This is a genomic window from Enterobacter sp. AG326 (genome assembly GCF_004362415.1).
GTDB lineage: Bacteria > Pseudomonadota > Gammaproteobacteria > Enterobacterales > Enterobacteriaceae > Enterobacter > Enterobacter asburiae.
The window spans coordinates 1-56127 of sequence record NZ_SNXG01000001.1 but is presented as its reverse complement, the minus strand read 5'-3'; the positions used below and the strand labels follow the sequence as shown (position 1 = coordinate 56127).

The window sequence follows — 56127 nt, the reverse complement described above, 5'->3', positions numbered from 1 at the left end:
GTGGTGCTCCTTGAAGGGGCGCGCATCGGCTTCGGCGCCAGCGGACGCAACGGCGGCCAGCTGGTTAACTCCTACAGCCGCGATATCGACGTGATTGAGAAAAACTACGGACCCGACGCCGCCAGAGTCCTCGGGAGCATGATGTTTGAAGGCGGAGAGATCATCCGGGAGCGTATCCAGCGCTATCAGATCCAGTGTGACTATCGTCCCGGCGGGCTGTTTGTGGCGTTAAACCATAAGCAAATGGAGACGCTGGAGGAGCAAAAAGCCAACTGGGAACGCTACGGCAACACGCAGCTCGAGCTGCTGGACGCCAGCGCCATCCGCCGGGAAGTCGACAGCGAGCGCTATACCGGCGCGCTGCTGGACCGCAGCGGGGGGCACATTCATCCGCTGAACCTGGCGATCGGCGAAGCGGACGCCATTCGCCTGAACGGCGGGCGGGTGTATGAACAGTCCCCAGTGACCGCCATTCAGCACACCAGCCCGGCCGTGGTGAGTACGCAGCATGGCCAGGTGACGGCCCGCTACGTGATCGTCGCCGGGAATGCCTATCTGGGCGATAAGATAGAGCCGGAACTGGCAAAACGCAGCATGCCCTGCGGCACCCAGGTGGTGACCACCGCCCCGCTGCCGGAGGAGGTCGTCCGCACGCTGATCCCCAATAACTACTGCGTGGAAGATTGCAACTACCTGCTGGATTACTATCGCCTCACCGCCGACAACCGCCTGCTCTACGGCGGTGGCGTAGTCTATGGCGCGCGCGATCCGGACGATGTCGAGCGCCTGGTGATGCCAAAGCTGCTGCAAACCTTCCCCCAGCTGGCAGGCGTCAAAATCGACTACCGCTGGACGGGCAACTTCCTGCTGACCCTGTCGCGTATGCCGCAGTTTGGTCGTCTGGATAAAAACATCTATTACATGCAGGGCTACAGCGGCCACGGCGTGACCTGCACCCACCTGGCCGGACGGCTGATCTCTGAACTGTTGCGCGGTGACGCTGAGCGCTTTGATGCGTTTGCCAAACTCCCGCACTACCCCTTCCCGGGCGGTCGCAGCCTGCGGATCCCATTCACGGCGATGGGCGCGGCGTATTACAGCCTGCGCGATCGTCTTGGCGTATGATCGTTCGACAAAAGGGTATCTGACATGAGTAACCAGGAATTTCATCAGCGCAGACTTTCTGCCACCCCGCGCGGCGTAGGCGTAATGTGTGATTTCTTTGCCCGCACGGCGGAGAATGCCACGCTTACCGACGTGGAAGGCAACGGCTATATTGATTTCGCCGCCGGGATCGCGGTACTGAATACCGGCCATCGTCACCCTGAACTGGTGGCCGCAGTGGAAAAACAGCTTCACCAGTTCACCCATACGGCCTATCAGATTGTGCCGTATGAAAGCTACGTTTCATTAGCCGAAAAGCTTAACGAGCTGGCCCCGGTGCAGAGCCCGGCCAAGACGGCGTTCTTCACAACGGGCGCGGAAGCGGTAGAAAATGCGATTAAAATCGCCCGGGCCCACACCGGCAGACCGGGTGTGATTGCCTTCGGGGGAGGCTTTCACGGCCGAACCTATATGACCATGGCGTTAACCGGCAAGGTCGCGCCCTATAAGCTGGGATTTGGCCCTTTCCCAGGGTCGGTTTATCACGTGCCGTATCCCTCCGAGCTGCACGGCATCACGACGCAGGATGCCATCACGGCGATTGAGCGCCTGTTCAAAGCGGATATTGAGGCGAAACAGGTGGCGGCGATTATTTTTGAACCCATTCAGGGTGAAGGCGGATTCAACGTCGCCCCGGCAGAGCTGGTGGCCGCCATCCGCCGTATCTGCGATGAGCACGGGATCGTGATGATTGCCGACGAAGTGCAGAGCGGCTTCGCCCGTACGGGTAAACTGTTTGCCATGGAACACTACGCGGACAAGCCCGACCTGATGACGATGGCTAAAAGCCTGGCAGGCGGAATGCCGCTGTCCGGCGTGGTGGGCCGCGCCGGGATCATGGACGCGCCGGCGCCCGGCGGTCTGGGGGGAACCTATGCAGGCAACCCGCTTGCGGTGGCCGCCGCGCACGCGGTGCTGAATATTATCGACAGCGAGTCACTGTGCGCGCGCGCCCGTCATCTGGGCGATCGACTGACAGCCACGCTGGAGGAGATTCAGGGCAGCTTTCCTGCGCTCGTGGCGATTAGGGGAAGAGGATCGATGATTGCGGCGGAGTTTTTTGATCCCGAGAGCCGTGAACCTTCGGCCGCCATCGCGCAGGCGATCCAGCAAAAGGCGCTCGCCCAGGGCCTGCTGCTGCTGATCTGCGGCCAGTACGGAAACGTGATCCGCTTCCTTTACCCGCTGACCATTCCGGATGCCCAGTTCAACCAGGCGCTGGCGATCCTGCAACAGGTTATGCGTGATAAGGACTAAGTGCCCACCGAAAACCGTCTGCCGGAATGCCGGCGACGGTTTCAACGGAGGAGATCGGTATAGATTTCCTCCGTGTGGGAAATGTTGGGGAATTTGGTCTGTTTCATTGTATGCTCCCTGAAACACATCCCTGGCAAGAGGAAATAAGAATTGCAAAAAACATCAGCCTATCAGTCACTTGTCAAAACCTTCCAGCGTCTCTCCCGCTTCTCGCACCTCTCCTCCATCGCCAGCTGGGACATGTTCACCATGATGCCGCCAGGCGGCAGCGCCGCGCGCGGCGAGGCGCTGGCGGAGATGAGCGTCCTGCAACACCAGATCCTGACAGATAAAAAAGTCGGCGACCTGTTAGCGGCGGCGGCAGATGAAGATCTGAATGACGTCGAACAGGCCAACCTGCGCGAAATGACGCGCCACTATCAGCAGGCGACCCTGCTGCCGGAATCGCTGGTGGAAGCGAAATCCCTGGCAGGCAGCAAGTGTGAACACGCCTGGCGCACGCAGCGCCCCGCCAACGACTGGCAGGGTTTCTCCGCTAACCTGAAAGAGGTGGTCAAACTCAGCCGCGAAGAGGCTCGCCTGCGGGCTGAAGCCAAAGGCTGTACGCCGTACGACGCGCTGCTGGATATTTTTGAGCCCGACATGACCAGTGCGCGTCTGGACGTTCTGTTCGGCGATATGAAGTCCTGGCTACCGGACCTGCTGGCAAACGTGGTTGAAAAACAGGCTCAGCGGTCGTTTATTCCCCCGCAGGGCCCTTTCCCGACGGCAACCCAGCGTGAGCTGGGCCTGGAAGCCATGAAGATGCTTGGCTTCGATTTTAACGGCGGCCGCCTGGACGTGAGCGCGCACCCGTTCTGCGGCGGCGTCCCGGAAGACGTGCGCATCACCACGCGCTATGACGAAGATGAGCTGCTCAGCGCGCTGTTTGGCGTGATCCACGAAACCGGACACGCCCGCTACGAACAAAACCTGCCGCGCGCGTGGGCAGGACAGCCGATTGCCCTGGCGCGCTCAACCGCGATCCATGAGTCACAGAGCCTGTTCTTTGAAATGCAGCTGGGACGCAGTGAAGCTTTCCTCAGGCATCTCCTCCCCGCGGTGCACGCCCGTTTTGGCAGCCAGGCGGCGTTTAGCGAAGAGAACTTTATTGCCTGGAACCAGCGCGTGAAGCCTGGCTATATCCGCGTCGATGCGGACGAAGTGAGCTATCCGGCACACGTGGTGCTGCGCTATGAGATTGAGCGCGCGCTGATCAACGGCGAGATAGAGGTAGACGATATTCCCGCCCTGTGGGATGAGAAAATGCAGGCCTGGCTCGGATTATCCACCAAAGACAACTACCGCAACGGCTGTATGCAGGATATCCACTGGACCGACGGCGGTTTTGGTTACTTCCCGTCATACACGCTTGGCGCCATGTACGCCGCGCAGCTGTTCCATGCCGCCAGAACCGCACTGCCGGGTCTGCAGACCTCCATCGCCGAAGGTGATTTTTCCGCACTCTTTGAGTGGCTGCGTCAGAACATCTGGCAGCACGGCAGCCGCTTCAGCACGTCGCAATTAATCACCCAGGCGACGGGCGAAGATCTGAATATCCGTTACTTCCGCGAACATCTGACCTCCCGTTATCTTTAATCCCTCTGCCGGAGCCTGCTCCGGCACTCTTCTCACCCTTTTCAATAAGAATATGATTTAGCACATGTTGTCATGATTGCGTCGGGTGTATGAATGCGTGTCCTTCCGACACAATTAGACTGCCATCAGGTCAGGATTAAAAAAATAAAGGGATGAATGATGAAAGGCATAATGAAAACGATGTTAGCCATTCTGTGTGCGACCAGTTTAAGTACTTTCGCAGCCACGGATAATACCCCGCAAGACGCGTTCAACGATATTACCCGCTCTCTTGCAGACCTCCAGCCCATCGCGTTTCAGGCTCCTGCTGAAAAATATAAGCTGCTGGTGTTTATTGATAATCAGTGCATTTACTGCAGCAACGTAGTGAAAAACGTTAAGCAATATACGGATGCCGGTTTGACAATGTCGTTTCTGACCGTTGCGCCCAACGCCATTCGCGACTCGGTAATTGAAGATATGGGACGCGTCTGGTGTTCAACCGATAAGGTCAAAAGCCTGCAACAAGCGATGGCGGGATTTTTACCGGATAACGACACCACCACAGCCTGCTCCGATCTGATCGCGCGGCAATCTGCCCTGGCAGAACGTTTGGGCATTAGCATCACCCCGGTAATGGTGGTGATCGAGCCTGAATCACGGTCGATTATAGGCAGTCAGTCTCCGGCGGCTATTCTGGCCACACTGAACAAATAACAGAGGCCCGTACGAGCAGCGGCGTTTGGCCTGTTCGTACACTTTTCTCCCCGCTGTACATTCCGTTACACGCCGATACCAATCACTCACGGAAACCTCGAATTTACAGGGATATAGTTATTTCAACGGCCCCGCAGTGGGGTTAAATGAAAAACCAAATTCGAGGGTATGAGAATGAATAAAGTATTAGCTCTGGTTGTTGCCGCTGCTATGGGTCTGTCTTCTGCTGCATTTGCTGCTGACACTACCGCAACTGCTGCACCGGCTGCCGCGCCTGCTGCAACCACCACCGCTGCGCCAGCAAAAGCGGTTCACCATAAGAAACATCACAAAGCTGCAGCGAAAAAAGAAGCCGCTGCACCAGCAACCGCAGCACCAACCGAGCAGAAAGCTCAGGCTGCCAAAAAGCACCACAAAAAAGCCGCTAAACCAGCTGTAGAGCAGAAAGCGCAGGCTGCTAAAAAGCATCACAAAAAAGCAACCAAACCAGCTGTAGAACAGAAAGCGCAGGCTGCTAAAAAGCACCACAAAAAAGCAACCAAACCAGCTGTAGAACAGAAAGCGCAGGCTGCTAAAAAGCATCACAAAAAAGCAGTAAAACACGAAGCTGCTAAACCAGCTGCACAGCCAGCTGCGTAAGAGTACAAGCTTAACCGTGCCCTTCGGGGCACGTTGGTAAACCGGCGCTGAACCGGAACAGGTTCCGCGCCGTTTTTTTATTTCCGGAGGGCGTATGCTGCGACGCTATCGGTTCGAGCTGATTCTGATCCTGCTTATTTTATGCGCGCTCATCGCCAGCCATTTTTATCTTTCCTGATTGTAGCACGCTGATTTTACTCCCACTTTAGCGCTGTCCCGTCTATAGTATTTTCATAGGGTTCACTTTTAATAATCATAATTACCCCCACCAGAGTGTGATATGCGTAAATCTGTTGTGTTGTTACTGGGAACGTTTGGTCTTTTTTCTGGATTCTCACATGCGGATGATGGCGGTGATGACACCATTAGCGCGAAAGAGCTAAAGACGCTTTTTTTCGGTCATGACGATCGTACGCGCGTCGCCGATCCCACCCAGGCGCCCTGGGATGCTATAGGCCAACTGGAAACCGCCAGCGGTAACTTATGTACTGCGACGCTGATCACCCCACAGCTTGCCCTGACGGCAGGCCACTGCCTGTTAACGCCGCCAAACGGCAAGCCGGATAAAGCGGTTGCCTTGCGGTTTGTGTCGCAAAAAGGGACCTGGCGCTATGAAATCCACGGCATTGAGGGGCGGGTTGATCCGTCTCTCGGCAAACGCCTGAAGCCGGATGGCGACGGCTGGATAGTGCCACCGGCAGCCGCCTCGTGGGATTTTGGCCTGATCATTTTACGCTACCCGCCTTCGGGTATTACGCCGCTGCCGTTATTTGACGGCGACAAGGCCGCCCTCACCGCAGCGCTGAAAGCCGCCGACCGAAAGGTGACGCAGTCAGGCTATCCTGTCGATCATCTGGATACGCTTTATACGCACACCGACTGTATTGTGACGGGCTGGGCGCAAACCAGCGTACTTTCGCATCAGTGCGATACGTTGCCGGGTGACAGTGGTTCACCGCTGATGCTGAAAACCGACAAGGGCTGGCAGTTGATTGGTGTCCAAAGCTCTGCCCCGGCGGCAAAAGACCGGTGGCGCGCCGACAACCGCGCCTTGTCCGTTACCGGTTTCCGCGACCAGCTGGAAGCGCTGGCTACACAGTAAGCCAGCGCGGAGGCCTGAAACTAAGGATCGCAACGTTATCAGGCGAGTTTTATCATGATCATGCCGGCAAGCAGCAAGATGAGCCCCATCCAGCCCTTGTTGTTTAAGCGCTGGCCGAAGAGTACCCAGCCTGCGGCCAGCGTGGCGGCGATACCAAAACCGCCCCACAGCGCATAGGCCACCGACAGATCGATCCCTTTTACCGCCTGGGACAGGGCGCTGAACGCCCCCAGAACCGCGGCAATCGACATCAAGCCGTACAGTTTACGGCGAAAACCATCCGAGAATTTCAGCAGAACGTTCGCCAGGATTTCCAGCACGATGGCGAGCCCCAGCCAGGCCGCATGAACCCACTCAAACTGTTGCATGGTTCTGCTCCTTCTGCTGTTTGCCAGGTTTACGGGTACCCGATTTAATCAGCACAATACCCGCTACCAGCGTCGTTAGTCCGGCGACCTTCATTGTTGTTAATGTTTCGTCAAATATCAGCACGCTGAACAGCGTAATCAACAAAATACCGATCCCTTCCCACAGTGCATACGCGACGCCCAGCGCAATTTTTTTCACCGCAAACGAGAGAAAAATATAGGAAAGCGAAATCATCACCAGCATCAAAATAAAACCAGTGTTGCCATCGCTGACGCTTGCCCATTTCATAGACAGCGTGCCGGTAATTTCAGCGATGATAGCCAGCGCTAATAGGATCCAGTAAAACATGTTTTTCTCCTGCTTGAGAATATAATCCATCGTGGCCCGCTGCGTGCAGCAAACCCAAAAAATACGAATTGAAATCAGACAGCTAAGCGCGTTGCGCCAGCTCAGGCAGAAGAAATGACTATAGTGCGGTGCGCCAGTGTTGCTCACCAGAAAGCAGGCAGAAAGAAGTGGAGTATACAGCGGTATTGTTTGAAGAGTACGTCCTGAACATATTGTCCATAAAATTACAATTATCCGCGTTGTTGCTTCTCGTCTTTGCGGATGAAAATTGTCCTCGGTAGTTAAACACACCAAATTTGTACCATAAGCCAGGATTTTACTCAAAGTCTTTGCAATTCTTTACCCATCCCGTTTGATTTTGGTTAGTTTATTGCAATGCCTTTCACCTTTATTATAAATATAAAGAAAATTTCGGAGTCACCATGGCTAAACCCATTATTACCCTGAACGGGTTAAAAATTGTCATCATGCTGGGCATGCTGGTGATCATACTGACAGGCGTTCGTTTTGCCGCCGACATTATTGTGCCCTTTATTCTGGCCCTGTTTGTTGCGGTGATCCTTAACCCGCTGGTACAGCGCATGACGCGGCTACGCATCCCGCGCGTGCTGGCAATCACGCTGCTTATCAGCATCATCATTGTGGCGATGGTCTTGCTGGTGGCGTATCTGGGGACCTCGCTCAATGAGCTGGCGCGAACGCTGCCCAAGTACCGCTCTTCGCTGGCGATACCGCTGCTCCAGCTGGAACCCTGGCTGCAGCGCGCGGGTATAGAAGTCTCGGTTGAGGAGCTCCTGAAATATATCGACCCCAACGCGGCCATGACGATCGTCACCAGCCTGCTGGCGCAGCTTTCCAATGCCATGACCTCCATTTTCCTGCTGTTTTTAACGGTGGTGTTCATGCTGCTGGAAGTGCCGCAGCTGCCGGCAAAGCTGCAGCAGATGATGGTCCGTCCGGCTGAAGGCATGGGGGCGATTCAACGCGCGCTGGACAGCGTCTCCCGCTATCTGGTGCTGAAAACGGCGATTAGCCTGGTCACGGGCGGTGTCGTCTGGGCGATGCTTCTGGCGCTGGACGTTCGCTTTGCGTTTGTCTGGGGGTTACTGGCGTTTGCGCTTAACTATATTCCCAACATCGGCTCCGTGCTGGCGGCGATCCCCCCTATCCTTCAGGTGCTGGTTTTCAGCGGGCTTTATGACGCGCTGATCCTGCTGGCCGGCTATCTGGTCATTAATCTGGTGTTCGGTAACATTCTTGAGCCACGCATGATGGGACGAGGGCTGGGACTCTCCACGCTGGTGGTCTTTTTGTCCCTGATTTTCTGGGGCTGGCTGCTCGGACCCGTTGGGATGCTGCTCTCCGTCCCGCTGACCATTATCGTCAAGATTGGTCTGGAACAGACGGCGGGCGGACAAACCATCGCCGTGCTGCTGAGCGATATGAGCCATAAATAGCGGTCAGTCCGCCATCGACAGGAGGGGCTTGCGGGTCCTTCCCCCTTCGCGATACGTACCGATCGCCCTCCGCCATTCCGCCAGCGGATACACCGTGACGTCGCTGTATCCGCTGGCGGGCAAATTAAGCCAGATGCGGTCAAACTCGGTGCGCCACGCCTCAGCGCTGAGCGCATCCAGACCGTTTCGGATATGGAACCACGCCACGCGCGGCGCTGGCCGTTGCTGTCTGAACGTTTGCCCGGAGAGCAGCCCGTAGCAGACAAATATGCCCTGCTCGGGCATCGCGCTGAGGATCGCTTCCGCAAGCGGCCCGGCGGTGGCATCGTAGACGACGTCGGTACGCGCGGCGACGGTGCCAATCCGCTGGGCGTCATGCTGCGCGACGGGAATGATCCCCATCGCCTCCAGCCGTTCAGCGTGAACGGCGGAACGGTGAATTCCGTACACCGCCTCCGCCCCCGCCTGACGCGCCCACTGCCCCAGCAGAATGGCGCAATCCGACCCGGCAGCCGTCAGCAGCACCCGCTTTCCTTCAGGCGGATAGCGGGTAAGCATCATTTGCGCCGCCAGCGGGTTAATATAGGCCCGCGCGGCCAGATGTGCGTCAACAGCGTCCGGAACGGGGATAGCATACTCTGCCGGGCAATCAACATAGCGCTGCCAGGTGCCTTGACCGCGCAGCGGCAGGACGCGTTTACCCAGCAGATGCGCAAACGACGCGGGCGCGTCGGTGACAATGCCGACACCTTCATACCCCGCGACCGCCGGTAGCGGAGTTCGGTGGCGGTAGGCGCCGGTGATGGGAATGAGATCGGACGAGTTCACCGGAGAAAACAGCATTCGCACGCGAAGATGACCCGGCGCAAGCGCCCCCAGCGGCGCGGTTTCAGGTTGCAGAACGGTTTCTGGCTCACCAAAACGGCGATACCAGAGGGCCAGATTTTCCATTACGATCTCACGGCTGATAGCGGAACGACTACTCGCGCCAGCCCATTGCCGGTGCGACGTGTTTGAGAATAGACTCAATCACGTGCGCATTGTAATCCACACCGAGCTGGTTCGGCACGGTCAGTAATAACGTATCGGCTTCGGCAATCGCGTCGTCCTTTTTCAGCTGTTCGATCAGCTTGTCCGGCTCCGCCGCATAGCTGCGTCCGAAGATGGCGCGCGTTTTCTCATCAAGGTAGCCCACGCTATCGCTGTCGTTGCGGCTGGCACCGAAATACATCCGGTCGCGGTCGTCCATCAGCGCAAAAATGCTGCGGCTGACCGACACCCGCGGCTCGCGCGTGTGCCCTGCCTCTTTCCAGGCCTGACGGTACGCGCGGATCTGTTTTGCCTGCTGAATATGGAACGGCTCACCGGTTTCATCGTCCTTCAGGGTTGAGCTTTGCAGGTTCATTCCCAGCTTTGCGGCCCATACGGCCGTCGCATTTGAACCGGCGCCCCACCAGATACGCTCGCGCAGCCCTTCAGAATACGGCTCCAGGCGCAGCAGCCCCGGCGGATTCGGGAACATAGGCTGTGGATTGGGTTTTGCAAACCCTTCACCGCGCAGCACCTCAAGCAGCACCTCGGTATGACGGCGCGCCATATCCGATTCGTCTTCCCCTTCCTGCGGGACATAGCCGAAATGACGCCAGCCATCAATGACCTGCTCCGGCGAGCCGCGGCTGATGCCAAGCTGCAAACGACCGCCGGAAATGAGATCCGCCGCGCCCGCATCCTCGGCCATGTACATCGGATTTTCATAGCGCATGTCAATCACGCCGGTCCCGATTTCGATGGTTTTCGTTTTTGCGCCTATTGCCGCCAGCAGAGGGAACGGCGAGCTAAGCTGTCGGGCAAAGTGGTGCACGCGGAAATACGCGCCGTCTGCCCCCAGCTCTTCAGCCGCCACGGCTAAATCGATGGACTGCAGCAGCGTGTCTGCCGCCGAGCGCGTGCCGGACTGCGGAGAAGGCGTCCAGTGACCAAAGGATAAAAACCCGATCTTTTTCATAACGATGTGTCCTGAGAATGCTTTGCGTTGTACCTACTTTACGCATTACCGGGTGAGAATAAACGGCGTTTATTTAACGGAATGATTCAAATAAATTGATTGAATTTTTTTCAGGTCCGTCAGGTAAAAAACGGCTGGTTATCGGTTTGATTTAACGTTACTACTCTATGTCAGGATTTTTACACCGGACAGAAAATGAAGAGACGCTATGTTGTTGCGGATGTTTTCACTGACACCCCGTTTCAGGGTAACCCTGTCGCCGTCGTACTCGATGCGGAGGGTATGAGCAAAGCACAAATGCAGCAGGTCGCCGTTGAATTTGGCTACAGCGAAACCACGTTCGTTCTGCCGCCAGACAATCCCTCCAGTACGGCCCGCGTGCGAATTTTTACGCCCTCGCGCGAGATCCCCTTCGCCGGGCACCCGAATGTTGGAACTGCTTACGTGCTGGCCCATCACGCCGCGATGAATCATCAGCCCCTGCCTGAAACGCTGCACTTCGAGGAAATAGCCGGTCTGGTGCCAGTACGTCTGCTGCGTGACAACGATACCGTGACTGGCGCAGAACTCCTGGTGCCTGAGGCACTCTCCTGCCGCTCTGAAGTTAGCCCGGAAAGCGTGGCTGCCTGCTTATCCCTGAACGCAGAAGATATCCGTACCGAGGTACATATGCCTGTTGTCGCGTCGGTAGGTCTGCCCTTCCTGATAGCCGAGCTGGCTTCTCGCGAGGCGCTTCGTCGGTGCGTGCCGAATTTACAGGGTTTTCGCGCAACGTTACCGCTGGATGGCGCGGTTTCCCTCTATGCCTATACCCTGGATACGGACTCCGATGAACCTCACGATGTACAGGCCCGCATGTTTACTCCCCGCATGACAGAAGATCCGGCAACAGGCAGCGCGACCGCCGCTACAACGGCGCTGCTGGCGTTGCACCGCAATAAAACGACGCTTAACCTTAACGTCAGTCAGGGCGTTGATATGGGACGAGCAAGCGTGCTGTTCGCGGGATACGATGCCTCGTCAGGAAAGGCGGTGGTTCGCGTAGGGGGAAAATGTGTGATTACGCTTGAAGGCGCATTTTCACTCTAACGGTGCAATGGCGTTTACCTTTACGGCACCCGATGGGCTATATTGGCACACTATTTTTATCACAGGTAAAACCGGCAATGGCTTTGATCCCTAAAAACTACGCGCGGCTGGAAAGCGGCTATCGCGAGAAAGCATTAAAAATCTATCCCTGGGTCTGCGGACGCTGCTCGCGGGAGTTCGTCTATTCCAATCTGCGTGAATTGACGGTTCACCATATCGATCACGACCATACCAACAACCCGGAAGATGGCAGCAACTGGGAGCTGTTGTGCCTGTTTTGCCACGACCACGAGCATTCGAAATACACCGAAGCGGATCAGTACGGCACCACCGTGGTGGCCGGGGAAGACGCGCAAAAAGACGTAGGCGTCGCCACGTTTAACCCGTTTGCCGATTTAAAAGCGATGATGGATAAGAAGAAATAATCCCCTCGCCCACATCGCGCTCCGCGAATTTAAAATGTCCAGGTGATAGCGGCGGTTGCAGACCCTTCATTACGCCGCATTACGATCGGGCTGTTATTCGCACGATCGCCAAGCCAGGTATAGTCCGCACTCAGCACCGTCCCCCAGTGAGCATCGAACTGATGGCTCCAGGTCAGGCTGGTGTCGACGCCATAGAATCCACCCGGCGCAGCATAGGGGCGATATCCGGTGCGGCGGCTCTGCTGCTCGCTGACCCCATACCAGGTATTCAGATAACGGCTGTCGCCAAACAGGGCCGCAGACTGAAAGGCAACCGTATCCTGGTTATTTTGCACGGGGATCAGCGTCACGGAGGCCTGATAGCTTGCCCCCTGGCTGTCCGTTAACGGCAGCGTCGCTTTGCCTTCCATACTCAGCCATGGCGCGGCCTGCCAGCCGACGGCAAGTCCGGTATTCAGAGTGGCATCAATGTCCCCCATCCCTTTCAAATTGTTTGCGCCCTCACGCCAGCCAGAATTTTTATCAGCCCTTCCGAAGTCGTAGCCCAGCGTGTGTTCGAAATACCAGCCGCTGTCGTTTTGCAGGTCATATCCCACCCCTTTTTGCGCATCAATAAAGAAAGCGCCTTTGCGTCCCTGCAGCACCGGAACCACCTGCCACACCTGCTTGTCTGAGCCTGAGTAACGCGGGGCATACTGCCCCCCAAGCCCCACGGTGAGGGAATCGGACGCGGTGCCATCATCCGCCTGCACGCCGGAACTCACGGCCATCAGAAGCGGGACGGACATATACAGGACTTTTTTTATCGCTATCATACTGCTCTCCATACGGACGCTGGCACCTCCTGATACGGGGGCGGCCACACAACGTTGGCGCAGTATGATTTGGCTGAATCAATGAATCGTCGGGATAGTGTTAAGAAATGGTCAAGGTGAACGGATGTTGTCCAGAAGAGTGCTGATTATTGAAGATGACGCCGATGCGGCTGGCGTGCTCGAGGCCTATTTACGGCGGGAAAATTACGACGTGACCATTACCGGAGACGGTCATTCCGGGCTGGATATGGCGCAGCGGTGGAAGCCCGACCTCATACTGCTGGACGTGATGCTGCCGGGGCTTAACGGCACCGAGGTGCTGGCTGGCCTGCGTCGTAAAAGCGATGTGCCGGTGATCATGGTCACGGCCATGGGGGATACCCCCGACCGCATTGGTGCCCTGCGGTACGGTGCCGATGATTACGTTGTGAAGCCTTATCATCCGGGCGAAGTGGTGGCTCGGGTGCAGGCGGTGCTGCGGCGCAGCAGTAAAAAAGAGACGGACGAGGCGATCCTTCGCTGGCAAACGCTGGAGGTGAACGTGGCCGCCATTGTGGCGAGCGTGGATAACGGCGGCGACGCGCCCGTGATGCTCGATCTTACGCCAACGGAATTCTCGCTTCTGGCAACGCTGCTGCGTTCTCCGGCGCACCCGTTCTCCCGCCAGTATTTACTGGAGCACTGTTTGCCGGAAAGCGAGGCGCTGGAGCGCGTGGTGGACACCCATATTTATAACCTGCGTAAAAAACTCGAAGCGGCGGGGATCTCCGGCGTGTTGATCAACGTTCGCGGCGTGGGTTACAGGTTCAGACAGCCATGATTAAAAATCAGCACTCCTCTCTGTGGCGCTGGATCTGCGCGCGCATCTTAGCGCTGGCTATCGGCAGCGTGATCGTCATTGCCACCTGCATGTGGCTGCGCTATGCGGTGCAGAACTACTGGATAATGGGCAAAATGCCAGCGGCGGTCCGCCAGGAGTTTCTGGCGCTCAGCCAGAACCCGCAGGCCAATCCGGCCCGCTTCCACTCGATTGTGGATACCTGGTGGGGCCTGAGCTATTCCACGCCGTCTATCGCCTCAGCCGACTGGGCCACGGTGGCCCTTCTGGTGCTGGTGATGATCCCGTTTATTGTGGTGATGGGGCTCAAACACGCCCGGCCGCTGGCGCTGCAGTTCAGCCGCCTTCGCGATGCGGCAAAGGATGTCGCCGACGGGCAGTTTGGCCGTCAGGCGGAACTGATCGAGGATGCGCCGGCTGAAATGGTCAGCTTTGCGACCGACTTTAACTCCATGACGGGACAGCTCGCCCGCTATGAAAAAGAGCTCCGCGCCTCGCACGTCGCGATGGCGCACGAGCTGCGCTCGCCCCTGACGGCCGCCATCGGGCGTCTGCAGGGCATGTTAGACGGCGTGTTTGATGCCAGCCCGGCGCAGCTCGGCATGGTGATGAAACAGCTCCAGCACCTCAACCGCCTCACCGATGAGCTTCACCTTCTCTCGTTGGCCGACGCGGGTAACCTCGTGCTGGAGGACCAGCCGTTCTGTCTGGATGAGCTGATTCAGGAGCGGGCTGCCTGGATCATGCCCGAGGCTGACGCGCATCATTTTCGGATAACGCTTCGCAACCCGCGCACCAGCCCCTTCAGAGGCGATGCGTTCCGTCTTGGACAGGTCGTTACCATCCTCATGGAAAATGCGCTACGTTACGGGCGCGAGGGCGGCCACCTCGAGGTGGCGCTGCGTTACGCCAGCGGTCATTACATCCTCGAATTTACCGATGACGGGCCGGGCGTGTCGCCCCAGTTCTTACCGGAAATGTTTAAACGCTTTAGCCGCGAGGAGCAGTCCCGCGCCCGGCATTCCGGCGGCAGCGGCCTCGGTTTGTCCATCGCCCGGGCGATTTGTGAGGCTCATGGGGGTGAGATTAGCGCGTCATTGCCGGAAACCGGCGGCCTCGCCGTGCGCATTTTATTGCCCTGGCACCCGTCCGGTAATGAAAATCTCCACTCTTGATAAAGCCTTGACAGAACGTCGAATCTTTCTCGACGTAGCGCGCATTTAATAACGCCATTCCCTTTATGGAGCGGCGTTATGTCAGACGAATTTTTTCTCTCCCTCCGCCATTGCCTGCATCATATGTACGGCGTGGCGCGCACCCTTTCCTGGCTGCATTTTCTTCCCCTGGCCCTGCTTGCGCTGGCGATTTTTCCGCTGACCGGCTGCGGTGATAAACACGAAAATAAGCCCGACCCGGCGCGAGCGGTACGCTACGTCGTCGTCGGGGCCGCCCAGACCCTTCCCGCGCTGGAAAGAACCGGTGAGATCCATGCCCACGATGAAACGACCCTGAGCTTTCGGACCGGGGGCCGGATACTGACGCGCAGCGTTGATATTGGCGACCGGGTCACTGCCGGACAGCTGCTGGCCACGCTTGACAACGCGACCGGGCAAAACCAGCTCGACGGCGCGGCGGCCGACTATGAAGGCGCCAAAGCCTCGGCGCAGGTTGCCGCGCTTAACGTCAGCCGAATGCAAAAGCTCATGCCAACGGGTGCGATAGCCCGCACGCAGCTCGACAGCGCCCGTGCGGACTGGCTTGTCGCCCGCGCGCGCTTAAAAAGCAGCGAGGCCGCGTGGCGAAATGCCCGCGAAAGCCTCGGCTGGACGCGCATGATCGCGCCGCAGGCGGGCGTCATCACGGCCGTGAACGCCACTTCGGGACAGGTTGTCAGCGACGGTCAGTCCGTGCTGACGCTGGCGACCGGTGAAGCCCGCGACGTGGCGTTTGATATTGCCACTCCCGATGCGATCCCGCCTCTGGATAAGACAGCTTTGCGGGTTTCCCTCCTCAGCAACCCGTCGGTACAGGCGTCTGCCGCGCTGCGGGATATCACCCCGCAGGCCGATCCTCAGACCCGCACCTGGCGCGTCAGGGCCACCCTGCAAAACCCGCCCGCGGCCATGGCGCTGGGCGCCAGCGTGACCGTCACGTTGCCATCGTCTGCCCCGCGCGGATACACCCTTCCCGCCTCGGCGCTGACCCGCGTCGGCGACAAACCCGCCGTTTTTGTGATTACCCCGCAGTCGCGGGCGCAGCTGCGCGCGGTGGTGCCCGCGAGCTATACGGCCTCCTCCGTCATGATTGCCTCCGGCCTTGAGCCGGGCGACCGGGTGATTACGGCGGGCGTGAGCACATTGCGGTCCGGCGAGCCGGTGGTTGCCGGAGAGGTTCAGCCATGAACACAGGACCGGAAGCCAAATTTAACCTCTCCGCCTGGGCGCTGAAGAACCAGCAGATGGTCAGCTTTTTCATGCTGCTGGTGATTGCGATGGGCGTGTTTTGCTATGAAAAGCTGCCGCGTAACGAAGATCCGGCTTTTACCATTAAAACGGCCGTCGTCTCCGCGCAGTGGCCGGGAGCAACCGTGGCGGATACCACCCGCCTGCTCACCGATACGCTTGAAAAAAAGCTGCAGGAAACGCCCTGGCTGGACTATCTCGAAAGTGAAACCCGGGCCGGACGCACCGTTATCCACGTCAACCTCCGTGACGATACGCCCCCGCAGAGCGTGCCGGACATCTGGTATCAGGTTCGCAAAAAAATGCAGGACATCGCGCCGTCCCTGCCTGATGGGGTGCAGGGTCCTGCCGTGGACGACGAGTTTGACGACACGTTCGGCACAATTTACGCCTTTATTCCCGAGGGCTTCACCCTGCGGGAGGTGCGGGATCGCGTAGAGACAATACGGCGCGAGCTCATGTCCCTGCCGGATATGGGCAAAACCACCCTGCTGGGCGAACAGCAGGAGCAGTGGGTCCTCGCCTTTTCTCCGGCACGCCTGGCCGGGATGGGGCTCGATATTCAGGCGGTCGCCGACGCCCTACGGGCGCAAAACGCGGTTGTCCCGGCAGGAACGATGCGTACCGAAAAAGAGAACATGGCGATCAAGGTCAGCGGGGCGCTCACGACCGAAGAGAGCTTACGCGCCGTCACGCTGCACGTGAACAATCGCTATATTCCGCTGACCGACATTGCCACCATCACCCGGGAAATCGCCGAGCCACCGGCCCCGGCCTACCGGGTGAACGGTAGACCGGCTATCGGACTGGCGGTGTCGATGGCGCCAACGGGCAACATGCTGCGTTTCGGCGCTGCGCTGAACGCCAGAATGGCGGCCCTCAGCGCCGGGCTGCCGCACGGTATCGAGATGGTGAAAGTTGCCGATCAGTCAGCGGTGGTCAGTGACGCGGTAAGCGGGTTTATCCGGGTGCTTATCGAAGCCGTTATTATCGTGCTGGCGGTTTCATTTGTCTCTCTGGGCTTACGGGCCGGACTGGTGGTGGCGACGGCCATCCCGCTGGTGCTCGCCATGACGTTTGCCGGCATGATGCTCGCCGGCATCGGCCTTCAGCGCATCTCGCTCGGGGCGCTGATCATTGCCCTGGGCCTGCTGGTGGATGACGCCATGATCGCCGTTGAAACGATGGTCTCCCGGCTGGAAGCGGGGGATTCCCGTCGGCACGCGGCTACCCATGCATTCAAAACGACGGCCTTCCCGATGCTCACCGGTACTCTGGTAATGATTGCCGGCTTTATTCCCGTTGGTTTTGCGGCCTCCAGCGCCGGTGAATACTGCTTTTCCCTGTTTGCGGTGGTGCTGATTGCCCTGCTCTGTTCCTGGGCTGTCGCGATCCTGTTTTCGCCGCTGACGGGCACGTGGCTGCTGCCGGAAAAAGTCAGACCTCACGCGGCAGGCCCCGGCAGGATCGCGCGCGGGTACGGACGGCTTTTACGTCTGGCACTGCGTCACCGGCTCGCTACCGTGCTGATTGCGCTTTCCGCGCTGGGGCTGTCCGCGTACGGCACGACGTTTATGCAGGGCGAGTTTTTCCCCGCTTCGGACAGGCCTGAGCTGCTGGTCAGCCTGACGCTTCCGGCCAACGCGTCGCAGCCGGAAACGCTAAGAGAGGTGGAAAAGCTGGAAAAGGCGCTGGCCGGCAACGGCAACATCGATCGCTATTCGACGTACGTCGGGTCGGGCGCCATCCGTTTTTACCTGCCGATGGACGTGCTGCTGGAAAATGAAAATATCGCCCAGATGGTCGTGGTGGCTAAGGATCTTGAGGCGCGGGATCGTCTGCATGCGCAGCTCAACAGGATCCTGGCGACGCAGTTTAGCGACATCATCACGCGTGTGTCGCCCCTTGAGCTGGGGCCGCCCGTCGGCTGGCCCATCAAATACCGGGTGAGCGGGCCAGATTATCTGCAGGTTCGGGCGTTTGCGAACCGTCTCACGGACGCGATTGGGCAGTCCCCGTTCTCACGCGACGTTAACCAGACGGCCGGAGAGCCGGAGAGGGTCATAACCCTTGAGGTGAATCAGACGGCGGCCAGGGCGGCGGGAATATCGTCAGAAAGCCTCGCCCGCACGCTGAACACCGTCTGGTCCGGCAGCGTTGTTACCTCCATCAGGGATAACGACCGCCTTGTCGACGTGGTGCTGCGGGCCACGGACGATGCACGTCACAGCACCGCCACCCTCTCCTCGCTCACGATTCAGGGGAATGACGGTAAAAAAATTCCGCTCAGCGCCGTCGCGACGCCGGTCTGGGGCGTGGACGATCCGGTCATCTGGCGTCGCCAGCGCGTGCCCTTTATCACGGTGCAAACGGACCTTGCCCCGGGGCTGAAGGCTGAAGCGGTATCCGCGGCGCTTCGTCCGGCGGTCGACAGGCTGCGCGCGAGCCTGCCCGCAGGTTACAGCATTGAAGAAGGCGGTGCGGTTGCCGAATCGGACAAGGGGAACAGCTCCGTCTTTAGCGTTCTTCCGGTAACGCTGGTCCTCATGCTGTTGCTGCTGATGCTTCAGCTGCGGCGATATTCCCGGATGCTGCTGGCCCTCCTGATGGCCCCGTTTGGCTTGCCGGGGATCGTGCTGGCTATGCTGCCCGGCGGCACGCCGATGGGGTTTGTCGCGCTGCTGGGCGTTATCGCCCTGGCGGGGATGATCGTGCGCAACGCGGTGATATTGATTAGCGAGGTTGACAGCAATCTTGCTCAGGGGATAGCAAACGATGCCGCCATTATGGCGGCCGCGGAGCACCGGGCCAGACCCATCCGCCTGACCGCCTGCGCCGCCATTCTGGGCATGATCCCGATCTCTCATCAGGTCTTCTGGGGGCCAATGGCCTATGCGATTATCGGCGGGCTGCTGGTCGCGACGCTGGTGACGCTGACCGTGTTACCCGCGTCGTTTAGCCTGCTGTTACAGTGGGGAACTCAGCGCAACGCCGCAGAAGACGGGCTGCGCTGAGGCCCTCCTCGTTCCCCGGCAGATTACGCGGCGGTCAGCGCAAAACGGTTTTTCAGGACATGGCGGATTTCATCCTCCGCCAGTTTCCGCGTTTCAGTGCCGTTCGCCGTGATGGTTTTCAGCATATCGCCCAGTAAAATCTGGCGTCCTTCCGGGCTGTGCTGCACCACCACCCGCTTCTGCACAAAGATGGCATCCGGGTGCGTGGAGTTAAGGTAGTTGGCCGGAACGAAGTCAATCCATTCCTGAGGGGTGAGATCAAAGCCGTACTGCCGGGCCCATTCCCCCTCAACCTTCGCCTCAAGCAAATACTCACCCTCCGCGCTGCGGCTCAGTCGGAACGTGTCGAAATCCTGCGTGATATCCACATCAAGCGTGTCCAGCGCCATCGGCGCGCGAATGCCGTAGCTGCCGAACCCGAGGTCGCAAAGCCACTGTCGGCTATCTACCTCAGCGATGAGCGCCATATGGGTTTTCGGCCGCCGCGCGGGGTAGAACATCGGGCGCGCCGCCACGAAGCGGTAAGGGATCCCTAACGCCTCCAGCGCCATGGCAAAAAGCCCGTTTACCTCATAGCAGTAGCCGCCGCGCCCCTGCGTTAACACCTTATCGGCAATATCGTCCGGCGCCAGCGAGACAACTTTGCCCGCCTGCACGTCCAGATTCTCAAAGGGGACTGAAAAGAGCTGATGGCGCATCAGCGCATGCAGGGTGGCCGTATCGACAGCCGCCGGTCCGGTGTAGTTTATGCGGTTGAAATAGGTGGAAATGTTGAAGTTATCGCTGTGCATAATGCCTCCTTGTCCTGATCATGCCGGACACTATAGATGGCGCGCATCAATGGCTGTATAGTCAGTTTTATCGAAAATTAGCCTGAACAGTTACCCATGTCTGCCCCGTCCCAGTCCTCTCCTCACTATCGCCGTATTGCGGATATGCTGCGTCTTACCATTACGTCCGGCGCGCTGCGCGCCGGTGACAGGATGATCTCCGCGCGCAAACTGGCCGAACGCGAGCGCGTTAGCCTTCCGACGGCGCTGGAGGCCCTTCGCTGCCTGGAGGCTGAAGGGCTGATCGTTGCGCGTCCACGTTCAGGCTATTACATCCGCCAGACCAGCCAGCCTCCGCGCGCGGAGCCCGCGCGTTCCTCGCCGGGCCCGGTCCCCGTCACCATGTCCGCCGTGGCCCGGTCGCTGTTCAGCAGTGCAGAAGCCCGGCTGATCCCGCTGGGCGCCGCCCTGCCCGATCCCGCGTGGCTGCCGGGAGATGCGCTGCAGCGGGCGTTGCACTCTGCGGGCCGTCGTCTGGACGCGCATGGACAGAGCTACAGCCTGCCTCCGGGAAGGCGGGATTTGCGAAGCAAGATTGCCGCGCGCTCTGCCCAGTGGGGAGCCCGGTTCGGTGCGGACGATCTCATTATTACCGCAGGCGCGACGCAGGCGCTGCGCCTGGCCCTTCGGGCCGTGTGCCTGCCGGGCGATGTCGTGGCGATTGAGCAGCCCGCCTACTTTGGCACGCTCCTGCTGCTGGAGGATTTAGGCCTGAAGGCTTTAGCGATCCCCACCGACCCTGTGGAAGGCCTGCTGCTGGAACCGCTGGCGGACGCTATTCGCCGCCACCGCCCTGCTGCCGTTCTGGCCTCGCCCACGGTACAAAATCCTTTGGGTGCCAGCATGCCCGTCGCGCGCAAGCAGGAGCTGGTTGCCCTGCTGGAAGAGGCGGGTATTCCCTTGATTGAAGACGATGTTTACGGTGACCTGGTCGGCGAGGGGCAACGCCCTCCGGCCTGCAAGGCGTTCGACCAGAGCGGGAATGTGATTTACTGCAGTTCCCTGTCTAAAACGCTTGCGCCCGGATGGCGAATCGGCTGGATCGCCGCCGGACGCTACTCCCCGCAGGTCTTACAGGCCCGCATGGCCGGAGAATGGGCTGGTGCCCCGCTGCTGGAAGCGGCGACGAGCGAAGTTCTGGCGAGCGGCGACTACGATCGCCATCTGCGGCGGCTGAAGCGCCGGATCGCAGAGGGCGTTCACGCCGTCGTGGCGCAGATCAAGGCGAGCTTTCCACCCGGTACGCGCGTTAACGTGCCCGCTGCAGGTTTCCTGCTGTGGGTTGAACTGCCTCAGCGGGTCAACGCGCTGGAGGTGCACCGTCGCGCGCTGGCGCTGGGCATTGGCGTCAGCCCTGGCCCCCTGTTTTCCCCTGCCGCGGAGTTAACGCACTTTCTGCGGCTGAACTGCGCAAACGAACCCACGCCCCGCCTGCTGAACGCCGTGGAGCAGATTGGCGCGCTGTGTCACGAGCTGGCTGCTTTCACACCAGACTCTCCAGCCATTCGGTAAAGACCCGCACCTTGCGGGAGAGATGGCGGTGTGGATAGAGCAGTGACAGCTTGCGGTCCGGCGAACGATAGTCCGGCAGGACTTCAACCAGAAGACCGCGGTCTATGTAAGGCTGGAGAAAGAGATTCATCCCCTGCATTAACCCCAGCCCGGCAAGGCCTGCCGCGATGTAGGCCTCGGAGTTATCCACGACAAGCTTACCGGGCAGGGTAATTTCCGCGATGCCTTCTGGCGTGGTAAACGTCCACGGATGAATTTGTCTGCTGCTGTTATTAATCCAGTTGATGGCCTGATGCTTGCGTAAATCATCCGGCGTTTCTGGCGTACCGTGTTTTGCCAGCCAGGCCGGGCTGGCGCAGGTCGTGATTTTGATGTTCCCGATTTTACGCGCGATATACTCGCCGTCCTCCAGCTCTCCCACCCGCAGCACGCAGTCCAGGCCATCCCGCAGCATATCCCGACGGCGGTCAGAGCTGCTCAGAATGATGTCGATCTCAGGATGCTGACGATAAAAATCAGGCAGATTGGGTATCACCCGCAGCGTGGCAAAAGAGACCGGCATATCCACACGCAGCTGGCCGTGTATTGCCCGGTCCGTACCAAACGACTCCAGCAATTCGTCCGCCTGCGCCAGCAGGGGTTTACTCCGGCGATAAAAGGCTTCCCCATCCGGCGTCAGGCTAATCCGACGCGTTGTGCGCTGCAGTAGCCGGGTGCCGCTGTGCTGCTCCAGAAGCTGTAACGCTTTGGTAACTGCCGGACGATGGACCTGCAGATTCTCCGCCGCCTGGGTAAGACTGCCTGACTCGACAATTTCAATAAAAATTCGAATAGCTTCAAAGAGGTTTATTTGCATAAGGAACGCTTTTGTCGCGAGCAGGATAAAATGATTGTTATTAATTTTATAACAGTGATGAATCTTTTTGGCTATTTTTCCTAACAATCCTGCGCCCTACACTCTTCCCCATTCAAACGTGAGGGAGAGTCCGCTATGAAAAATAACCGTATTTGCCAGATCCTGGGCATCGAAAAACCTGTTATTCAGGGGCCGTTATCCTGGCTCACCGATGCCCGTTTAGTTGCTGCGGTCAGCAATGCCGGAGGACTCGGCGTGCTGGGGCCCAATGCCGGTTTAACCGCCGACACCGCGGTCTCCACGCCGGAAGAGACCGCCGAAAAAATGCGCGAAGAAATTCGTAAGACCAAACGACTGACCGAGAAACCGTTTGGCGTGAACCTGATCCCCACGGCCGTTAATGACGTCTGGACAGGGCCTATTCTTCAGGTGGTGAAAGACGAAGGCGTCAGGGCCGTGGTGTATACGGGCTATGGGGAAGGCAGCATTATTCCCGCGCTGTTCAGCGAGTTAAGAGAGGCGGGTATCGCCATTATCTACCGCGACATCAACCCAACGCCGGAGAACACCCGCCTCGCGGAAGAAATGGGGGCTGACATTATCGTCGCCACCGGTTTTGATGAGGGCGGGACGTTACCCGCAACGGCGCTTGGCACCTTTTCCATCGTGCCGCTGATTGCCGATGCCGTGAAGCACGTCCCGGTTATGGCCGCGGGCGGCATTACCGATAATCGCACCGCCAGAGCGGCGCATGCATTGGGCGCGGAAGGCGTGTTTGCCGGTTCAGTGTTTATCAGCACGGAAGAAAGCCGCGTGCCGCAGAGCGTCAAAGAGAAAATTGTTGCCGCCAACGGCCTCGATTTGCTGCTTTTCCGCACCGTGCCCCATTACTACCGCTCTCTTCCCGGCAAGCTGGCGGAAAAACTGGCGTCGATGGATAAAGCAGGCGCAAGCAACGAAGCGCTGGGCAAGGCGATGGGAGGATTACGGGGCCTGCGTCTTGGCATGCTCGAAGGCAACACCGACGAGGGCTATATCGCGCTCGGCACGGGGATTGGGAACATCCGCAGCGTGAAAAGCGTGGCCGAGGTTGTGAATGCGTTAACGGTTGAGTAAGCACCCGGCGTCCTGGCCTGCACCAGGACGCCCAGGCTCATCAGGGAATAATCCGCGCGGCTCTCAGCTGCGCGAACAGGCGGAAAAACATCTCATCGGTGGCCTGCATTTGCGTAAAGCCCGCCCTGCGCAGCTTGCTCCCGTCACCGAACATGTCGTAATCCCAGCTAAAGACAAAATCGGCAAACCGCCCGTCGCTCAGCTGCAGAATATCCGCTTCCACCAGCCGCTCTTCGGCAAGCTCTCGCCATACCCCGCGATAGTCGTTAAACAGCTGATGAAATGACAACCTCACCGGCGGCGCAGAGTCCAGTTCAAACCAGCGTGCAATGCGCGGCCACAGCTCGCTCCAGCGCCAGACATCGCCATTGTTCACGTTGAACGCCTGATTCTGTGCCGCAGGTGACGCGGCGGCCCACACCGTGGCCTCGGCCAGCAGCCCGGCGTCGGTATGGTCAACGATGCTGTGCCAGGCCTGTTCCGAACCGGGAAAACGCAGCGGTAACCCCAGCGCCCTGCACAAGGAGGCGTACAGGGCGATGCTCAGTGCGAGGTTCATGGCATTACCCGGTACCGCACTCCCCACCACGCCCGGCCTGATGGCATTCCAGTGCCAGCCTTTCCCCCGCTGAAACTGGCTGAGCCACGCGAGCTGCGCGGCGTTAAATTCGGCACCCGGCACGCCGGGATCGCTTTCCCGCGCCGGGGTTTTAAACGGCCCCAGATGCGCACCATAGACTTTGTACCCCTGCATCAGGCTTACCGTCTGTAAAGGTGCCGTTTTTTCGAGGGTGCTGACCAGATTACGCAGCATGGTAACGTTCGGCTCAACCATGTCCGTCCAGTTCGCCGCGTTCGCCCAGGCGCTGTAAAAAATGTGGGTGACACCATTCAGGGCGTCCAGCGCCCGCGCGGTGTCCTGCGCATCCAGTAAATCGACGTTCACCACGGGAATGCCGTCCGGATGGGTTACCTCGCGGCGACTGAGGCCGATCACCTCCCACTGATGGTGCTGGAGCGTGCTGACCAGCTGTCTGCCGACTATGCCGCTGGAGCCCGCGACCAGGGCGACGTTGTGTTGCTGCATCTTATTCATGGTGTTTCTCCGGAAAGGGTGACAGACGCAGTGTGATATATTATTTTTTCTGGAGATACCCCCTGAAACCGATGGCACTTATAAGCAGAATCATTAAATGAATAATAAGCTCACCGCCATTTCTACCTTTCTACGCGTCGCTGAAGCGGGCTCGTTTTCGGCGGCAGCCCGTCAGACCGGCATTAAGCAGTCCGCCGTCAGTCAACAGATCGCGGCGCTTGAGGATGAGCTTGGCGTGGTGCTGCTGCACCGTACGACGCGTACGATGAAGCTGACCGAACAGGGTGAACGTTACCGGCGTGATATGCAGCTTGTGCTGGACGCAATGGGGGAAGCGGAGAGGCGTCTGCATCCTGTTGACCATAGCATTCAGGGACGCATCCATGTCCAGTTACCGAGCGGCCTGGGGCAGATCGTTTTGCCGCATCTGCTAGCGCTACAGCGCCTGCATCCCGAACTGCAGCTGATGATTTCCCTGGATGACCGCCTTGCCGATCTGGTGACGGAGGGCGTGGATGTCGCGATACGGCTGGGCAGTGAGCCTCCGCAGGCGCACGCGGCTCGCGTGCTGGCGCGTATTGAAGCCGCGCTGTTTGCCGCACCCGGTTTTCAGGCGGTACACGCCGTCAGCGAGCTTACCACGCTGCCACACGTACGGTTCAGCGGTATTCCGCTGGATGCCCCCCTGCGCCTGATTTCTGACGAGGAAACGGTCGAGGTCAACGTGAATACCGTTTTCCGTGCCAACACCAGCGACGCGCTGCTGCAGGCGCTGGAGGCCGGCATCGGTATCGGCGGCATGCAGCGACCGCTCGTGGCCAGGGCGCTGCAGGCGGGCACGCTGGTACCGGTGCTGCCCGACTGGCGCTTGCCCGATCGCTTCCTCTATGCCGTCTATCCTGACGCCCGCTTTATTCCGCAGCGCGTCAGAAAGGTCGTCAGCGTAATCGAGCAGTTACTGCCTGAAATAGTAAAGAAAAACTGATTGTTTCCGCCGTAAATCACGTGCATTTTTTAACCGCAAGGAATAGAGTGTTTTTACCATATCCCTTCTTTCTGGAGCACGTATGCCGGATTACTGTTTTTTCCAAAAAGGCCCGAACCTCATTGCGATCGAGAGCGCAAACACCGATGCGGCCGCTCAGCTCATCGCTCAGGGGTTTGAAAAACAGTTTGAGGAGATCGGCGCCGCGGATGAAAAAGAGGCGCTTACTCGCCTTGCGGATATCCGTAAAAATAATGAGATCGATCGCTATAACTTCCTGGCCGGAGCGGGCGAAATGCCGCTGATCGGCGCGCTGGCGGCTGCGGCAACCTGGTTGGTGCAAAAGAAATAACGCAACCATCCTCTACTTCGCCACCGGCAAATCGGCGTACCGCGTCGTATAGGCCGGTGACAGCATCTCACGCTTCATTGCCCAGGATTTCTCAATACCCTGCCCGGCGAACCATATCTTCCCTTTACCGGAATGATTTACGCTGTCCATCATCTCCATCAGCGCCGCGCTGTTGGCGCTCAGACGATTATCGTCAAACAAATTCAGCTGGGCGACGCCGCTGCTGAAAAAGTCCGCCAGCATGACCCCGGCTTTCATATAGCGATAGCCGTCGAGCCATATACGCCCCAGCGCCTCCGTGGCGGCGCGGATGATATCGCGCGAGTCATTGGTGGGCGTCATCAGGGTGACAGAAGCCTGATTACCGTAATAAATTTCGTTGTCCGCGTGCGGGCTGGTGCGCACAAACACGCTGATAAAACGACAGTATTGATGCTCGCCGCGCAGTTTTTCCGCAGCGCGTTCCGCGTAGGCGCAAATGGCCTGGTGCATCTCCTCGTACTGTGTAATACGGTGTCCAAACGAACGGCTACAGATAATTTGCTGCTTCGTGGGGGTGAACTCTTCCAGGTCAAGGCAGGGCTCACCGCGAAGCTCCCGGGCCGTCCGTTCCAGTACCACGTTGAAATGTTTGCGAATGACCCAGGACGACGCTTCCGCCAGCTCCAGCGCCGTGGTGATCCCCATAGCGTTGAGCTTTTTCGTGATGCGCCGCCCTACTCCCCACACCTCCTCTACCGGAACCTTTTCCAGCAGCTTACGCTGCCGCTCGCGGCCTGAGAGATCGACCACGCCGCCCGTGCTGGCCCAGCGTTTCGCCGCATAGTTGGCCAGCTTCGCCAGCGTTTTGGTCGGGGCAATACCGACGCCAACGGTTAAGCCCGTATTTTTAAAGACCTGCGTGCGCATCTGGTGACCGAACGCTTCCAGTGACAGGCAGTGACTGACCCCTGAAACGTTCACGAACGCCTCATCGATGGAGTAAATCTCTATTGCCGGGGCGAGATCGGTCAGCGTCTGCATGACCCGACTGCTGAGATCGGCATACAGCGCATAGTTCGAGCTAAAGACGTAAACTTTTGACGGGTATAGTTTTTCTTTGAATTTAAAATACGGCTCACCCATTTTTATGCCGAACTGCTTTGCCTCCCGCGACAATGAAATGATGCAGCCGTCGTTATTGGACACCACCACGATGGGTTTCCCCTCCAGATCGGGGCGGAACACCTTCTCGCAGGAGGCGTAAAAGCTATTCACATCAACCAGCGCGAACATGTTTATGCGTTTTGAGGGTGTGGGTGACGACGCCGAAGATCTGCAGCTCCTCTTCGGACTGAAAGGTAATTGGCTGATAGCGGGCATTATGCGGCAGAAGTCTCAGAACCGGACGGGTCTGTAGCTCTTTCACCGTAAACTCACCGGCGACCGACGCCACGACGATATCCCCGTGTTCGGCATTTAACGAACGATCGACCACCAGCAGATCGCCGTCGCCGATCCCCGCCCCAATCATGGAGTCTCCACTCACCTTGATAAAATAGGTCGCACTGGGGTGTCTGACTGCCAGCCGGTTAAGATCGAGACGATCCTCCACATAATCCTGCGCCGGGCTGGGAAAACCACAGGCCACGCGTTCTAAAAACAAAGGTAATTCAATGTCTTGTTTTGGGTGATAAGAAAAGAGAGTGTCCATAATGCCTTTCTCGCCAGATACTGTATATAAATACAGTATTACGGATTATGGACAAGGATCAAGGTCATTTCCAAAGGCGAACCCAAACGCGTTGAAGTTTGAGCGGTTTTAATTTAGCAACGTTGCCCGCCGTTAACAGGCCTGACATCACAAGTCATATAAAAGTCATCTAGTTTATGACTTATAAAAAATAACATCACTATGCAATAACTACACGTTGACTTTAAAGTCAGATAAAAGCATATTTTACCGAACGAATTAACAAGACTTACTGGAGAATATTTTCAATGCCAGCCCGTGACTATCCAGACAAGCGTGTTGCACGCGGTCTGGCAAAGGAGGCCGATCTCAGAATGTTGAGCGCCCGCATCGATCCCGATCTGATGGAGTACATCAGAACCACCGCCTTTGAGACGCGTAAGAGCAAGCAGGAGATTGTGGCGGAAGCGTTAGCGCTTCACAGGCAGAAAAGTCAGACAGGACTCTAAGCGCGCAAAGCCGGAAGCATCCTTCAGGCTTTGCGCGTGTTACCTTTAATCCATCAGCGAATTCAGCGTTTCCAGCGCTTCAGGCGGCAACCGCAGCTCCCCCGCCGCGAGGTTTTGACGCAGATGCGCCACGGAAGAGGTGCCAGGGATCAGCAGAATATTCGGGGAACGTTGCAGCAGCCATGCCAGCGCAACCTGCATTGGCGTTGCGCCCAGTGAATCCGCGACGGCCTGCAGCCCGGAAGATTGCAGTGGCGTAAAGCCTCCCAATGGGAAGAACGGCACATACGCGATCCCCTGCTGCGCCAGCAGATCCACCAGCGCGTCGTCACCCCGATTCACAATGTTGTACATGTTCTGCACGCACACCACCGGGACCATCTTCTGGGCTTCCGCAACCTGGGTGGCCGTGACGTTGCTCAGGCCAATATGACGCACCAGACCCTGCTGCTGTAATTCGGCCAGGGTGGAGAGCGGTTCAGCAATCGACCCTTCCGCCGGCCCGTGCGCGCTAAACATGATCCGCAGATTCACCACGTCCAGCACGTCCAGCTGCAGATTACGCAGGTTGTCATGCACCGCCTGAGTCAGTTCCTGCGCGGAAAAGGCCGGCAGCCAGGCACCTTTTTCGTTGCGACGGGCGCCAATCTTGGTGACGAGCGTCAGATCGTCCCGGTACGGATGAAGCGCCTCGCGGATCAGCTGGTTAGTGACATGAGGACCATAAAAATCACTGGTATCAATGTGGTTCACCCCCGCCGCCACCGCTTCGCGCAGCACGTCCAGCGCGGCCTGCTTATCCTTAGGAGGGCCAAAGACGCCCGGCCCGGCGAGCTGCATCGCACCGTAGCCCAGTCGTTTAACCGTCCGCGTCCCGAGCGCGTACGTCCCGCTTTTATCAATGCTGCTCATGTTAACCTTCCTCATAAAAATGATCCGGATTTACAACAGGTTCCTCACCGGAGCCCTTAGTTAAGCGCGAGTTAAATTAAAGTTTAAATTCTATACGACGATAGTATTGGTGTACCTCTGCATCCTTTCTAACGGACGACCGCTATGCTGAAAAATTTGCACGTGATTACCGGTATTATCTTTGCCCTCACCATATTCTGTCTGTTGCAAGTTGTCACGGGAGGGTTGTTCTACTCTGCCGTCAGCAACGATCGCCATAACTTCCAGAATTCCGGCGTGCTCAATGCCCAGCAGGAAAGCCTGAGCGACAGCGTGAACACGCTGGTGAAAACGCGCGTCACCGTCACCCGCGTGGCGATCCGCTACCTGAAAAACCAGCGCGACCCGGCTTCCCTTGCGGCGATCAATAAGCTGCTTGGCACCGCAGCCGACTCGCTGGCAAAAGCCGAAGCCTTTAACAAAGAGTGGCAGAAGCTGCCGCAGGTTAACGGCCAGGAGGCAGCATTAACCGACGAGATGCAGAAGTCCTGGAACCAGATGCACGAAGTGATGCGCTTATCGATTGAGTATCTGCGTGCCGACAACTACCAGGCCTATGGCGATCTGGACGCGCAGCAGGCGCAGGACGAGATGGAAGCGGTCTATAACCGCTGGCGCGCCGAAAACAACACCCTGCTGAAGGCCGCAACCGAAGAGAACCAGAGCAGCTTCACGCAGATGCAGTGGACGCTGGCGGCTATTCTGCTGGCCGTTATCGCGGTTCTGGTGGTCATCTGGCAGGGTTTACAGCACCTGCTGTTAAAACCCCTCCACTCCATTATGAACCATATTCGCGCCATTGCAGGGGGTGACCTGACGCAGGAGATCGCTATCTCCGGTCGCAACGAGATGGGCCAGCTGGCTGCCGGCCTGCATGAGATGCAGCAGTCGCTGGTGACCACCGTCAGCGCCGTACGTGGAAGTACCGATTCCATCTACACCGGCGCAGGCGAAATTGCTGCGGGGAGCAACGATCTTTCCGCCCGCACCGAGCAGCAGGCCGCCTCGCTCGAAGAGACCGCCGCCAGCATGGAAGAGCTGACCGCGACGGTTAAACAGAACTCCGATAACGCCCGTCAGGCAACGCTGCTGGCGAAAAACGCCTCTGAAACGGCCGCGCGCGGCGGTCACGTCGTGGATAACGTGGTTCGCACCATGAACGAAATCGCCGACAGTTCGCAGCAAATTGCGCATATTACCGGCGTGATCGACAGCATCGCGTTCCAGACCAACATTCTGGCACTTAACGCAGCGGTGGAAGCGGCACGCGCCGGGGAACAGGGTCGTGGTTTTGCGGTTGTTGCAGGTGAAGTCCGTACGCTGGCGAGCCGCAGCGCGCAGGCGGCTAAAGAGATCAAAGGGCTTATTGAGAACTCCGTCAGCCGGGTCAATACCGGTTCTGAGCAGGTCAGCGAGGCTGGCACCACCATGAAGGAAATTGTCGCTGCCGTCACCCGCGTGACCGACATCATGGGTGAGATTTCATCAGCCTCTGACGAGCAGAGCCGCGGTATTGAGCAGGTGAGCCTGGCCGTTTCGCAGATGGACAGCGTGACGCAGCAGAACGCCGCGCTGGTGCAGGAGTCCGCCACGGCGGCTGCGGCACTGGAAGATCAGTCCGAGCAGCTGCGCCAGGCGGTGGCCGCGTTTCGCCTGAACGGCAAAGAAAAAGCGGTCGCCCCACGCCCGGCCAGTCTGAAAACGCCACAGCTGCTGCGCCCGGCGACGACAGCCGCCTCTACCGACAGCAACTGGGAAACGTTCTGAGTCACCGGCGGGCGAGGAGATCGCCCGCTAGCGGCTGCGCTTGGCGTGCCGCTCCCAGTTTTCCTGTTTTGCCTCATCCGATTTTCGCAGTGAAACATAGCATGCCCCGCTGCCGCCGTGATGCGGCAGCGCCACGCAGAAGGCCTGCACTTCCTCAAACTCGGTTAACCAGCGCGCCAGATAGCTGCGCACCACATTGGGATGCGAGTTTTGCTCGCGCCCTTTCCCGTGAATGATAATCAGATTGCGTAACCCGTCGCGTCCGGCCTGGCGAATAAAAGAATAGAGCATCTGACGGCAGCGTTCGGCGGGCTGACGCAGGAGGTTTAAGCTGGCCTGGCGGGCATATTTCCCCGAGCGCAGCTTATCAATAACGCCCTGCTGTACCCCTTCTCGCCGGAACGCCAGCGGCTCTTCCAGGGGAAGCACGTCAAGAAAATCCAGCGTCAGGAAGTTATCCAGCTGTTCGCTATCCACCTCCTCGCGCGTCCGCGTATTGCGGCTGGGCTGCCAGTGAATATCCGCGCAGCGCTTCAGGGGCTGGACATCTTCCATGGCGTCAAGAAAAAATGATTTGTCGTCAGGGTTCATGGACATCCTCCGGCTACATCTGAGGACTGTACTATACCTGCGCCAGAGACCGGCCTCAATCACCGTTACAGGACGATGCGTGGCAATATTATTAACCTGATGAATATATATAGTAATTATTAAATAAACTTAAATCAGACTTAACTAAAATTTCAGCAAAGGTAAAATACGTGATTTATGTTAAAATTTCATTAAATCAATCACTCACCTGCCTTTCATTTTTCTGGAAAAGTGTTATACCTAAATATACCTGCCCCATGGAAATAATACCCAGGATTGGCGAAAGGACGCACTGCTGTGTGTACTATAGGGTCTGTCTGATGTCGGGCAGATCCTGTTTTTTTAATAGGCATTTCACGCTTCGATTAATTTTCTCGCTTCTCTTCTGAATTGCGTAATTAATGATTCCGCCAAGGGCGTCTGACGTGAATCACGGCGCTGAATTAAATAATAGGCCGCTTTAGGAAGCGATTCGACAACCGGCAGCATGACCAGACGGTGCGCCAGCAGCGGATCACAGCCTAGTTCCTGCGGCAATATGCTTAAAAAATCACTTTGCGCGACCAGGCTAATACAGGAAGAAAATGTTTCGCAAACTACACCAATTCGCGGTATTTGCGAGCGATCGCTAAACACCTCTTCTAATTGCTTGTAATAGCTTCCCCGCGGCGTCGGCATTGTCCAGTTATAATGCAGAAGTTCATTAATAGACGTTGCCCCCATTGCCGGATGCCCCTCCCGACAAAATACCGCAAACGGTTTTTCGAAGAGTTTTTCAAACGTAAACTCCTGGTCGTAAGGCCCCTGATAATAGGTATTGATGGTGAAGTCCAGCTCGCCCTGGCGTAATTCATTGATCATCGACACCAGCTGTCCTTCCATAATCCGCACCTTGACCTGCGGATGCTGCGCATGAAAGCGGGTGATAACGGCGGGCATCAGCGTGCGTGAAACGCTGGCCCCCATTCCGATGTTGATCTGCCCGGCCAGCTCACCCTGCCGCTGACGGATGTCATCCTGCGCCGCGCGCAGCTCTTCCAGAATCAGCCTGGCGCGCTGGTAAAAGCCCTCGCCGCATTCGGTCAACGCGACGCCCTTACTCCTGCGCACGAAAAGCTGCGCCGCCATGCCCTCCTCCAGCTCTTTGATGGATTTGGTCAGCGCCGGCTGGGAAAGATTCAGCGTCCTGCTGGCACCGCGAATGCTGCCCTGACGCGCAACCTCAACAAACGCCCGGATTTGATGAAATTTAATCTGGAATGTCATAGCCCGACCGATAACCGTTGTTTATCAGAGTAAAGAAACTGTCATCTACTTTAATGGAAAGGGATGTGCGAGGGTAATTCCTGAACGGTTAAAACTGTGAAAAATCGGTTAGTGATAAGTAAAAACTATCACAGCGTGAAGCAGTTCACATATTTTAATGATGACAGGAACAGATATGGACACACTGGCGCAGTACATCCAGACGTTATCCCCGCAGCTGAGCGCATGGCGTCGTGATTTTCACCATTTTGCGGAATCCGGCTGGGTAGAGTTTCGTACCGCCGCGAAAGTCGCGGAAATCCTCGATTCGCTGGGTTACGAACTGGCGATGGGTCGCGACGTGGTGGACGCCGAAAGCCGGATGGGGCTGCCCGATGCCGCTACCCTGACGCAAGAGTTTGCCCGCGCGCGGGCGCAGGGCGCGCCTGAGAAATGGCTGGCGCCGTTTGAGGGCGGGTTTACCGGCATTGTGGCGACTCTTAACACCGGCCGCCCTGGACCGACCCTGGCGTTTCGCGTCGACATGGATGCCCTTGATTTAAGCGAAGCGCTGGATGAAAGCCATCGCCCGTTCCGCGACGGGTTTGCCTCCTGCAACGCGGGCATGATGCACGCCTGCGCGCACGACGGCCACACCACTATTGGTCTGGGGCTGGCGCGGGTGCTTAAGCAGAATGAAGCGCAGCTCAACGGCACCCTCAAGCTGATCTTCCAGCCTGCCGAAGAAGGCACACGCGGCGCGCGCGCCATGGTTGCCGCCGGCGCGCTGGACGACGTGGACTATTTCACGGCTATTCATATTGGTACCGGCGTCCCTGCCGGAACGGTGATTTGCGGCAGCGATAACTTTATGGCCACCACCAAGTTCGACGTGAACTTTACCGGCGTGGCCGCACACGCGGGCGGTAAACCGGAGGACGGACGTAACGCCCTGCTCGCCGCCGCGCAGGCCGCCCTCGCCCTGCACAGCATAGCCCCGCACAGCGAAGGCGCCTCCCGGGTGAACGTCGGGGTGATGCAGGCGGGCAGCGGACGCAACGTGGTGCCCGCGAATGCCCTGATAAAGGTTGAAACGCGCGGCGAAAGCGAAGCGATTAATCAGTACGTCTTTGAACGCGCGCAGGCGGTCATTACCGGCGCAGCGGCGCTCTACGGCGTGAGCGCCGAGATGCGCCTGATGGGCGCCGCAACCTCCAGCGCGCCGACACCGGCGTGGGTGGATTATCTGCGCGAACAGACGAGCCAGGTTTCCGGGGTTGTTCACGCCATCGATAAGGTGAAGGCGCCAGCGGGTTCCGAAGACGCCACGCTGATGATGGCCCGCGTGCAGGAGAACGGCGGCATGGCGTCGTATATGGTGTTCGGCACGGATTTGAGCGCCGGACATCACAACGAAAAATTCGACTTCGATGAGCAGGTCATGGCCATCGCCATTGAAACGCTGGCGCGAACTGCGCTCAATTTCCCGTGGACGCGAGGTGTGTAATGCAGGAGAACTACGCTTTTATTGCCGATGCGATCGACACGCGATGTCGGACGTTAACCGATATTGCCGACGCGATCTGGGATCGTCCTGAAACCCGCTTTGAAGAGTTCTGGTCCGCCGAGCGGCTCGCCAGCGAGCTGGAGTCAGAAGGATTTACGCTGACGCGCGAGGCAGGCGGTATTCCCAACGCCTTTATCGCCAGCTTCGGCAGCGGGAAACCGGTCATTGCCCTGCTGGGCGAATACGACGCGCTGGCCGGGCTAAGCCAGCAGGCGCACTGCGCAACGGCGCAATCCGCCACGCCGGGAGCCAACGGCCACGGCTGCGGGCATAACCTCTTAGGCACCGCGGCGCTGGCGGGCGCGGTGGCGGTGAAAAGCTGGCTGGAGCAGCACGGCGGCAGCGGAACGGTGCGTTTTTACGGCTGTCCCGGTGAAGAAGGTGGCTCCGGGAAAACCTTTATGGTGCGCGAAGGCCTGTTTAATGACGTCGATGCCGCCGTCACCTGGCACCCGGAAGCGTTCGCCGGGATGTTTAACGTCAGCACGCTGGCGAATATTCAGGCGGCCTGGCGTTTTCACGGCGTGGCGGCGCATGCGGCCAACTCCCCTCATCTGGGGCGCAGCGCGCTGGACGCCGTGACGCTGATGACCACCGGCACCAACTTCCTCAACGAACACATCATTGAGAAAGCGCGCGTCCATTACGCCATTACCGATACCGGCGGGATTTCACCCAACGTGGTGCAGGCGCAGGCTGAGGTGCTGTACCTGATCCGCGCCCCGGAGATGGCCGATGCGCAGCAGATCTACGAACGCATCGAGAAAATCGCCCAGGGCGCGGCGATGATGACCGAAACCACCGTCGAGTGCCGCTTTGATAAAGCCTGCTCCAGCTACCTGCCGAACCGCACGCTCGAGGCGGCGATGTATCGCACCCTGCATCACTACGGCACGCCGCTCTGGACGGAGGAAGAACGCGCCTTCGCCCGCGAGATCCGCGCCACCCTGACGCCCAACGATCTGCAAAACAGCCTGAAAAATATTGCCGCAACGGGGGGAGACGCGGGTAAAGCCTTTGCCCGTCGTCATCAGGAGACGCTGCTGGTGGACGAAGTCGCGCCTTATTCCGTCACCGACAACGTGCTGGCGGGTTCAACCGACGTGGGCGACGTCAGCTGGAAAATGCCGGTTGCCCAGTGCTTCAGCCCCTGCTTTACCGTCGGCACGCCGCTGCACACCTGGCAGCTGGTGGCGCAGGGACGTACCTCCATTGCCCACAAAGGCATGCTGCTGGCCGGAAAAGTAATGGGCGCGACCGCGCTCAATCTGCTGCAGGACGCAGCGCTGCTGAAAAAATGCCGCGAAGAGTTTGAACAACAATTACAAGAAAAACCGTACGTGTGTCCGATCCCGCAGGGCGTGACACCGTCACCTTTAAAATAAAAAAACATAACAACACAACACTCCCGAGGAACGCCCATGAGTATGTCATCCATACCTTCGCATTCCCCATCCGGTAAGCTCTATGGCTGGGTTGAAAGGATCGGCAATAAAGTGCCGCACCCTTTCCTGCTGTTTATCTATCTGATTGTGATTTTAATGGTCGCCACCGCCGTGCTCTCCGCCTTTGACGTGAGCGTGCGCAGCCCGGCTGACGGCAGTCTGGTGGCGGTAAAAAACCTGCTCAGCGTCGACGGGCTGCACTGGTTTTTACCCAACGTCATCAAAAACTTCAGCGGCTTCGCCCCGCTGGGCGCCATTCTGGCGCTGGTGCTGGGCGCCGGGCTGGCTGAACGCGTGGGCTTGCTGCCCGCATTAATGGTGAAGATGGCTTCGCACGTCAGCGCGCGTTACGCCAGCTATATGGTGCTGTTTATCGCCTTCTTCAGCCATATCTCCTCCGACGCCGCGCTGGTGATCATGCCGCCTATGGGGGCGCTGATTTTCCTCGCCGTCGGGCGTCATCCCGTGGCGGGCCTGCTGTCGGCGATTGCGGGCGTGGGCTGTGGATTCACCGCCAACCTGCTGATCGTCACCACCGACGTGCTGCTCTCGGGCATCAGCACGGAGGCGGCGAAGACCATCGATGCGGCAATGCACGTCAGCGTGATCGACAACTGGTACTTTATGGCCAGCTCGGTGATTGTCCTGACGATTGTCGGCGGGCTGATTACCGATAAAATCATCGAGCCGCGGCTGGGTAAATGGGAAGGCCGTAGCGATGAAAAGCTGGAAACCCTGAGCAAAGAGCAGCGCTTCGGCCTGCGCGTGGCGGGCGTTGTCTCGCTGGCCTTTATCGCGCTGGTGGCGCTGATGGTGGTGCCGGAAAACGGCATATTGCGCGATCCGGTTAAACATACCGTCCTGCCGTCGCCGTTTATTCAGGGCATCGTGCCGCTGATTATCCTCTTTTTCTTTGTCGTTTCGCTCGCCTACGGTATCGCTACCGGCAAAATCCGCCGTCAGGGCGATCTGCCGCAGCTGATGATCGAGCCGATGAAGGAGATGGCAGGCTTTATCGTGATGGTGTTCCCGCTGGCGCAGTTTGTGGCGATGTTTAACTGGAGCAACATGGGTAAGTTTATGGCCGTGGGCCTGACCGACGCGCTGGAGGCGGCCGGATTAAGCGGCGTACCGGCGTTTGTCGGCCTGGCGCTGCTGTCATCCCTGCTGTGCATGTTTATCGCCAGCGGCTCCGCCATCTGGTCGATTCTGGCCCCGATCTTCGTGCCGATGTTTATGATGCTGGGTTTTCATCCTGCGTTTGCCCAGATCCTGTTCCGCATCGCGGACTCCTCGGTGATTCCGCTGGCGCCGGTTTCGCCGTTTGTTCCGCTGTTCTTAGGCTTCCTGCAGCGCTATAAACCCGAGGCCAAACTGGGTACCTACTATTCGCTGGTTTTACCCTACCCGCTTATCTTTTTAGGGGTATGGCTGGTGATGCTGGTGGCATGGTATCTTGTCGGCCTGCCGATTGGGCCGGGGATATACCCGAGGCTGAACTAAAGGAATGAGGATGCTGAGATTACTCGAAGATAAGATCGCGACGCCGCTCGGGCCGCTGTGGGTGATCGCGGACGAGCAGTTCTGCCTGCGCGCCGTCGAATGGGAAGAGCACAGCGACCGGATGGAAGAACTGCTCCATGTTCACTACCGCGCGCAGGGATATGAACGTATTCGTGCCACCAACCCGGGCGGGCTGAGCGACAAGCTTGCGGCCTACTTCGAAGGCGATCTCAGCATCATCGATACTCTGCCAACAGCCACGGCAGGCACGCCTTTTCAGCGCGAAGTGTGGCAGGCGCTGCGGTCCATTCCCTGCGGGCAGGTCATGCATTACGGCCAGCTCGCGGAACAGCTAGGCCGCGCAGGCGCCGCACGCGCGGTGGGTGCCGCGAACGGCTCTAACCCGGTCAGCATCGTGGTGCCGTGCCATCGCGTCATTGGCCGCAACGGCACCATGACAGGCTATGCCGGCGGCGTGCAGCGCAAAGAGTGGTTGCTGCGTCACGAAGGGTATCTCCTGCTCTAGCTTCCAGGCTTTTTGTGCTTAATTTTCTTCCGGTTAGGCTAAAAATCCATAATCAAGCTGTGGAATTTCAAGAAGATGGCGACACGTTGCCGTCTCTTGTCCTTATTGAGGGTTTGTCAGGCTTACGTACTTACCAAAAAGATGTTAAAATTGACCAATATCAATTAAGGCTTGAGCAAACCTATGATCCCGGAAAAGCGAATTATACGACGCATTCAGTCTGGCGGTTGTGCTATCCATTGCCAGGATTGCAGCATCAGCCAGCTCTGTATCCCGTTTACCCTGAATGAGCATGAACTCGATCAGCTTGATAATATCATCGAGCGCAAAAAGCCTATTCAGAAAGGGCAGACGCTGTTTAAAGCGGGAGACGAACTGAAATCGCTCTATGCTATCCGTTCTGGCACCATCAAGAGCTACACCATCACCGAACAGGGTGATGAGCAGATCACCGGCTTCCATCTGGCGGGCGACCTGGTGGGCTTTGATGCCATCGGCACGGGCCATCATCCGAGCTTTGCCCAGGCACTCGAAACCTCGATGGTTTGCGAAATCCCGTTTGAAACCCTGGACGATCTGTCCGGCAAGATGCCTAACCTGCGTCAGCAGATGATGCGTCTGATGAGCGGTGAGATCAAAGGCGATCAGGATATGATCCTGCTGCTTTCCAAAAAGAATGCGGAAGAGCGCCTGGCCGCGTTTATCTACAACCTCTCCCGCCGCTTCGCCGAGCGTGGCTTCTCGCCGCGTGAATTCCGTCTGACGATGACGCGTGGCGATATCGGTAACTACCTGGGTCTAACCGTGGAAACCATCAGCCGTCTGCTGGGCCGTTTCCAGAAAAGCGGGATGCTGGCCGTTAAGGGTAAATACATCACTATCGAAAACGGTGAAGCGCTTGCCGTTCTTGCCGGGCACGCCCGCAACGTGGCGTAACTCTCCGCATGTTGATGACCAGACTGATAAATTCTTGTGATTTATTGGTCTGGTATAATCACTTCCGTTTCAAGATATTTTCACCGCAGCACGTCCCCACACAGCGCCCTAAAGGTTCTCGTTGAGGTTATGAATTGAGAGAAAGTTTGTTTTTCGTTTCAGTCGTGATTGCCTCTGTGACCTTTATCTTCATCTGGATCATGCTTGTCGGCCCGATGAAGGGGGAGGAAAAAACCTACGTCCAGGACTCCACGACCTTTGCGATAGCGGTGATGGTGCTGCTGTTTATTGCGTTTATCGCGGTGACGACCACGGTACTTTTCCTCTGATAATTTTTCATGAATTATTGATCTGGTAAAACCTCCCCTCTGTTTCATTCAGGATATATAGGTTACTCTTTTAATTACAGACTGTGGTGACAGTAGTAAGGAGACCTGTATGGCCAAGTATCAAAACATGCTGGTAGCTATCGATCCGAATCAGGACGATCAGCCGGCATTACGACGTGCTGTGTATTTGCATCAACGGATTGGTGGCAAAATCAAAGCGTTTTTGCCGATCTATGACTTCTCGTATGAGATGACCACCCTTCTGTCGCCTGACGAGCGCACCGCTATGCGTCAGGGCGTCATCAGCCAGCGTACCGCGTGGATCCGTGAACAGGCGAAGTATTACCTGGAAGCGGGCGTGCCCATTGATATTAAAGTGGTCTGGCATAACCGACCTTTCGAAGCCATTATCCAGGAGATTGTCGCCGGTGGGCACGACCTGCTGCTGAAGATGGCGCACCAGCACGACAAGCTGGAATCCGTGATTTTCACCCCGACCGACTGGCACCTGCTGCGTAAATGCCCTTGCCCGGTCTGGATGGTGAAAGACCAGCCGTGGCCTGAAGGCGGGAAAGCCGTTGTGGCGGTAAACCTCGCGAGCGAAGAGGATTACCACAATTCGCTGAACGAGAAGCTGGTGAAGGAGACCATCCAGCTTGCCGATCAGGTGAATCATACCGAAGTGCATCTGGTTGGCGCCTATCCGGTCACCCCGATTAACATTGCCATTGAGCTGCCTGAATTTGACCCGAGCGTGTACAACGACGCGATCCGCGGCCAGCACCTGCTGGCCATGAAAGCGCTGCGCCAGAAATTCAGCATCGATGAGAAAATGACCCACGTGGAAAAAGGGCTGCCTGAAGAGGTGATCCCGGACCTGGCGGAACACCTGCAGGCGGGGATTGTGGTGCTGGGCACCATTGGCCGAACCGGTATTTCTGCCGCGTTCCTCGGCAATACCGCCGAACAGGTGATCGACCATCTGCGCTGCGACCTGCTGGTCATTAAGCCGGATGAGTACCAGACGCCAGTTGAGCTGGACGATCCGGAAGACGATTAACGCCTGACGCCCGGCAGCGCCACCCGGCAATAAAAAAACCGCCGAATTCGGCGGTTTATTCGTTTCAGCGCAACTTACAGCGCTTTCAGAATCGCATCCACGCTGGCTTTAGCATCGCCAAACAGCATGTGGGTGTTCTCTTTGAAGAACAGCGGGTTCTGAACCCCGGCATAGCCGGTATTCATGGAGCGTTTAAACACAATGACGTTCTGCGCCTTCCACACTTCGAGAACAGGCATACCGGCGATTGGGCTACCCGGGTCGTCCTGCGCCGCCGGGTTAACGGTATCGTTGGCGCCAATGACCAGCACGGTGTCGGTGTCGGCGAAATCATCGTTGATCTCATCCATTTCCAGCACGATGTCGTAAGGCACTTTCGCTTCCGCCAGCAGCACGTTCATGTGGCCAGGCAGACGCCCTGCCACCGGGTGAATACCAAAGCGAACCTTGATGCCACGCGCGCGCAGCTTCTCGGTGATTTCCGCAACCGGATACTGCGCCTGCGCCACCGCCATGCCGTAGCCCGGGGTGATGATCACGGAGTGCGAGTTTTTCAGCATGTCTGCGGTATCTTCCGCAGAAATTTCACGGTGCTCACCCACTTCTTCATCCGCACTGGAAGAAGACCCATCGGTCCCGAAACCACCGGCGATAACGCTGATGAACGAGCGGTTCATCGCCTTACACATGATGTAAGACAGGATCGCACCGGAAGAGCCCACCAGCGCACCGGTGACGATCAGCAGGTCGTTGCTCAGCATAAAACCTGCCGCCGCTGCCGCCCAACCGGAGTAGGAGTTCAGCATCGAGACAACCACCGGCATATCCGCACCGCCGATGGACGCCACCAGGTGCCAGCCGAACGCCAGCGCGATGATGGTCATTACCAGCAACGCCAGCACCTGCAGACCGACGCTTTCGTTACGCACGAAGACCACCAGCAGTACAAACGACACCACCAGCGCCGCGAGGTTCAGCTTGTGACGGTTTGGCAGCATCAGCGGCTTAGAGGAGATCTTCCCGCGCAGCTTGCCGAACGCGACAATGGAGCCGGTGAAGGTCACCGCACCGATGAAGATACCGAGGAACACTTCCGTCAGGTGGATGTTCACCAGAATCGGTTCCAGACCCGGTTCGTGATACAGGTAGCTGTTGAAGCCCACCAGCACCGCCGCCAGACCCACGAAGCTGTGCAGAATGGCAACCAGCTCCGGCATCTCGGTCATTTCAACGCGTTTTGCCAGGCGAATACCAATCGCGCCGCCGATGATCATCGCCACCAGGATCCACGCCACGTTGCCGGTATCCGGCCCGAAGATGGTGGCAATCAGCGCAATCGCCATCCCGGCGATACCAAAGTTATTCCCCTGCTGAGACGTTTCGTGTTTGGAAAGCCCCGCCAGACTGAAAATAAACAGGATTGCAGCAACAATGTATGCGGCTGTCACTAATCCTCCAGACATATGCTACCCCTTAGCCTTTACGAAACATTTTCAGCATGCGCTGAGTCACGGTGAAACCACCGAAAATATTGATACTGGCGATCAGCACCGCGATAAAGCTCAGGAAGCTGATCCAGCCGCCGTGACCAATCTGCAGTAACGCCCCCACCACGATGATCCCGGAGATGGCGTTGGTTACCGACATCAGCGGCGTATGCAGCGCATGGGAGACGTTCCACACCACGTAGTAGCCCACGACGCAGGAGAGCGCGAAGACGGTAAAGTGGCCGAGGAACTCTTTTGGTGCGACGTCAGCCAGCCAGCCGAACAGAATAATCACCAGCGCCATGATCGCGTATTTGCGCCACGGAGAAGCCGGTTTGGCGGGTTCTTTTGGCTCAGGTGCCGCTTTCGTTGCCGCCTGAGGCTGAGCAGAAACCTGAATAGGCGGTGCAGGCCAGGTAATTTCACCTTCACGGACCACCGTGACGCCGCGCACAACAACATCGTCGAAATCAACGGTGACGTTGCCGTCTTTCTCTTTGCAGAGCAGCTTCAGCAGGTTGACAAGGTTAGTGCCGTAGAGCTGGGAAGACTGCGTTGGCAGACGGCCCGGCAGATCGGTATAGCCGATCACCTTCACGCCGTTAGCGGTCGTGGTTACCTGATTTGGAACGGTATATTCACAGTTACCGCCGTTTTGGGCGGCCAGGTCGACAATCACGCTGCCCGGCTTCATGGAGTCAACCATCTCACGGGTAATCAGCTTCGGCGCCGGTTTACCCGGGATAAGCGCGGTGGTGACAATAATGTCGACGTCTTTCGCCTGGGCGGCGAAGAGTTCCATTTCGGCTTTGATAAACGCTTCGGACATCACCTTCGCGTAACCGTCGCCGCTGCCTGCCTCTTCCTTGAAGTCCAGCTCAAGGAATTCGGCACCCATACTCTGGACCTGTTCCTTTACTTCAGGACGGGTGTCAAAGGCGCGTACGATAGCGCCCAGGCTGTTTGCCGCACCGATTGCGGCAAGGCCCGCCACGCCCGCGCCAATCACCATCACTTTCGCCGGAGGGACTTTACCCGCGGCGGTGATTTGACCGGTAAAGAAGCGACCAAATTCGTGGGCTGCTTCAACGATGGCGCGATAGCCGGCAATGTTTGCCATGGAGCTTAAGGCATCCAGCGACTGCGCGCGCGAAATGCGCGGCACGGAGTCCATCGCCATCACGGTCACGCCGCGGGCCGCCAGCTTCTCCATCAGCTCCGGGTTTTGCGCAGGCCAGATGAAGCTCACCAGGGTCGTCCCCGGATTGAGCAGCGCAATCTCATTCTCTTCCGGTGCGTTGACCTTCAGAATCACCGGCGACTGCCAGACGTCAGCACCGTCGACCACTTCCGCGCCGGCCTGGATAAAGGCCTCGTCATCGAAACTCGCCAGTTTGCCCGCGCCGCTTTCAACCGCGACCGTAAAACCCAGTTTAAGCAGTTGCTCCACCGTTTTCGGTGTTGCCGCTACGCGGGTTTCATTGGCTAACCGTTCTTTTGGTACCCCAATACGCATAGTTTTCCCTTCCATCGGTTTTTGATGATGGTTTATCGATAAATGCCCGCGGTTTGTATCAATTTTCGCCATCGCGCGAGCGACGAGAGATGATTAACCCCGGAAAATAAAACAGTAACAAACTGTCTATAACCTACTGAAAATAGCGCCCGTGATCTACCGCCAGAAAACACTATTTCTTACTTTATCTGTGAAAAATAAGCGATCGGCGTCACTGACAGTGATATTTACCTTAAATTCACTGCCAGAACCGATAAAACGCGCAAGCGAAGCGGTAAAAACATGATATAGCGCCATAAGAGAACAACTTGTTAACATTAAATTAACTTGTAAAAGTCATATGCTTTATCAGTTTTACTTGTCAAACGCGTGTTTTTTCAACATATCACTAAATGTTATCGAATTCGGTGATTCAGTAAGCACAGGCAGTGAAAAATGGCGCAGACAGCGACGGGTTTTAAATGCAATAATCGGGACCGTCTCAAATTAACAACAATACCAGTACATGGTTTGCGCAAGGCGAAGGATCATTTTTATGAAGCTTAAGAACACACTCCTGGCGTCCGCACTTCTTTCCGCGACCGCCCTGTCTGCGAATGCCGCAACAGAGTTAACGCCGGAGCAAGCGGCAGCGTTAAAACCTTTTGACCATACGGTCATTGTGGGTCGTTATAATTCTATTGGCGACGCCGTCGCCGCTGCATCAAAAGCCGCAGATAAAAACGGGGCGGCCTCGTTTTATGTCGTTGACCAGTCCGATTACGGCAACAGCGGTAACCAGCGCGTGACCATTGCGCTGTTCAAAGACAATGCGCCAAAAGCTGACGCACCAAAAAACCGCGTGATCAACGGTGTTGTTGAACTGCCGAAAGATCAGGCGATTGAGCTGGAACCTTACGACACCGTCACCGTTCAGGGCTTCTATCGCAGCCAGCCTGAAGTGAACGATGCCATCACCAAAGCCGCGAAAGAGAAAGGGGCCTACTCTTTCTTCATCGTGCGTCAGGTCGATGCTAACCAGGGTGGCAACCAGCGTATTACCGCGTTCATCTATAAAAAAGATGCGAAAAAACGTGTTCTGCAGAGCCCGGATGCCATCCCGGCGAATTCAGAAGCAGGTCGCGCGGCGATAGCTAAAGGCGGCGAAGAAGCGAAGAAAGTTGAAATTCCAGGCGTAGCAACGACGGCTGCTCCAAGCGCTGAAGTGGGCCGTTTCTTCGAAACGCAGTCCACGAAAGGTGGCCGTTATTCCGTTACGCTGCCGGACGGTACCAAAATTGAAGAGTTGAACAACGCCACTGCAGCGCAGATGGTGCCGTTCGACAGCATCAAGTTCACCGGCAACTATGGCAACATGACGGAAGTCTCTTACCAGGTCGCGAAGCGTGCGGCGAAGAAAGGGGCGAAGTACTACCACATCACCCGCCAGTGGCAGGAACGTGGTAACAACGTGACCATCAGCGCCGATCTGTACAAGTAACAACATCGTTTACGAAAGGCGGCGCAATGCCGCCTTTTTTTGTTACTTTTTTTGAATTTCTGCCTCACGTCATTGCATGCATTCGTTACACTCCGTAAAATCCCGCGCCTTAGTGTGATCCACCATTTTTATGCGCCTGAGCGAAATAATTATTCTGGATTTTGACCTTTCATAACAGGAAGCCAATGGAAAAGAAACTTGGCCTGAGTGCTCTGACTGCACTCGTTTTAAGCTCAATGCTGGGTGCAGGCGTATTCAGTTTGCCGCAAAATATGGCGGCCGTCGCCAGCCCTTCCGCGCTCATCATTGGCTGGGGCATTACGGGTGTCGGCATACTGCTGCTGGCCTTCGCGATGCTGCTGCTCACCCGCATTCGCCCGGATCTGGACGGCGGCATTTTCACCTATGCGCGTGAAGGTTTCGGCGAGCTGATTGGCTTCTGTTCCGCGTGGGGATACTGGCTGTGTGCCGTTATCGCCAACGTCTCCTACCTGGTGATCGTCTTTTCGGCGCTCAGTTTCTTTACCGATACGCCTGAGCTGCGTCTTTTTGGCGACGGGAATACCTGGCAGTCTATTGTGGGCGCCTCGGTGTTGCTGTGGTTCGTCCACTGGCTGGTGTTACGTGGCGTACAAACGGCCGCCAGCATCAACCTGGTGGCGACGCTGGCAAAACTGGTTCCGCTCGGCCTGTTTATCGTTCTGGCCTTTATTGCGTTCCGTATGGACGTTTTCAAGCTTGATTTCAGCGGCGTTGCGCTGGGCGTTCCCGTCTGGGAGCAGGTGAAAAATACGATGCTGATTACCCTGTGGGTGTTCATCGGCGTTGAAGGCGCGGTCGTGGTTTCTGCCCGGGCCAGGAATAAACGCGATGTAGGCCGCGCCACGCTGCTGGCCGTACTGGCCGCGCTCGGGGTCTATCTGCTGGTGACGCTGCTGTCGCTGGGCGTGGTGGCGCGTCCTGAGCTGGCTGAAATGCGTAACCCGTCAATGGCAGGCCTGATGGTGAAAATGCTCGGCCCCTGGGGCGATGTGGTGATTGCCGCAGGGCTGATCGTCTCCGTCTGCGGCGCTTACCTTAGCTGGACCATCATGGCGGCTGAAGTGCCGTTCCTGGCCGCGACGCACAAGGCGTTTCCACGCCTGTTCGCCCGTCAAAACCAAAACAGCGCGCCGTCGGCATCGCTCTGGCTGACCAACATCAGCATTCAGGTCTGTCTGGTGCTGATCTGGCTCACAGGTTCAGACTATAACACCCTGCTGACCATCGCCTCGGAGATGATTCTGGTACCCTATTTCTTAGTGGGTGCGTATCTGTTAAAAATTGCCACACGCCCGGCGCATTATGTCGTGGGTGTCGGAGCCTGTATTTACGGCCTGTGGTTGTTGTATGCTTCCGGGCCTATGCATCTGCTGCTGTCGGTGGTGCTGTACGCACCGGGTCTGCTGGTGTTTATCTATGCCCGCCGCACGCATCAGCTGGAGAACGCGCTGAAACGCCGTGAAATGGCATTAATTGGACTGTTACTGGTTGCTGCCCTGCCGGCAACCTGGATGTTAATGGGTTAGCATCGCCTTTCCCATTGTTGAACTGTAAAGGAGAATACGATGGGAAATGCACCGCTTCGCCCAATACTGATTACCGGTGGAGGCCGCCGTATCGGCCTCGCCCTCGCCCATCACTTTCTCAACCTTCGCCATCCGGTCATTGTCAGCTACCGTACGGAATATCCGTCTATTGAAGGGTTACGCAAAGCCGGGGCGGTCTGCATTCAGGCTGATTTTTCGACCGATGAAGGCATTCTGACTTTCGCGGAAAAGGTAAAAGCCACCACAGCGGGACTGCGCGCCGTGATCCATAACGCCAGCGCATGGCGAGCCGAAAAAACCGGTACGTCACTCAGCGAAACGCTCTCCGCCATGCTGCAGATCCACGTCAATGCGCCTTATCTGCTTAACCACGCTTTGCAGGACCTGCTGCGCGGCCATGGACACGCGGCGGGCGATATTATTCACTTCACCGATTATGTGGTGGAGCGCGGCAGCGACAAGCACATCGCCTACGCGGCCAGTAAAGCCGCACTGGATAATATGACGCGCTCGTTCGCCCGCAAGCTCGCGCCCGAGGTGAAGGTGAATGCCATCGCCCCGGCGATGATTTTGTTTAACGAAAACGATGATGCGGAGTATCGCCAGCAGGCGCTGAATAAGTCGCTCATGAAAATCGCCCCGGGCGAGAAAGAGGTGATCGACCTTGTGGATTACCTGCTCACGAGCTGCTACGTCACGGGCAGAACCTTTGCCGTGGACGGCGGACGACCGCTGCGCTAGTGAAAGCGGCTCCAGAAGAAAATTAACACCCAGGCGCTGAGTCCCCAGCAGGCCACCGCCCCGCTCAGCGCCAGGGGAAGACGCAGAAAACCGGTGAAATACCACAGCGAAAGCAGGTAGAGAAAATACGGAATGATAGACCACATGCCAAACACGATGGTCGTACGTAACGCTTCCGTACCCCGCTCAGAAGCCACGATATAGTGGGCAATCAGCGCAAAGGTCGGGAACAGCGGGATTAGCCCGGCAATATAGTAGTTTTTCGTTTTTGCCAGAATGCCAATCAGTAACACCACCAGCGCGCCCAGTGCGGCTTTAATCACCAGCCCCATACTTTTCCCTATAACAATCAAGTAACAATAAGAGCCAGAATAACGGAACCGGCGTTAATTTTGAAAGATTAATGGAAGGTTAAGGTTTCGCGGTGTATGTTGGCTTTTTTCACGAAAACAGACGCTGTATGAATAAGATTGTTTATGTTGAAGACGAACCCGAGGTCGGGCAACTGATCGCCGCCTATCTGGGTAAACATGATATGGACGTCATTGTTGAACCTCGCGGCGATCGTGCCGAAGAGGTGGTCGTCCGTGAAAACCCGGATCTGGTGCTGCTGGATATCATGTTGCCAGGCAAAGACGGCATGACGCTCTGCCGTGACCTGCGCGCCCGTTGGGAGGGCCCTATCGTCCTGCTCACCTCACTGGACAGCGATATGAACCACATTTTGTCGCTGGAGATGGGCGCCAATGACTACATTCTGAAAACCACACCGCCTGCCGTCCTGCTTGCCCGCCTGCGCCTGCATTTGCGCCAGCACGCCAGCATCGAACGCGAAGCGCCCGCGCCGTCTCTGACGCCGCACAAAGCGATGCGCTTCGGTACGCTGTCTATTGACCCCATTAACCGCCAGGTGCTGCTTTCCGGCGAGCTTATCGCCCTCTCCACCGCAGATTTTGACCTGCTGTGGGAGCTGGCAACGCACGCCGGGCAAATCATGGACCGCGACGCGTTGCTGAAAAACCTGCGTGGCGTGAGCTATGACGGCATGGACCGCAGCGTTGACGTAGCAATTTCGCGTCTGCGCAAAAAGCTGCAGGATAACGCTACCGAGCCCTACCGCATTAAAACCGTACGTAACAAGGGTTATCTGTTTGCCCCGCACGCCTGGGAAACCTGATTCCGTTATCTGGCTAGCATAACGTGCGCGAAATGAAGGCGTTACACAGCGATGTCCTCTCTTTCGCGCGTTTATTTTTACGTTTGCGCAACAATTAACTTGCTAAGCACGCGAACTATCCCATAATTAAATCTTCATCCATCCTTTCTACAGCCAGCACTGCCCCGGCGACATGCAGACTCTTTTTTCACCGTGAAGCTCTCACGATACCTTTCCCATAAAATCTTGAAATGAGGATTTAAGCCCATGAAATATGTATAGCTACAGTCAGATAGAAGCCATCAAGACCAATCTTGAATGGATTGTTAATCAGGCTGCGCTTAGCCATTCCTCCCCCTCACGCGCCGATCAAAAAGCGCTCTTTGATCTCCTTGAACTCATCCAGACTTACGAAATTCTCCTGGATTTAATTAACGAATTTGGGACCGATGTGATTGATATGCACATTGCGGAAGGACTGGCCGTAACGGAAACACTCATCGCCAAGGTAAAAAACAGCGCAATTGCCATATAACGCGCTTCACAGACATGAAAATATCGACGGGTTTTCATGTATATTCTGCACAAAGCGTTTTTTCGGTGAGACCCAATGAAAAAGCTGTTTGTGCAGTTTTAGTGCGCAGAAAATTCGCAATCCTTTGAAATGGCTATATTTATTATACTATCAACGAGTTAGCCCAAAACGTTTTACGGACATCTACGGACATACACGGTCTTTTTTGTGCCCCTATCGGTGTCCCTTCATTCAAAATGCCCCCAAATTTGCCCCCAAAATTCTGATTCGACTAGCTGATTTGCGAGCACGTTTCAACGTTTTTAAACCTCCTGCTTTACTGCCCCCAACTCCCAACCGCATAATCACCGTGAATGAGTTGTATGACTTAATCGGCGCGCGCTATTTTTTTGATTACTGCGTGTTTGCATGGCATTACTTCACTCCCCTTATGACATTTGAGAAGGACTTCTATGAAACAATTATTCTCTCGCCTTCCGGAGGAATTCCTCCACACTCACCTCGGTAAATTCAGATTTGGATCCTTTAACGACATCCCAAAAGACGATGAACCGTTTGTCTACCCTAAGTTCAGCGACATTCGTTTCATTCTACCTCCTGTGTTTGCTCAAGAGGGTGGATGCATCATTTTTGCCGATGGGTTAAAAATTCTGGAAAGCATGGGGGATGAGGCATTTAACATCGACCCAATTCGCTGGCACAAAGTTAAAAGCTACATTGCCAACGGTATGGTCGAGTATCCGGAGATGACCTCGCCATTCCGAATTATGGATGGTCGGCACAGAACCCTCGCTCTTACTCAACTTTATCCTGGTATAAAAATTCCAGTTATCGTCCCTCACAGCCTTCACAGTGAAGTTATTGAAACAGGAATTTTAAATAAAGCGATCGTTGAACCCATGCTTTAACTGCAGGTAGATAGGCAGGCAATACATTGGTCCCCATTTAGCGTGCTTATCTGTGCCTATACTTTCAGTCTGACAACTGGAGGTGCCCGATGTGTGGCCGTTTTGCACAAGCTCAAACGCGTGAAGAATATCTGGCTTACCTGGCCGATGAAGCCGATCGTGACATTGCCTATGACCCGGAACCTATTGGCCGGTACAACGTCGCGCCTGGAACCAAAGTTCTGCTGTTGAGCGAACGCGACGAACAACTGCACCTCGATCCGGTATTCTGGGGCTACGCGCCCGGGTGGTGGGATAAGCCGCCATTGATTAACGCGCGCGTCGAAACTGCGGCCACCAGCAGAATGTTCAAACCTCTCTGGCAACATGGCCGGGCGATCTGCTTCGCCGATGGCTGGTTCGAATGGAAAAAGGAAGGCGACAAGAAACAGCCCTACTTTATTCATCGCGCTGACGGTCAACCCATTTTTATGGCGGCGATCGGCAGCACGACGTTCGAGCGTGGACATGAAGCAGAAGGTTTTCTCATCGTGACGTCCGCAGCTGATAAAGGTCTGGTCGATATTCATGACCGCCGGCCACTGGTTCTATCTCCTGAGGCGGCCCGGGAGTGGATGCGCCAAGTTATAGGCGGGAAAGAAGCGGAAGAGATAGCAGCCGACGGTGCTGTACCCTCAGACAAGTTTATATGGCACGCTGTGACGCGTGCCGTGGGTAATGTGAAGAATCAGGGACCGGAGCTAATCGAGGCAGCAAGATAAAAAGTAAAAGATACTTGGCACGTCCGAAATGAGCGATAAGCGGATCACACTATCTTAAGAAAGGCATCACTGATAATGTCGATACAGTCATGCTAAAAAAATGTATAAATTTTGTTTTTCATCGACGATAAAGAAGGGATTTCAATGGTTGAGGTTGAGGAATTAAAAATGAAGTATCCAGGTGCAGATGCCTGGCAAATGGGTGACAGCCCGGAACTCGCCAGCGAGCTTGCGGACCTGGTCAAAAAAGGGATCAAAACGGCCTCTTGCGGATCTTTTGCCTCTTTCCAGCAAGAGGATTCTGCCCTGAGGATTGGGAGTTATAACATTATTCTTGATGGCCAGAATGTTCCGGTCTGCGTGATCAGACTGGTTTCATTGCGACTAGTGCGTTTTTGTGATGTGACCGAGGCGTTCGCCCGCAAAGAAGGTGAAGGCGATTTAAGCCTTGAATACTGGCAGAAAGAGCATCAGAGATTTTTCACCCGCGATGGTCATTTTTCTGAAGATATGGAGTTGATCGCAGAAGAGTTTGAAGTGGTTGAGATCCTCTAGGACAAAGTAAACGGGCTGACGTTTGATCAATCGCCATTTATATCAATGTCCGCTTTTGGCACAAAGCGGACCAAGACATCAAGAATTCTATCGGATCCTTAGCAGGTCTGAATATCTCGTCGTATATCGCGGCGACAACATATCACGTTTCATCTGCCACTGCTGCTGAATGCCCTGTCCGGCAAAGTAAAGAGTTCCTTTACCGTCTTTCGCATTCAGGTGATCGAGCACCTCCATCAACTTATCGCTTCCGGCCCGCGGCGCGTTCTCATCGAACAGGTTGAGCTGGGCCACACCCTGGCTGAAGAAGTCTCCCAGCATGATTCCAGCCTTTTGATAGCGGTGCCCATCCTTCCAGATTTTGTCCAGGCACTTTACCGCAGCGTTGATAATGTCACGGGAATCCTGAGTGGGGGTGAGAAGCTTCATTGAAGCACTATTGCCGTAATATGGCTCGTTCAAGGCAAACGGGGATGTTTTAACGAACGCAGAAATAAAGCGGCAATACTGATGCTCACCCCGAAGCTTTTCAGCACCTCTTGCCGCATAACTGCAGATAGCCTGACGCATCTGTTCGTACTTGGTAACGCGTTCACCGAATGACCTGCTACAGACGATTTCTTGCTTTGCAGGTGCAAACTCCTCCAGATCGAGGCATGGCTCGCCGCGTAACTCCCTGACCGTTCGCTCGAGTACCACGTTAAAATGTTTACGGATAATCCATGTGCTTTGTTCTGAGAGGTCCAGAGCCGTTTTGATGCCCATGGCGTTCAGCCTCTTGCTGATGCGCCTGCCGACGCCCCATACATCCTCCACAGGCACGATAGCCAACAACCGACGCTGGCGATCGATATTTGACAAATCAACAACTCCGCCCGTCTGTCTCTGCCATTTCTTGGCGGCGTGGTTTGCCAGCTTAGCGAGTGTTTTTGTCTGCGCTACACCAACACCGACTGTCAGGTGCGTACGCTTCAGAACTGTAGCGCGGATCTCTTTCCCGAAGTCAGTCAGGTCCCGGCAGTTGCGAACGCCAGTCAGGTCGCAAAAAGCTTCATCGATACTGTAAATTTCGACGCGGGGGCTCATTTCCTCAAGCGTTGTCATTACCCGATTAGACATATCAGCATACAGCTCATAGTTGCTGCTGAAACAAACAACGCCAGCTCGCCGGAAAAGCTCTTTTTGCTTGAAGAATGGCTCTCCCATTGTAATTCCAGCGGCCTTGGCCTCGGCACTGCGTGCGATTACACAGCCATCGTTATTCGAGAGAACAACCACTGGCCGCCCTTTTAAGTCGGGCCGAAACACCGTCTCGCATGATGCATAGAACGAATTCACATCACAGAGCGCAAACATGTTCAGCTCGCCGATTTCACGATGAAAGTAACAACGCCGAAAACGTCCAGCGTATCTTCGCTGCCTACAACAATCGGACTGTAGGCGCTATTCATTGGGATGAGTTGGACTGTCGGGCGTAGCTGCAGGCGTTTAACAGTAAATTCCCCTTCCACCGCGGCAATGACAATGTCACCGTGCTCAGCTGTGCGCGAGCTGTCCACCACCAGCAGATCACCATCACTGATCCCGGCTTCGATCATTGAATCACCTGCGGCTTTAACGAAATAGGTGGAGCTCGGATGAGCGACAAGTAACTCATTGAGATCGATACGCTGTTCAACGTAATCAGCTGCGGGGCTTGGGAAACCACACTGAACTAAGTCACTGAAAAGCGGGAGAGCGATAATTTCTCGCAGTTCTGTTGGCCTAATGAATTTCATTGCACACACCTCAAACACTGTTTTTATATACAGTAGTTTTATTTGTAAGTGTCCGCAAGATACAGGCCCTATCGTCACTGCTTAAAGCTTCGCCGTTTCGTTTCTAAGTTTCTCTCTCGTTTCGAATTATCTCTTTTGTAAATTTTTCGATAATGGCAGAGTTTAAGCAGACCTGAGTGAGACAAAGCCAGTTGAGTACCGGCACGGGCGGCGGCTGAAAGCTAAGACTTCATGATTCCGCTATTTTTAGCTTAAGCTCCCGGAGCTCTTTCTGTGTTGTCTCCAGCTGTTTAATGACGTAGTTCAATGCCAGCACGGTATCAAGCATGATAACGTTGTTATCCAGTGCCAACGTATCATCAGCATCAACTCTGTTTCCTTCGCTATCAAACTTTGGCGCAGCAGGGACCAACGTTACGTACTCACTGTCGATCTTCATGACATCCTGAGCGATTACACCTCGGCGAACTCTCTCACGAGGGTCATCGTTGTAGACATAAGTTGCTGGCAGGAATTTCTTGATGTTCTCGTATGACTGATAACCATCATCGTATTTCACGCTATGTTTCAGTTCGATATCACAGTTTGGTTGTTTAGAGAAAATATAATTCCCCCCGAAACCACCACTGCCTGAAACTGAAATATCCGCGGTAACGGTGTTAAACGAGAAAATACGTGTCCCTGCAGATCCGCTATCACCAATGGTTACAAGTTCAATAGATGGCCAGTTGCTTTTCCCCTGGGAAATAGATCCAAGAGCAGTAACGGCGTGATACCCCCCTGAGCAATAGGTATGCCACCTGCCAAATGGTACAAATCCACCATCGTTCGGAGTGGTAATATTCGGGCGTGAAAATGATGTGTTGGTACTGTAGCCATTCACAACATCCTGATAGCCACCACCGTAATTTTCGCCAGGGCCAATGTGGGTTTTTGACTGAAAGGCACCATAGGGATACCAGCGAAAATCAGCGTTTGAAGAGACGCCGTCGTAAACGTTCATTTGAACGCGCGCAAGGTCCGTCCCTGAACCGCGAATGGCTCCAATTCGCCATGCCCCAGAATAATAGTTACCCGCCATCCAGTTTACATAGTTTTCTGCGGGCCCATCGGAGTTAACATTTGACAGTGAGATAGACTTATTACCACCTGACCCCGTCGCAACGCCAACTTCGCTTCCGGAGGTAGCAATAACACTGCCGGAAACCGTGCCGCCTGTTTTTCCGTTCAACGTAGATGTCTGGCTGATAACATATTGCCAGGAGGGTCCCTTAAAAGTTGTACCGTCTGGTAACTTCACAGTTATATTGCCTGCTGTGCTGAATACCTGCTGCCAGTTCTGTTTATCGTAGTTCAGCCCGCGCAAAGCTTCGGCACTTTGGGCAACCAGCGCCGCAGTGACCATATTCAGGGCCACACGCGGCACTGCGGACCAGGCCGCACCGGATTGTGTCGGACCGGTGAAGCTGATTACAAGCGTCAGCTGGGTATCACTGTCTACCGTTTTTACTGGCAATGTGTACGGAACGCCGCCCACAGTAGAAACAATGAAGTCACCTGCAGAGAGTTCAGTTGAAAAAGCAGTTCCGGAACCGCCAACAATAGCGGACCCGTTTGTCAGGGTGATGGTACCTGCCGACATAAAGGACTCCTGAATTCAGATAATAAAAAACCCGCCGGAGCGGGTTTTCGTGTTGTTCATTTTGAACAGGTCGACCTGGTGAAGTTGTTTTTGCTCACCCATCGCCAATTGAAGGGGAAGCCTGCCCTATATTCTGTCTGATTAGCTACTTTACGCACGCCGTAAATCTGCACCGATACTTCATTTCCCCCGTTCAATGTGGTGGCTTCGCAAACGGGAGTTTGTTTCTCGATTAGGGGTGACGAGCAAGCGGAAAGAAAACAGCATATAAGTGCACAGCCAATTAAAGGTTTCATCATTCATCCCTGAGCTAAATAAACGCTCTAAAACGTTAACCTGAAGGAAAAAACAATGAAAATAGATTTTATAGATCAATATCTTTAGATTGATCGTTTTGAACGATCGTTTAATCGTAAGCAGATGTATTGATGGCGGTCAAAGACGTCCCCGTATTGGTACCTCCGCCTGGTGATCCTGTCCCGGTTGATGTCCCACCTGCGTTTATTCTTGTACTGCCTCCGTTAAATCTGCACGATGAATACGCGTTGATCGTATAAATGGTCGGAGGCTTGGTCGCGTTATTAGTGATAATTGTCTGACCAAGCTGTGCAGGAGCTACAGCCCAAGATCCAGACAGTGTCTGGTCTATGTTTATGCCTCCGTTTGCACCAGCATCGCCCACTGTTTGCAGATCAGAAAGTACCCTTGATTCGTTTGTCAGAACAAGTTTTCCCGTAGCATCCCAGATTGCAAATCCCCACGCGGGTAATGTTTGCGGGAATATTGCAAAGACATAGGCAGTAAGCGAAAAGCTCTGGTTATAAGGGTTCACACCACCAATATATACATTTCCTCCGAGTCGATATGACATGACTGGTGTCGGCTGCGCCGTATCAGTAGTTTTGATAAACACCATTACCGGATAATCTGCGGGTACAGAAAGATATTGCGTTACCTGCTGTGAACTGCCGTTAGGTGAGGAGTTAAACGTGTATTTACCGTAGAGACAGAATGGGGTTGATTGCGGCGTAACAAAGGGATTTCCATTATCCATCAATATCATCGCACCATAATCAGCCATTATGCTTTCTCCATAAAAATAATCAGCTCGCATTTAGATGCCGGATAATTGCCCAAGCCCGTTTCTGATGCGGGTGTCACAGTAATGGTGTTCCCGCTCGCAACAATTCTCCGTCCGACACTGTTTCCCCCCTCGTCAAGAGAAACAACAAACCCCACTTTAAACCCCTGAGGTAGGCTAAAGCTCCATGCCCCTGAGTTCTGCCCTGCTGCTAGTGGAATACGTCCAACAACCGAAACTGGCTTAATGCCATAGTTATTTGGACTTCCAGTGGCATCCCATGTTTGTATACCCCATGACATCAGAACACTCCTGTCAGTTTGCCAATCTGTACGCGGAGAACACCGTTCGCATCCCTGATGCTGTCAGTAACGTTCGTGGTCTTTCTTGCACCCTGGCCGTCACTACCGTAGTTTTCCCAGGTACCACCTTTATCCAGTTTCCATCCGGATTGTCCGGCAACGTAATTGTTGGACTGGATGACATTGCCAATTTTGGCATTGGTGATCGTGCCATCCTGAATAAATGCTGAGCTCATAAAGACCTGACCATTAACCACCGAGAACGGTGAATGCTGGGCGTCATCACTGCCACTCATCAGTACAAACTGATTAGCGTTGAACCCAATACGCGTAACTGAATCGCCACGGATAATCTAGACACTTCTGAGCCGTTGATAATATAGGTTTTCATATTCAGCCGGTGGCATCTGCTCGCTCGAACCATGCCGAC

General features: G+C 56.2%; 56 protein-coding genes and 1 pseudogene (1 of these 57 only partly in view). 34 read left to right on the top strand and 23 right to left on the bottom strand.

From position 1 onward, the window contains the following. The 6 genes from DFO52_RS00285 to DFO52_RS00260 all read left to right on the top strand — a co-directional run. Positions 1–1125, top strand: the 3' portion of a protein-coding gene (locus DFO52_RS00285; protein ID WP_047647922.1) for an FAD-binding oxidoreductase. Its footprint begins 156 nt before the window's first position; 1125 of the gene's 1281 nt are visible here — the last part of the coding sequence; the start codon falls outside the window, past its left edge; it ends in the stop codon at positions 1123–1125. Between the two features lie 24 nt (positions 1126–1149). After that, a complete protein-coding gene (gene puuE / locus DFO52_RS00280; RefSeq protein WP_047647923.1) occupies positions 1150–2421 on the top strand; it encodes a 4-aminobutyrate transaminase in 1272 nt (423 codons plus the stop codon). 150 nt (positions 2422–2571) lie between these two features. Next, entirely contained in the window at positions 2572–4059 is a 1488-nt protein-coding gene (locus tag DFO52_RS00275; RefSeq protein WP_133548719.1) for a carboxypeptidase M32, read from the top strand. A gap of 171 nt (positions 4060–4230) precedes the next feature. After that, on the top strand, positions 4231–4755 hold the full coding sequence (locus DFO52_RS00270) for a thioredoxin fold domain-containing protein (RefSeq protein ID WP_243737928.1): 525 nt from the start codon (positions 4231–4233) through the stop codon (positions 4753–4755). Positions 4756–4929: 174 nt separating this feature from the next. Then, positions 4930–5394, top strand: a complete 465-nt coding sequence (gene asr / locus DFO52_RS00265) for an acid resistance repetitive basic protein Asr (protein WP_032657610.1) — start codon at positions 4930–4932, stop codon at positions 5392–5394. A 280-nt stretch (positions 5395–5674) separates the two neighbouring features. Beyond that, positions 5675–6496, top strand: coding sequence for a serine protease (locus DFO52_RS00260; RefSeq protein WP_047647926.1), 822 nt, complete (start codon positions 5675–5677; stop codon positions 6494–6496). Positions 6497–6534: 38 nt separating this feature from the next. Here DFO52_RS00260 and mdtI read toward each other — a convergent pair whose 3' ends face one another. Continuing rightward, a complete protein-coding gene (mdtI, locus tag DFO52_RS00255) occupies positions 6535–6864 on the bottom strand; it encodes a multidrug/spermidine efflux SMR transporter subunit MdtI (RefSeq protein WP_024909144.1) in 330 nt (109 codons plus the stop codon). After that, positions 6851–7213, bottom strand: a complete 363-nt coding sequence (gene mdtJ, locus DFO52_RS00250) for a multidrug/spermidine efflux SMR transporter subunit MdtJ (protein ID WP_029739354.1) — start codon at positions 7211–7213, stop codon at positions 6851–6853. The genes mdtI and mdtJ overlap by 14 nt, the downstream gene beginning before the upstream one ends. 422 nt (positions 7214–7635) lie before the next feature. Here mdtJ and DFO52_RS00245 point away from each other — a divergent pair, with 422 nt between their 5' ends. Next, positions 7636–8670: an AI-2E family transporter gene (locus tag DFO52_RS00245; protein WP_047647927.1), complete on the top strand. Its 1035-nt coding sequence runs from the start codon at positions 7636–7638 to the stop codon at positions 8668–8670. A 3-nt stretch (positions 8671–8673) separates the two neighbouring features. On the opposite strand, the gene DFO52_RS00240 is transcribed toward DFO52_RS00245, so the two are convergent. Further along, complete coding sequence (locus DFO52_RS00240; RefSeq protein ID WP_133548715.1) at positions 8674–9621, bottom strand: zinc-dependent alcohol dehydrogenase family protein; 948 nt, start codon at positions 9619–9621, stop codon at positions 8674–8676. A gap of 28 nt (positions 9622–9649) precedes the next feature. Beyond that, complete coding sequence (locus DFO52_RS00235) at positions 9650–10675, bottom strand: LLM class flavin-dependent oxidoreductase (RefSeq protein ID WP_133548713.1); 1026 nt, start codon at positions 10673–10675, stop codon at positions 9650–9652. 195 nt (positions 10676–10870) lie between these two features. Between DFO52_RS00235 and DFO52_RS00230 the strand changes: the two genes are divergently transcribed. Together DFO52_RS00230 and yajD are read left to right on the top strand one after the other, a co-directional pair. Then, on the top strand, positions 10871–11764 hold the full coding sequence (locus DFO52_RS00230) for a PhzF family phenazine biosynthesis protein (protein WP_133548711.1): 894 nt from the start codon (positions 10871–10873) through the stop codon (positions 11762–11764). A 77-nt stretch (positions 11765–11841) separates the two neighbouring features. Continuing rightward, complete coding sequence (gene yajD / locus DFO52_RS00225; RefSeq protein WP_003857471.1) at positions 11842–12189, top strand: HNH nuclease YajD; 348 nt, start codon at positions 11842–11844, stop codon at positions 12187–12189. Positions 12190–12218: 29 nt separating this feature from the next. On the opposite strand, the gene DFO52_RS00220 is transcribed toward yajD, so the two are convergent. Then, positions 12219–13004: a MipA/OmpV family protein gene (locus DFO52_RS00220; protein ID WP_133548709.1), complete on the bottom strand. Its 786-nt coding sequence runs from the start codon at positions 13002–13004 to the stop codon at positions 12219–12221. Positions 13005–13128: 124 nt separating this feature from the next. On the opposite strand from DFO52_RS00220, the gene DFO52_RS00215 reads away from it, so the two are divergent. The 4 genes from DFO52_RS00215 to DFO52_RS00200 all read left to right on the top strand — a co-directional run bounded on the left by DFO52_RS00215 (position 13129) and on the right by DFO52_RS00200 (position 19318). After that, entirely contained in the window at positions 13129–13824 is a 696-nt protein-coding gene (locus DFO52_RS00215) for a response regulator (RefSeq protein WP_133548707.1), read from the top strand. Further along, the gene (locus DFO52_RS00210; RefSeq protein WP_133548705.1) at positions 13821–15017 is read left to right on the top strand and encodes an ATP-binding protein; all 1197 of its coding nucleotides are present in this window, start codon (positions 13821–13823) and stop codon (positions 15015–15017) included. Before DFO52_RS00215 ends, DFO52_RS00210 begins: the two co-directional genes overlap by 4 nt. Positions 15018–15095: 78 nt before the next feature. After that, positions 15096–16244 carry an efflux RND transporter periplasmic adaptor subunit gene (locus tag DFO52_RS00205; RefSeq protein WP_133548703.1) on the top strand — a complete coding sequence of 383 codons (1149 nt, stop codon included), beginning with the start codon at positions 15096–15098 and terminating at the stop codon, positions 16242–16244. Then, the gene (locus DFO52_RS00200) at positions 16241–19318 is read left to right on the top strand and encodes an efflux RND transporter permease subunit (RefSeq protein WP_133548701.1); all 3078 of its coding nucleotides are present in this window, start codon (positions 16241–16243) and stop codon (positions 19316–19318) included. The genes DFO52_RS00205 and DFO52_RS00200 overlap by 4 nt, the downstream gene beginning before the upstream one ends. Before the next feature lie 23 nt (positions 19319–19341). Here the strand turns inward: DFO52_RS00200 and DFO52_RS00195 are convergent, their stop codons facing one another. Next, positions 19342–20109 carry an arylamine N-acetyltransferase gene (locus DFO52_RS00195; protein ID WP_133548699.1) on the bottom strand — a complete coding sequence of 256 codons (768 nt, stop codon included), beginning with the start codon at positions 20107–20109 and terminating at the stop codon, positions 19342–19344. A 96-nt stretch (positions 20110–20205) separates the two neighbouring features. Here DFO52_RS00195 and DFO52_RS00190 point away from each other — a divergent pair, with 96 nt between their 5' ends. Further along, positions 20206–21660 (top strand): PLP-dependent aminotransferase family protein, encoded by a 1455-nt coding sequence (locus tag DFO52_RS00190; RefSeq protein ID WP_133548697.1) that lies wholly within the window; start codon positions 20206–20208, stop codon positions 21658–21660. Here the strand turns inward: DFO52_RS00190 and DFO52_RS00185 are convergent. Further along, on the bottom strand, positions 21632–22516 hold the full coding sequence (locus DFO52_RS00185) for a LysR family transcriptional regulator (RefSeq protein WP_133548693.1): 885 nt from the start codon (positions 22514–22516) through the stop codon (positions 21632–21634). The genes DFO52_RS00190 and DFO52_RS00185 overlap by 29 nt on opposite strands. Before the next feature lie 135 nt (positions 22517–22651). Here DFO52_RS00185 and DFO52_RS00180 point away from each other — a divergent pair, with 135 nt between their 5' ends. Further along, the gene (locus DFO52_RS00180) at positions 22652–23632 is read left to right on the top strand and encodes a nitronate monooxygenase (protein WP_133548691.1); all 981 of its coding nucleotides are present in this window, start codon (positions 22652–22654) and stop codon (positions 23630–23632) included. A 40-nt stretch (positions 23633–23672) separates the two neighbouring features. Here DFO52_RS00180 and DFO52_RS00175 read toward each other — a convergent pair whose 3' ends face one another. Beyond that, positions 23673–24728, bottom strand: coding sequence for an SDR family oxidoreductase (locus DFO52_RS00175; RefSeq protein ID WP_133548689.1), 1056 nt, complete (start codon positions 24726–24728; stop codon positions 23673–23675). A gap of 97 nt (positions 24729–24825) precedes the next feature. Between DFO52_RS00175 and DFO52_RS00170 the strand changes: the two genes are divergently transcribed. Both DFO52_RS00170 and DFO52_RS00165 read left to right on the top strand, forming a co-directional pair. After that, the gene (locus DFO52_RS00170; RefSeq protein WP_133548687.1) at positions 24826–25713 is read left to right on the top strand and encodes a LysR family transcriptional regulator; all 888 of its coding nucleotides are present in this window, start codon (positions 24826–24828) and stop codon (positions 25711–25713) included. 82 nt (positions 25714–25795) lie between these two features. Beyond that, positions 25796–26065: a hypothetical protein gene (locus tag DFO52_RS00165; protein WP_029740278.1), complete on the top strand. Its 270-nt coding sequence runs from the start codon at positions 25796–25798 to the stop codon at positions 26063–26065. Positions 26066–26077: 12 nt separating this feature from the next. Here the strand turns inward: DFO52_RS00165 and umuC are convergent, their stop codons facing one another. Together umuC and umuD are read right to left on the bottom strand one after the other, a co-directional pair. Continuing rightward, entirely contained in the window at positions 26078–27340 is a 1263-nt protein-coding gene (gene umuC / locus DFO52_RS00160) for a translesion error-prone DNA polymerase V subunit UmuC (RefSeq protein ID WP_133548685.1), read from the bottom strand. Next, positions 27324–27758, bottom strand: a complete 435-nt coding sequence (gene umuD, locus DFO52_RS00155) for a translesion error-prone DNA polymerase V autoproteolytic subunit (protein ID WP_029740280.1) — start codon at positions 27756–27758, stop codon at positions 27324–27326. Before umuD ends, umuC begins: the two co-directional genes overlap by 17 nt. 287 nt (positions 27759–28045) lie before the next feature. Between umuD and DFO52_RS00150 the strand changes: the two genes are divergently transcribed. After that, positions 28046–28246: a hypothetical protein gene (locus DFO52_RS00150; RefSeq protein ID WP_029740281.1), complete on the top strand. Its 201-nt coding sequence runs from the start codon at positions 28046–28048 to the stop codon at positions 28244–28246. Positions 28247–28291: 45 nt separating this feature from the next. On the opposite strand, the gene DFO52_RS00145 is transcribed toward DFO52_RS00150, so the two are convergent. After that, entirely contained in the window at positions 28292–29158 is an 867-nt protein-coding gene (locus DFO52_RS00145; RefSeq protein WP_054830290.1) for an aldo/keto reductase family oxidoreductase, read from the bottom strand. A gap of 144 nt (positions 29159–29302) precedes the next feature. Here DFO52_RS00145 and DFO52_RS00140 point away from each other — a divergent pair, with 144 nt between their 5' ends. Then, positions 29303–30964: a methyl-accepting chemotaxis protein gene (locus DFO52_RS00140; protein ID WP_133548683.1), complete on the top strand. Its 1662-nt coding sequence runs from the start codon at positions 29303–29305 to the stop codon at positions 30962–30964. Between the two features lie 27 nt (positions 30965–30991). Here the strand turns inward: DFO52_RS00140 and smrA are convergent, their stop codons facing one another. After that, complete coding sequence (gene smrA, locus DFO52_RS00135) at positions 30992–31555, bottom strand: DNA endonuclease SmrA (protein ID WP_059346655.1); 564 nt, start codon at positions 31553–31555, stop codon at positions 30992–30994. A gap of 354 nt (positions 31556–31909) precedes the next feature. Continuing rightward, the gene (locus DFO52_RS00130) at positions 31910–32821 is read right to left on the bottom strand and encodes a LysR family transcriptional regulator (RefSeq protein ID WP_133548681.1); all 912 of its coding nucleotides are present in this window, start codon (positions 32819–32821) and stop codon (positions 31910–31912) included. Positions 32822–32996: 175 nt separating this feature from the next. Here DFO52_RS00130 and DFO52_RS00125 point away from each other — a divergent pair, with 175 nt between their 5' ends. The 7 genes from DFO52_RS00125 to uspE all read left to right on the top strand — a co-directional run bounded on the left by DFO52_RS00125 (position 32997) and on the right by uspE (position 40166). Continuing rightward, on the top strand, positions 32997–34307 hold the full coding sequence (locus DFO52_RS00125) for a M20 family metallo-hydrolase (protein ID WP_133548678.1): 1311 nt from the start codon (positions 32997–32999) through the stop codon (positions 34305–34307). Further along, positions 34307–35752, top strand: a complete 1446-nt coding sequence (locus DFO52_RS00120; protein WP_133548676.1) for a M20 family metallopeptidase — start codon at positions 34307–34309, stop codon at positions 35750–35752. Before DFO52_RS00125 ends, DFO52_RS00120 begins: the two co-directional genes overlap by 1 nt. Positions 35753–35788: 36 nt before the next feature. After that, positions 35789–37315, top strand: a complete 1527-nt coding sequence (gene abgT / locus DFO52_RS00115; RefSeq protein WP_029740288.1) for a p-aminobenzoyl-glutamate transporter — start codon at positions 35789–35791, stop codon at positions 37313–37315. Positions 37316–37325: 10 nt separating this feature from the next. Beyond that, complete coding sequence (gene ogt, locus DFO52_RS00110; protein WP_047647947.1) at positions 37326–37841, top strand: methylated-DNA--[protein]-cysteine S-methyltransferase; 516 nt, start codon at positions 37326–37328, stop codon at positions 37839–37841. Between the two features lie 183 nt (positions 37842–38024). Further along, positions 38025–38777: a fumarate/nitrate reduction transcriptional regulator Fnr gene (gene fnr, locus DFO52_RS00105; protein WP_006174991.1), complete on the top strand. Its 753-nt coding sequence runs from the start codon at positions 38025–38027 to the stop codon at positions 38775–38777. Positions 38778–38923: 146 nt separating this feature from the next. Further along, positions 38924–39106: a hypothetical protein gene (locus DFO52_RS00100; protein ID WP_014883604.1), complete on the top strand. Its 183-nt coding sequence runs from the start codon at positions 38924–38926 to the stop codon at positions 39104–39106. A 109-nt stretch (positions 39107–39215) separates the two neighbouring features. Further along, entirely contained in the window at positions 39216–40166 is a 951-nt protein-coding gene (gene uspE / locus DFO52_RS00095; RefSeq protein WP_023335478.1) for a universal stress protein UspE, read from the top strand. 74 nt (positions 40167–40240) lie between these two features. On the opposite strand, the gene pntB is transcribed toward uspE, so the two are convergent. Further along, positions 40241–41629, bottom strand: coding sequence for a Re/Si-specific NAD(P)(+) transhydrogenase subunit beta (pntB, locus tag DFO52_RS00090; protein ID WP_133548674.1), 1389 nt, complete (start codon positions 41627–41629; stop codon positions 40241–40243). A gap of 10 nt (positions 41630–41639) precedes the next feature. Next, entirely contained in the window at positions 41640–43169 is a 1530-nt protein-coding gene (gene pntA, locus DFO52_RS00085) for a Re/Si-specific NAD(P)(+) transhydrogenase subunit alpha (protein ID WP_121931364.1), read from the bottom strand. A 535-nt stretch (positions 43170–43704) separates the two neighbouring features. On the opposite strand from pntA, the gene ydgH reads away from it, so the two are divergent. The 3 genes from ydgH (at position 43705) to folM (ending at position 46979) form a co-directional block, all read left to right on the top strand. Then, positions 43705–44649 carry a DUF1471 family protein YdgH gene (ydgH, locus tag DFO52_RS00080; RefSeq protein ID WP_024909331.1) on the top strand — a complete coding sequence of 315 codons (945 nt, stop codon included), beginning with the start codon at positions 43705–43707 and terminating at the stop codon, positions 44647–44649. 185 nt (positions 44650–44834) lie between these two features. Beyond that, on the top strand, positions 44835–46217 hold the full coding sequence (locus DFO52_RS00075; RefSeq protein WP_133548672.1) for an amino acid permease: 1383 nt from the start codon (positions 44835–44837) through the stop codon (positions 46215–46217). A gap of 39 nt (positions 46218–46256) precedes the next feature. Continuing rightward, positions 46257–46979, top strand: coding sequence for a dihydromonapterin reductase (gene folM, locus DFO52_RS00070; protein ID WP_133548670.1), 723 nt, complete (start codon positions 46257–46259; stop codon positions 46977–46979). Here folM and DFO52_RS00065 read toward each other — a convergent pair. Next, positions 46976–47311 carry a GlpM family protein gene (locus tag DFO52_RS00065; RefSeq protein WP_047647949.1) on the bottom strand — a complete coding sequence of 112 codons (336 nt, stop codon included), beginning with the start codon at positions 47309–47311 and terminating at the stop codon, positions 46976–46978. The genes folM and DFO52_RS00065 overlap by 4 nt on opposite strands. A 128-nt stretch (positions 47312–47439) precedes the next feature. Between DFO52_RS00065 and rstA the strand changes: the two genes are divergently transcribed. The 5 genes from rstA to DFO52_RS00040 all read left to right on the top strand — a co-directional run bounded on the left by rstA (position 47440) and on the right by DFO52_RS00040 (position 50894). Further along, on the top strand, positions 47440–48156 hold the full coding sequence (rstA, locus tag DFO52_RS00060; RefSeq protein WP_021241154.1) for a two-component system response regulator RstA: 717 nt from the start codon (positions 47440–47442) through the stop codon (positions 48154–48156). 253 nt (positions 48157–48409) lie between these two features. Then, positions 48410–48670 carry a hypothetical protein gene (locus tag DFO52_RS00055; protein WP_047647950.1) on the top strand — a complete coding sequence of 87 codons (261 nt, stop codon included), beginning with the start codon at positions 48410–48412 and terminating at the stop codon, positions 48668–48670. A gap of 452 nt (positions 48671–49122) precedes the next feature. After that, positions 49123–49578 carry a hypothetical protein gene (locus tag DFO52_RS00050; protein WP_133548668.1) on the top strand — a complete coding sequence of 152 codons (456 nt, stop codon included), beginning with the start codon at positions 49123–49125 and terminating at the stop codon, positions 49576–49578. An 89-nt stretch (positions 49579–49667) separates the two neighbouring features. Next, a complete protein-coding gene (locus DFO52_RS00045) occupies positions 49668–50339 on the top strand; it encodes an SOS response-associated peptidase (protein ID WP_133548666.1) in 672 nt (223 codons plus the stop codon). A 144-nt stretch (positions 50340–50483) separates the two neighbouring features. Then, positions 50484–50894 (top strand): ASCH domain-containing protein, encoded by a 411-nt coding sequence (locus DFO52_RS00040; protein ID WP_166642339.1) that lies wholly within the window; start codon positions 50484–50486, stop codon positions 50892–50894. Between the two features lie 87 nt (positions 50895–50981). Here DFO52_RS00040 and DFO52_RS00035 read toward each other — a convergent pair whose 3' ends face one another. From DFO52_RS00035 to DFO52_RS00005, 7 genes and pseudogenes are all read right to left on the bottom strand, one after another. Beyond that, positions 50982–52250, bottom strand: coding sequence for a Y-family DNA polymerase (locus DFO52_RS00035; RefSeq protein WP_133548664.1), 1269 nt, complete (start codon positions 52248–52250; stop codon positions 50982–50984). A 2-nt stretch (positions 52251–52252) separates the two neighbouring features. Then, positions 52253–52672, bottom strand: coding sequence for a translesion error-prone DNA polymerase V autoproteolytic subunit (locus tag DFO52_RS00030; protein WP_133548662.1), 420 nt, complete (start codon positions 52670–52672; stop codon positions 52253–52255). A 229-nt stretch (positions 52673–52901) separates the two neighbouring features. Beyond that, entirely contained in the window at positions 52902–54314 is a 1413-nt protein-coding gene (locus tag DFO52_RS00025) for a tail fiber domain-containing protein (protein WP_133548660.1), read from the bottom strand. A 56-nt stretch (positions 54315–54370) separates the two neighbouring features. Next, positions 54371–54610: a cor protein gene (locus tag DFO52_RS23210; RefSeq protein WP_133549816.1), complete on the bottom strand. Its 240-nt coding sequence runs from the start codon at positions 54608–54610 to the stop codon at positions 54371–54373. 110 nt (positions 54611–54720) lie between these two features. Continuing rightward, on the bottom strand, positions 54721–55395 hold the full coding sequence (locus DFO52_RS00015) for a hypothetical protein (RefSeq protein ID WP_133548658.1): 675 nt from the start codon (positions 55393–55395) through the stop codon (positions 54721–54723). Beyond that, positions 55395–55697 (bottom strand): hypothetical protein, encoded by a 303-nt coding sequence (locus DFO52_RS00010; RefSeq protein WP_133548656.1) that lies wholly within the window; start codon positions 55695–55697, stop codon positions 55395–55397. The genes DFO52_RS00015 and DFO52_RS00010 overlap by 1 nt, the downstream gene beginning before the upstream one ends. Continuing rightward, positions 55697–56032, bottom strand: a pseudogene (locus DFO52_RS00005) (DUF1983 domain-containing protein); the annotation flags it as partial. The pseudogene DFO52_RS00005 and the gene DFO52_RS00010, both read right to left, overlap by 1 nt. Positions 56033–56127 lie beyond the last annotated feature (95 nt).

Coding starts and splice junctions, on each gene's coding strand:
- puuE (WP_047647923.1), top strand. CDS start 1,150: ATGAGTAACCAGGAATTTCATCAGCGCAGACTTTCTGCCACCCCGCGC.
- DFO52_RS00270 (WP_243737928.1), top strand. CDS start 4,231: ATGAAAACGATGTTAGCCATTCTGTGTGCGACCAGTTTAAGTACTTTC.
- asr (WP_032657610.1), top strand. CDS start 4,930: ATGAATAAAGTATTAGCTCTGGTTGTTGCCGCTGCTATGGGTCTGTCT.
- DFO52_RS00260 (WP_047647926.1), top strand. CDS start 5,675: ATGCGTAAATCTGTTGTGTTGTTACTGGGAACGTTTGGTCTTTTTTCT.
- mdtI (WP_024909144.1), bottom strand. CDS start 6,864: ATGCAACAGTTTGAGTGGGTTCATGCGGCCTGGCTGGGGCTCGCCATC.
- mdtJ (WP_029739354.1), bottom strand. CDS start 7,213: ATGTTTTACTGGATCCTATTAGCGCTGGCTATCATCGCTGAAATTACC.
- DFO52_RS00245 (WP_047647927.1), top strand. CDS start 7,636: ATGGCTAAACCCATTATTACCCTGAACGGGTTAAAAATTGTCATCATG.
- DFO52_RS00240 (WP_133548715.1), bottom strand. CDS start 9,621: ATGGAAAATCTGGCCCTCTGGTATCGCCGTTTTGGTGAGCCAGAAACC.
- DFO52_RS00235 (WP_133548713.1), bottom strand. CDS start 10,675: ATGAAAAAGATCGGGTTTTTATCCTTTGGTCACTGGACGCCTTCTCCG.
- DFO52_RS00230 (WP_133548711.1), top strand. CDS start 10,871: ATGAAGAGACGCTATGTTGTTGCGGATGTTTTCACTGACACCCCGTTT.
- yajD (WP_003857471.1), top strand. CDS start 11,842: ATGGCTTTGATCCCTAAAAACTACGCGCGGCTGGAAAGCGGCTATCGC.
- DFO52_RS00220 (WP_133548709.1), bottom strand. CDS start 13,004: ATGATAGCGATAAAAAAAGTCCTGTATATGTCCGTCCCGCTTCTGATG.
- DFO52_RS00215 (WP_133548707.1), top strand. CDS start 13,129: ATGTTGTCCAGAAGAGTGCTGATTATTGAAGATGACGCCGATGCGGCT.
- DFO52_RS00210 (WP_133548705.1), top strand. CDS start 13,821: ATGATTAAAAATCAGCACTCCTCTCTGTGGCGCTGGATCTGCGCGCGC.
- DFO52_RS00205 (WP_133548703.1), top strand. CDS start 15,096: ATGTCAGACGAATTTTTTCTCTCCCTCCGCCATTGCCTGCATCATATG.
- DFO52_RS00200 (WP_133548701.1), top strand. CDS start 16,241: ATGAACACAGGACCGGAAGCCAAATTTAACCTCTCCGCCTGGGCGCTG.
- DFO52_RS00195 (WP_133548699.1), bottom strand. CDS start 20,109: ATGCACAGCGATAACTTCAACATTTCCACCTATTTCAACCGCATAAAC.
- DFO52_RS00190 (WP_133548697.1), top strand. CDS start 20,206: ATGTCTGCCCCGTCCCAGTCCTCTCCTCACTATCGCCGTATTGCGGAT.
- DFO52_RS00185 (WP_133548693.1), bottom strand. CDS start 22,516: ATGCAAATAAACCTCTTTGAAGCTATTCGAATTTTTATTGAAATTGTC.
- DFO52_RS00180 (WP_133548691.1), top strand. CDS start 22,652: ATGAAAAATAACCGTATTTGCCAGATCCTGGGCATCGAAAAACCTGTT.
- DFO52_RS00175 (WP_133548689.1), bottom strand. CDS start 24,728: ATGAATAAGATGCAGCAACACAACGTCGCCCTGGTCGCGGGCTCCAGC.
- DFO52_RS00170 (WP_133548687.1), top strand. CDS start 24,826: ATGAATAATAAGCTCACCGCCATTTCTACCTTTCTACGCGTCGCTGAA.
- DFO52_RS00165 (WP_029740278.1), top strand. CDS start 25,796: ATGCCGGATTACTGTTTTTTCCAAAAAGGCCCGAACCTCATTGCGATC.
- umuC (WP_133548685.1), bottom strand. CDS start 27,340: ATGTTCGCGCTGGTTGATGTGAATAGCTTTTACGCCTCCTGCGAGAAG.
- umuD (WP_029740280.1), bottom strand. CDS start 27,758: ATGGACACTCTCTTTTCTTATCACCCAAAACAAGACATTGAATTACCT.
- DFO52_RS00150 (WP_029740281.1), top strand. CDS start 28,046: ATGCCAGCCCGTGACTATCCAGACAAGCGTGTTGCACGCGGTCTGGCA.
- DFO52_RS00145 (WP_054830290.1), bottom strand. CDS start 29,158: ATGAGCAGCATTGATAAAAGCGGGACGTACGCGCTCGGGACGCGGACG.
- DFO52_RS00140 (WP_133548683.1), top strand. CDS start 29,303: ATGCTGAAAAATTTGCACGTGATTACCGGTATTATCTTTGCCCTCACC.
- smrA (WP_059346655.1), bottom strand. CDS start 31,555: ATGAACCCTGACGACAAATCATTTTTTCTTGACGCCATGGAAGATGTC.
- DFO52_RS00130 (WP_133548681.1), bottom strand. CDS start 32,821: ATGACATTCCAGATTAAATTTCATCAAATCCGGGCGTTTGTTGAGGTT.
- DFO52_RS00125 (WP_133548678.1), top strand. CDS start 32,997: ATGGACACACTGGCGCAGTACATCCAGACGTTATCCCCGCAGCTGAGC.
- DFO52_RS00120 (WP_133548676.1), top strand. CDS start 34,307: ATGCAGGAGAACTACGCTTTTATTGCCGATGCGATCGACACGCGATGT.
- abgT (WP_029740288.1), top strand. CDS start 35,789: ATGAGTATGTCATCCATACCTTCGCATTCCCCATCCGGTAAGCTCTAT.
- ogt (WP_047647947.1), top strand. CDS start 37,326: ATGCTGAGATTACTCGAAGATAAGATCGCGACGCCGCTCGGGCCGCTG.
- fnr (WP_006174991.1), top strand. CDS start 38,025: ATGATCCCGGAAAAGCGAATTATACGACGCATTCAGTCTGGCGGTTGT.
- uspE (WP_023335478.1), top strand. CDS start 39,216: ATGGCCAAGTATCAAAACATGCTGGTAGCTATCGATCCGAATCAGGAC.
- pntB (WP_133548674.1), bottom strand. CDS start 41,629: ATGTCTGGAGGATTAGTGACAGCCGCATACATTGTTGCTGCAATCCTG.
- pntA (WP_121931364.1), bottom strand. CDS start 43,169: ATGCGTATTGGGGTACCAAAAGAACGGTTAGCCAATGAAACCCGCGTA.
- ydgH (WP_024909331.1), top strand. CDS start 43,705: ATGAAGCTTAAGAACACACTCCTGGCGTCCGCACTTCTTTCCGCGACC.
- DFO52_RS00075 (WP_133548672.1), top strand. CDS start 44,835: ATGGAAAAGAAACTTGGCCTGAGTGCTCTGACTGCACTCGTTTTAAGC.
- folM (WP_133548670.1), top strand. CDS start 46,257: ATGGGAAATGCACCGCTTCGCCCAATACTGATTACCGGTGGAGGCCGC.
- DFO52_RS00065 (WP_047647949.1), bottom strand. CDS start 47,311: ATGGGGCTGGTGATTAAAGCCGCACTGGGCGCGCTGGTGGTGTTACTG.
- rstA (WP_021241154.1), top strand. CDS start 47,440: ATGAATAAGATTGTTTATGTTGAAGACGAACCCGAGGTCGGGCAACTG.
- DFO52_RS00055 (WP_047647950.1), top strand. CDS start 48,410: ATGTATAGCTACAGTCAGATAGAAGCCATCAAGACCAATCTTGAATGG.
- DFO52_RS00050 (WP_133548668.1), top strand. CDS start 49,123: ATGAAACAATTATTCTCTCGCCTTCCGGAGGAATTCCTCCACACTCAC.
- DFO52_RS00045 (WP_133548666.1), top strand. CDS start 49,668: ATGTGTGGCCGTTTTGCACAAGCTCAAACGCGTGAAGAATATCTGGCT.
- DFO52_RS00040 (WP_166642339.1), top strand. CDS start 50,484: ATGGTTGAGGTTGAGGAATTAAAAATGAAGTATCCAGGTGCAGATGCC.
- DFO52_RS00035 (WP_133548664.1), bottom strand. CDS start 52,250: ATGTTTGCGCTCTGTGATGTGAATTCGTTCTATGCATCATGCGAGACG.
- DFO52_RS00030 (WP_133548662.1), bottom strand. CDS start 52,672: ATGAAATTCATTAGGCCAACAGAACTGCGAGAAATTATCGCTCTCCCG.
- DFO52_RS00025 (WP_133548660.1), bottom strand. CDS start 54,314: ATGTCGGCAGGTACCATCACCCTGACAAACGGGTCCGCTATTGTTGGC.
- DFO52_RS23210 (WP_133549816.1), bottom strand. CDS start 54,610: ATGAAACCTTTAATTGGCTGTGCACTTATATGCTGTTTTCTTTCCGCT.
- DFO52_RS00015 (WP_133548658.1), bottom strand. CDS start 55,395: ATGGCTGATTATGGTGCGATGATATTGATGGATAATGGAAATCCCTTT.
- DFO52_RS00010 (WP_133548656.1), bottom strand. CDS start 55,697: ATGTCATGGGGTATACAAACATGGGATGCCACTGGAAGTCCAAATAAC.